Source organism: Burkholderia sp. Ac-20379 (assembly GCF_017104645.1).
Lineage (GTDB): Bacteria > Pseudomonadota > Gammaproteobacteria > Burkholderiales > Burkholderiaceae > Burkholderia.
Map to the genome: position 1 here is coordinate 1 of NZ_JAAGPF010000020.1, position 45,623 is coordinate 45,623.

Sequence of the window (45,623 nt, forward strand, 5' to 3'; positions counted from 1 at the left end):
CGACGCCCGAATGGACGCGCGACATCGTGCGCAACGTCGCGGCCCGCGTGGAGCCGCCGCAACGCCCGGCCGCCCCGGCGATGTCGCCGGCCGTCGCCAAGCTCGCCGAGCGCGTGGTGCGCGGCACCCACACGCCGGCCGCCTCGATCGCCGACGAAGTCAATGCGCGTATCGAGCGGATCGTCAACGAGACGGTGATGAACGAGCTGTCGGCGATGCGCGGCATGATGGAAGAGCAGTTCGCGGGCCTCGTGTGGGGCGATCGCCAGCGCCGCAGCCCGCTGCACGGCGCGCTGACCAAGCGCCTGTTCTCGGCCGGCTTCTCGGCGCAACTGGTGCGCACCGTGGTCGACAACCTGCCGGCCGACGTGTCGGCGGGCAGCTTCGAAGGCGCCTGCGAATGGGCCGAGACGGTGCTGGCCGGCAACCTGCCGGTGCTCGACAGCGAGGATGCGCTGATGGAGCGCGGCGGCGTGTTCGCGCTGATGGGCCCGACCGGCGTGGGCAAGACCACCACCACCGCCAAGCTCGCCGCGCGCTGCGTGATGCGCTTCGGCGCGAGCAAGGTCGCGCTGCTGACCACCGACAGCTACCGGATCGGCGGCCACGAGCAACTGCGCATCTTCGGCCGGATCCTCGGCGTGCCGGTGCATGCGGTGAAGGACGGCGGCGATCTGCAACTGGCGCTGTCGGAACTGCGCAACAAGCACATCGTGCTGATCGACACGATCGGCATGAGCCAGCGCGACCGCACCGTGTCCGACCAGATCGCGATGCTGCAAGGCGCCGATTCGCGCGTGCAGCGCCTGCTGCTGATGTCGGCGACCAGCCACGGCGACACGCTCAACGAAGTGGTGCAGGCCTACCGCGGCGCGGGTCAGACCGATCTGGCCGGCTGCATCCTGACCAAGCTCGACGAGGCCACCAACCTCGGCAGCGTGCTCGACACGGTGATCCGCTACCAACTGCCGGTGCACTACGTGTCGACCGGCCAGAAAGTGCCGGAGAACCTGTACGTCGCCACCCGCAAGTTCCTGCTCAAGAGCGCGTTCTGCGTGCCGCGCGACGGCTCGCCGTTCGTGCCGCACGACGACGAACTGCCCGGCATGCTGTCGGCTCTGGCCGGCCGCCCGGGCGCCGGACAACACGAGGTCTACTTTGGATAAGCGCATCACCGATCAGGCCGAAGGATTGCGGCGCCTGCTGGCCGGCCGCGCCACCCGGATCGTTGCGGTCACCGGCGGCCCGTCGGGCGTCGGCTGCACCTCGGCGGTCGTCAATCTGGCCGCCGCGCTGGCCGCGCTCGGCAAGGACGTGCTGGTGGTCGACGAGCGCTCGGACGTGGGCTCCGCCACCGCGACGCTGGCCGGCGCGTGGCTGCGCACCGGCACCACGGTGCGTCACGAAGCGGGTTTCTCGCTGTGCGTGGCGGCCGATCTGGCCCGCGACGGCTACGACGACGAGCGCCTCGCCGCCTATCTCGACGGCGCGGCGGACATCGTGCTGGTGGACGCCCAGCGCGACGCGAACGGCGCGCTGTCGGCGCTTGCGCGCGCCGCGCACGACGTGCTGATCGTCACGCGGGTGGCCGGCTCGGCGATCACCGAAGCCTATGCCTGCATGAAGCGCCTGCACTACGCGCACGCGCTCGCGCAGTTCCGCGTGCTGATCAACCACGTGCAGAGCGAAGCCGACGCGCGCGCCGCCTACGAAAACCTGGCCGGCGTGGCGGGGCGCTACCTGACGGTCGCGCTGGAGGAGGGCGGCTACGTCAGCGCCGATCCGCTCGTCACGCGCGCCCGCGAACTGGTGCACACGGTGGTGGACGCGTTCCCGTCGGCCGCGGCCGCGCGCGACTACCGGCAGATCGCGTCGGATCTGCTGTACTGGCCGATGCGCTCGGCGCCGGCCGTCGGCCGCGCGTTCGCCGGCGCGCAGGCCGTCGAACGGGGTGCGGCGCAAGCCGCCTGACCCAAGGGCTATCAGGAGAGAGCCGATGTACAACGCTCAAGGAAAACTGTCCACGTCGGCGATGGCCGAGGCCGGGATGGGGCAAGCCGAGGTGCTCGCGAAATACGCGCCGCTGGTGCGCCGCCTCGGCCTGCAACTGGTCGCGAAGATGCCGGCCAGCGTCGATCTCGACGACCTGATCCAGGCCGGCATGATCGGCCTGCTCGATGCGGCCAGCCGCTACAAGGAAGATCAGGGCGCGCAGTTCGAAACCTACGCGACGCAGCGCATCCGCGGCGCGATGCTCGACGAGCTGCGCAGCAACGACTGGCTGCCGCGCAGCCTGCGCAAGACCTCGCGCGAGGTGGAGCAGGCCGTGCACCGCGTCGAGCAGCAGCTCGGCCGGCCGGCCAACGAAACCGAGATCGCCACGCATCTGGAGATGCCGCTCGGCGAATATCAATCGATGCTGCAGGATCTGCATGGCAGCCAGCTGATCTATTACGAGGATTTCGATCGCTCCGCCGACGACGAGCCGTTCCTCGACCGCTACCGCGTGGATCATTCGGATCCGCTGTCGGCGCTGCTCGACGAGCATCTGCGCGCCGCGCTGGTCGAGGCGATCGACCGCCTGCCCGAGCGCGAGAAGCTGCTGATGTCGCTGTATTACGAGCGCGGCCTGAACCTGCGCGAAATCGGCGCGGTGCTGGAGGTCAGCGAATCGCGCGTGTGCCAGTTGCACAGCCAGGCCGTCGCGCGTCTGCGTGCGCGCCTGCGCGAGCAGGCCTGGGTCGGCGCCGAACACTGAGCGCCGCGCGGCGCCCGCAGGCGCGTGCCCGCCTGCCGCTCGCCGCCGCCGCCGAATCCCGCGCGATGCGTGTGGGAATTGTTCACGACTGTTTGCTACAATCCGTGCTCGTTTCCGAGGAGCGTTGCGACGGGCGTCCTGCCCGCCAGGCTCGGAAATCTTCACCGCGCGGCCCGCACCGCCCGGCGGATCCGTCCCCGACAATCCCCCGGCCAGCGAGCCGCTCCTTGAACGGCGCTCACGTCACCAATCTTTGATCCATCAAGAAAGGAGGGCGTGATGAACGCCGTTATCAACTCGCAAGCTTCCAACGATTACCTCGTCGCCGACATGTCGCTGGCCTCGTGGGGCCGCAAGGAACTGACCATCGCCGAGACGGAAATGCCCGGCCTGATGCAGATCCGCGACGAGAACAAGGCCTCGCAGCCGCTGAAGGGCGCGCGCATCGCCGGTTCGCTGCACATGACGATCCAGACGGGCGTGCTGATCGAGACGCTGAAGGCGCTCGGCGCCGATGTGCGCTGGGCCTCGTGCAACATCTTCTCGACGCAGGATCACGCGGCCGCGGCCATCGTCGAAGCCGGCGTGCCGGTGTTCGCGTTCAAGGGCGAATCGCTCGACGAATACTGGGAGTTCTCGCACCGCATCTTCGAATGGCCGAACGGCGAATTCGCCAACATGATCCTCGACGACGGCGGCGACGCCACGTTGCTGCTGATCCTGGGCGCGAAGGCCGAGAAGGATCGTTCGGTGATCGCCAAGCCGACCAACGAGGAAGAAGTCGCGCTGTACAAGTCGATCGCCGCGCACCTCGACGCCGATCCGACCTGGTACTCGACGCGCCTCGCGCACATCAAGGGCGTGACGGAAGAAACCACCACCGGCGTGCACCGCCTGTACCAGATGGAAAAGGACGGCCGCCTGCCGTTCCCGGCGTTCAACGTCAACGATTCGGTCACCAAGTCGAAGTTCGACAACCTGTACGGCTGCCGCGAATCGCTGGTCGACGGCATCAAGCGCGCGACCGACGTGATGATCGCGGGCAAGATCGCGGTCGTGGCCGGCTACGGCGACGTGGGCAAGGGTTGCGCGCAATCGCTGCGCGGCCTCGGCGCCACGGTGTGGGTCACGGAAATCGATCCGATCTGCGCGCTGCAGGCGGCGATGGAAGGCTACCGCGTCGTGACGATGGAATACGCCGCCGACAAGGCCGACATCTTCGTGACGGCCACCGGCAACTTCCACGTGATCGGTCACGATCACATGGCGGCGATGCGCCACAACGCGATCGTCTGCAACATCGGTCACTTCGATTCGGAAATCGACATCGCGTCGACCCGCAAGTACCAGTGGGAAAACATCAAGCCGCAGGTCGACCACATCATCTTCCCGGACGGCAAGCGCGTGATCCTGCTGGCCGAAGGCCGCCTGGTCAACCTCGGCTGCGCGACGGGCCACCCGTCGTTCGTGATGTCGAACTCGTTCGCCAACCAGACGCTCGCGCAGATCGAACTGTTCGTGCGCGGCGAGCAGTACGAGAACAAGGTGTACGTGCTGCCGAAGCATCTGGACGAGAAGGTCGCGCGTCTGCACCTCGAGCGCATCGGCGCGAACCTGACGGTGCTGTCGCCGGAGCAGGCGTCGTACATCGGCGTGTCGCAGGAAGGCCCGTTCAAGCCGAACCACTACCGTTATTGATCGCCAGCCCGGCCTGCGGGCCGGGTCAGGGTGCGGCGCGGCGCTCCTCGCGGGGCTGCGCGCCGCGCATCGCGCGGGCCGCTCGACGCGGCCCGGCCGGGCCGCACGAGCGGCCCGGTTCGTGTCTGTACTAGGAGCCTCTCATGTCCGTCATCCTGACCTGGATCATCAACGCCCTGGCGCTGCTGATCATCACGTACCTGGTGCCCTCGATCCACATCAAGAGCTTCGGGACGGCGCTGATCGTCGCGGTGGTGCTCGGCCTGATCAACACGATCCTGCGCCCGGTGCTGATCCTGTTGACGCTGCCCGTCACGATCCTCACGCTCGGCATCTTCATTCTGGTGGTCAACGCGCTCTGTTTCTGGTTCGCGTCGTCGCTGCTGAAGGGCTTCGAGGTGTCGGGGTTCTGGTCGGCGTTCTTCGGATCGATCCTGTACAGCATCGTGTCGTGGCTCCTGTCCGCCCTGATCTTCGGCCAGCGCAATCTGGGCTGAGCGGATTCACCGAATCATGAAACCGATCGAACTTTCCCTCGAATTCTTTCCGCCGAAAACGGCGGAAGGCGTCGACAAGCTGCGCGCCACGCGTGCGCAACTCCTGCCGCTCAAGCCGAAGTTCGTCTCCGTGACGTTCGGCGCCGGCGGCTCGACGCAGCAAGGCACGCTCGACACCGTGCTCGACATGCAGAAGGACGGCCTCGAGGCCGCTCCGCACCTGTCGTGCATCGGTTCGTCGAAGGACAGCCTGCGCGCGATCCTCGAGCAATACCGCTCGCACGGCATCCGCCACATCGTTGCGCTGCGCGGCGATCTGCCGTCCGGCATGGGCGAAGTGGGCGAGCTGCGCTATGCGTCCGAGCTCGTCAGCTTCATCCGCGCCGAACACGGCGACTGGTTCTGGCTCGAAGTGGCCGCGTACCCGGAATACCATCCGCAAGCGCGTTCGCCGAAGCTCGACCTGCAGCACTTCGCCGCCAAGGTGAAGGCCGGCGCGAACTCGGCCATCACGCAGTATTTCTTCAACGCGGACGCGTATTTCCGTTTCGTCGAGGATGCCGCGAAGCTCGGCGTGGACGTGCCGATCGTGCCGGGCATCATGCCGATCACGAACTACACGCAGCTGATGCGCTTCTCGGAGATGTGCGGCGCGGAAGTGCCGCGCTGGATCGCGCGCCGGCTCGAGAGCTACCACGACGATCGCGAGTCGATCCGCGCGTTCGGCGCCGACGTGATCACCGCGATGTGCGAGCGGCTGATCAAGGCCGGCGTGCCGGGGCTGCATTTCTACACGCTGAACCTGGCCACGCCGACGCGGGTGATCTGCGAGCGGCTCGGGTTTTGAGCGGCACGGTGCGGGTTGTTGCCGCCGGATGAAAAAACGGACCTTTCGGGGTCCGTTTTTTTGTGGGTGGGGCCCCGCCCCGCTGGTCGCGAATCACGAATAAAAAAGCCCGAGGCGCATGGCCTCGGGCTTCTCGTCATCTGGCCGACGCAACCGGCCTGAGCCTGGCCATTACAGGTTTTCAGCCAGGAACTGCAGCGTGCGGCCATGCGCCAAGGCCGCGGCGCGCTGGTTGTACGACGCGCGCACGTTGCAGTTGAAGCCGTGGTCGGCGTCCGGGTACAGATGGAACTCGGCGTGCGGGCGGCCCGCGAACGCGGCCTGCACCTGCGACACCTGCTCCGGCGAAATGCCGTGGTCGAGGCCGGCGTAGTGGAACTGGATCGGCTGCGTCACGTGGTTGGCCACGTCGAGGTGATTCTGGATGCCGCCGCCGTAATACGACACGGCCACGTCGAACGCGCCCGACGCCGCCGCCAGATACGCGAGCCGGCCGCCGAAGCAGTAGCCGATGCCGGCGATCTTGCCGTCGACTTCGGGGCGCGCGCGCAGCGCGGCCGCGGCGGCGGCGATATCGGCCGCGGCCTGATGAACGTCCGTCTTCTGCAGCAGCTCGATGCCCTTGTCGCGATCGGCGCCTTCGTAGCCGAGCTCGACGCGCGGCTGGGTGCGCCAGAACACGTCCGGCGCGAGCGCCACGTAGCCTGCCGCGGCATATTGATCGGCAACCGAACGGATATGGCTGTTGACGCCGAAGATCTCCTGAATGATCACGACGGCCGGGCCCTTGCCGCCCTTCGGCAGTGCGAGGTAGCCGCCGAACGTTTCGTTACCGGTGGGGATGTCGATCCATTGCGAGGTCATGCTGGTCTCCAGACAAGGGGCGCGCGAGGCGGCGCGCCCGCGATGAAAAAGGGCGGCGTCAGTGTGCCATCGTTCGCGCTTCGCTGCAGCGCGTCAGCGGACGGTAAACAAGTGTGTCCTGCGCGCGCATTCGGCGTGCCCGCGCGACATCGATGCGAAGCACGCGCGTGGTATGCGAAGCGGCGCGCCGGGTTGCGCGACATTGAATTGTTTTCGCCGGAAGTCATTGATCCTCAACATTATCCGCAGCGTGAAACAGGTGAATAAACCAACCCTTCATGGTCCCGGATGAATTAGCGGAAACCCTTACCCATCAAGGCTTTTCGCGCTGCCATACAGGCTGTCGCCGGCATACGACATCGGTAGTGTTCCCACTACTTCAAAAAGATCCCACAAATTAATTTGATCACCTACACTTGCGCGCAAGTACTGCGGTGCGGCCGTTAAAAGCGTCCAACTCGCGTGCTTGCAGCCACGTGCATGACAGATGCGGCCGGCGAAACTCCAATGGTGGATACACCGGGGATGGAGCGGGGAACCGGCGATGGCATTTTTTGGATCGAAACTGGAGACTTCCATGACTATCAAGATGCAAAAGCTGTTGCCGATCAGCGCGGCGGCGATGGTGTTTGCGGCGTTCGCGACGAACGCATCGGCTGACCAGGTCGTCAAGATCGGCCACGTCGCACCGTTGACGGGCGGCATCGCCCACCTCGGCAAGGACAACGAGAACGGCGCCCGCCTCGCGGTTGAAGAAATCAACGCGAAGGGCCTCACGATCGGCGGCCAGAAGATCACCCTCCAGCTCGATGCACAGGATGACGCGGCCGACCCGCGTACCGCCACGCAGGTTGCGCAGAAGCTCGTCGACGACAAGGTCGTCGCGGTCGTCGGCCACTTGAACTCGGGCACCACGATCCCCGCATCGAAGATCTACAGCGATGCAGGCATCGTTCAGATCTCGCCGTCGGCAACCAACCCGGCCTACACGCAGCAAGGCTTCAAGACGGCGTACCGCGTCGTCGCGACCGATGCGCAACAAGGTCCGGCACTGGCGAACTACGCACAGTCGAAGGGCTACAAGTCGGTGGCCGTGGTCGACGACTCGACCGCTTACGGTCAAGGTCTGGCGAACGAGTTCGAGAAGAAGGCCAAGGCCCTCGGCCTGAAGGTGCTCTCGCACGACGCCACCAACGACAAGGCTGTCGACTTCCGCGCAATTCTGACCAAGATCAAGGGTGAGAATCCGGACGCGATCATGTACGGCGGCATGGACGCCACCGGCGGCCCGTTCGCCAAGCAAGCCAAGCAGCTCGGCCTGCGCGCGAAGATCCTGGCCGGCGACGGCGTGTGTACGGAACAGCTGTCGGATCTGGCTGGCGATGCATCGGCGAACGTGGTCTGCTCGCAAGCCGGCGCGGCGCTCGAAAAGATGCCGGGCGGCGCGGAATTCCAAGCCAAGTACCAGAAGCGTTTCGGCCAGCCGATCCAGATCTACTCGCCGTTCACGTATGACGCCGTGTACATCATCGTCGACGCGATGAAGCGTGCGAACTCGGTGGACGCAGCGAAGATCCTCGCGCAAATGCCGACGACGGACTACAAGGGCGTGATCGGTGAAACCGTGTTCGACTCGAAGGGCGACCTGAAGCACGGCGTGATCTCGCTGTACGACTACAAGAGCGGCAAGAAGACGTTCCTCGACCAGGTCAAGATGTAAGCTGCGGTCACAGAGGGGGTAAAGGGCGCCCGTCGCAAGACGGGCGCCTTTTCTTTTTGGGGCGGGCGTGTCAGACGTTCAGCTTGCGCATCACCTTCGGCGCGGTCGCGGCGACGATCGCCGCGCAGAGCGCCACGATCCACAGGCCGACGGTGAGGCCGGCCGCCTGCGCGACGCCGCCGATCACCACCGGCCCGAACATCAGCCCGAAATAGGCGAGGCCCGCGACGTGCGCCAGGCCCTCGGCCGGCGAGATGCCGGCCACGCGCGCGGCGGCGGCGAACAGCAGCGGCATCATGTTGGCGAGGCCGAGGCCCATCATCATGAAGCCGATCAGGGCGGGCGCCGGTTGCGGCAGCAGCAGCGCGCCGACCATCCCCGCGCAGGCGAAGCTCGCGCTCGCGAACACCAGTTGCGGCGCGCCGAAGCGCGAACGCACCACGTCGCCCGCGAACCGGCCGACGGCCATGCCGCCCGAGAACGCCGCGTAGGCCGCGCTCGCGAACGCCGGCGTGGCGGCCACCACGTCGCGCATGTAGACGGTGGCCCAGTCGTACATCGCGCCCTCGGCGATCAGCGACACCAGCGCGATCGCGCCGAGCATCCAGAGCGCCGTCGAGCGCCAGCGGTTCGCCGATTTGCCGTGCGCCGCTTCGTCGTGCGGCACATGCGGCAGCACGGCCGGGCACGCGACGATCAGCACCACCGCGCACATGGCCGAGGCCAGCGCCAGATGCACGGCCGGCGTCATGCCGGCCGACAGCGCCGCGCCGCCGAGCGCGGCGCCCGCCATCCCGCCGATGCTGAACATGCCGTGCAGCATCGAGATGATCGGCCGGCCGAACGCGATTTCGACGGCGCTCGCCTCGGCGTTCATCGCAACGTCGAGCGTCGCCATCGAAAAGCCGAACAGCATCAGCACGAGCACCAGCAGCGGGTAGGTCGGCGCGAGCAGGATCAGCGCGCCGAACACGCACATGCCGAGCCCGCCGGCCAGGCAGGCGCTGCGCGTGCCGACGCGCGCGATCCATTTCGCGTTGGTCGTCATCGCGACGATCGAGCCGATCGCCACCGCGAGCAGCGCCAGCGACAGCATCGCCGGGCTCAGCGCGAAGCGGTCGCGCACGGTCGGCACGTGCACCCCCCACGACGCGTACATCATGCCGGCGACGAAAAACAGCGCCATGGTGGCCGCGCGCGCGCGGCGGCGGGCGGAATCGGTGAGATCGCGATGGGCGGCGGGCAGCGGCGGAAGCCGGGAGGAATGGTCGGACACGGTGAGCTCGGCAGCGCGCGGCGCGGCGCTGGACGGCCGGCTCGCACGGATCGGGTTGTTTTTGAATGGCGCGGATGCGCCCGGCGCGGGCGATGGGCGACAATGCGCGCAAGCGTCCGATTCTAGCGGAGCGTCGTGGCGGCTGCGCGACCCCGCGCGGCGCGCTTGCCCCAGGGAGCCGCATGAATATTTCCGCCGACTTGCCGATTCATCTGCTGCATCGCCGGCAGAGCGCCACACTCGCGACCCAGGCGCGCGAGCCGGCCGGCTTTCCGTATCCCACCGCCGTGCCGTATGCGACCGACGCGCGCCACCGCCCGGTGGTGCTGATCAGCGCGCTGGCCGAGCACACGCGCAACCTTGCCGAGGATCCGCGCGCGGGCCTGCTGGTGGCCGATGGTTCCGACGACGGCGCCGGCGCCGGCGTGCTCGAGGCCGAGCGCATGACGCTGGTGGGGCGCTGCGCGCGCGTCGATGCCGATCCGCATCTGGCTGCGCGCTATGTGCGTTACCACCCCGATGCGGCGCGTTATCTCGAACTCGGCGATTTTGCGTTTTGGGCGCTCGATTGCGAGCGGCTGCGTTTCATTGGCGGCTTTGGCCGGATGGGCTGGCTCGATGGCCGGCAACTCGACGCCTTGCCGCCGCTGTCGTTCGACGAGGAGCAGGCCGCCTGGGCGCTATATCCGAATAAATCCAGCGAATGCGAATTGGCCGGCGTGGATCGTTATGGCGCCGACTGGCGAATCGCGGGCCGTTTGCGGCGCACGCCGTTTGCCGAGGCGGCCGCCGATTTCGATCAACTCGGCGCTTCTTTGCATGCCGTGGCGAGCGGATTGGTGTTGTCCTGAAAGAGAATTGCGACATTTCCGAAAAATACGGACGTATCTTTTTGCTCGCCGCCGGGGCCGTCCAAGTAAGTATCCAGCAAGCTTTCGCACTTTTTCGGTGCACTCGATCGCATGCAGTTTTCATCGCAACCTCCCGCTCGATGACAACTTTTAAATCGAAAAGCCGTGCCCGTTGCGTGCTTTGAAAGTATGAATATATGAACCATTCCTGCCTAATCGATTGTGTCAATCATTTAAGCGGTAATTGAATTGTTGAACACGCTGCCGGCGCGTTGGCGATTAATCACAATCTTGCACACATATTTGCGCGAACGGTGATTCCCACGTTTGCTTTTTGTGCTAACCTCTGGCTCCATAATCCGAGGCATCAATACATGAAAATGGGTTAGCTGGCACAGACCGGCTCCGTTTAGTCAGAGAAAAGGAAATATATGTCTTCTTACAAGGACCTTCTCGCGCAGCGAGAAAAGCTGGAGAAGCAAATCGAGGAAGCCAAGGCGAGCGAATATGCCGAGGTCCTCAACGATGTGAAGCAGAAGATCTCCGATTACGGTTTCTCGCTTGCCGAGCTTGGCCTCAGCCGGGCCAAGGCAGTCAAGGCTGGCCGGGTTCGCGCCGGTGTTGCGGCAAAATACCGCGATCCCGAATCGGGTTCGACCTGGTCGGGCCGTGGCAAGCCGCCGCGTTGGATCGCCGGTAAGGATCGCGAGCAATTCGCAATCTGAATCTCGAGGCAGCACTTTAAGGCGGCTTAAGTCTGCCTTAAGAAAAGCAAGGGCCATTCACTCCGTCAAAGGAGTGCGTGGCCTTTTTGTTGACCTATTGAGAAAAATAGGGAAGCATCATGTCTAGTCAATTGGCGGCATGATCGCCGGGCTAATGGTACGTTGCGGCGCGACGCGCATTCGCGTCGATCCATAAGCGCCTGATTTGCCGGGTTTTTCCTAAGTGCGTCAACAGACGGACAGCGTCTGCTTGATGGAATCTAAGAATTACTGATTGCATTGGTAATCATGGCCATATTTACCGCTGATGCGCCCGATGACGAAAAGCATGCAGTGGCGCGCAAGAGCACCGGCGTCAGCATTGCGCTCAATGTGGTGCTGGCCGCATTGCAGATCGCAGTCGGGGTAATCGGGCATTCGCAGGCCTTGATTGCCGACGGCGTGCATTCCCTGTCCGACCTGATCTCGGATTTCATCGTGCTGTTCGCCAATCGGCATAGTGGCGCAAAGCCGGATGCCGATCACAATTACGGCCACAGCCGATACGAAACCGTCGCGTCGTTATTACTGGGCGGGATCCTGATTGCCGTGGGTATCGGCATGCTGTTGCGCGCCGGCGAGCGGCTCGTGAATCTCGATGCGATTCCGCCCGTGCATGCGGTGGCGCTTGCCGTGGCCGCATTGGTGGTGGTGTCGAAGGAGGCGCTGTTCCGCTACATGCTGCGCGAGGCGCGGCGCGTGCGTTCGGCGTTGCTGGTCGCGAATGCGTGGCATGCGCGCTCCGATGCGGCGTCGTCGCTGGTGGTGGCGATCGGCATCGTGGGCAGCCTGGCCGGCGTCAAGCTGCTCGACCCGATCGCGGCGGCCATCGTCGGCTTCATGGTGGCGCGCATGGGCTGGACGTTCGGCTGGGACGCGCTGCAGGATCTGTCGGATCGCGCGCTCGACGCCCAGGCCGCCGACGAGATTCGCGCGCTGCTGGCAGCCACGCCCGGCGTGCGCGGCGTGCACGAATTGCGCACGCGCAAGATGGGCGACGCGGCGCTGGTGGATGCGCACATCCTTGTCGATCCGATGATCTCGGTATCGGAAGGGCACTGGATCGCGGAGACGGCGCGCGCCCGCGTGCTCGACGATCCGCGCGTGCTCGATGCGCTGATTCACGTCGATCCGGAAAACGACGCGGTCTGGCGGCGGCCGGCGCTGGCGCTGCCGGCGCGCGGCGACGTGGCGGCACGCATCCATGCCGCGCTGAGCGAACTCGGCGTGCGCGCCGCATCGATGCAATTGCATTACCTCAGCACGGGTTTGGAGATCGATCTGACGCTCGCGGGCGACCCGGCGCCGATCGACGCGGCCGCGTTGCGCGAGCGGCTCGGCGCGCGGCGTCTGGGCATCGCGCGGGCGCTGCCCGGCGACGAGCGCGGCGCTTGAGCCGGCTATCGCGGCGCGCTTGCCGTTACAGCGGCAATTGCGTATCGAACTTGATTTCGCGCAGCACGACGCTCGTGCGCACCTGCGAAACGGCCGGGATCTTGAAGATCCGTTCGTGCAGGAAGACGTCGTAGGCCTTGATGTCGGGCGCGACGATCTTGAGGATGTAATCGGCTTCGCCGGTGGTGCTGTAGCACTCGGTCACTTCGGGGCAGGTGGCGATCTCGCGTTCGAACTGCTCGACGCCGCCCTCGTTGTGGCGCGTCAGGTGCACGTGCGCGAGCGCACACACATGCAGGCCGAGCTTTTCGCGATCGAGCAGCGCCGTGTAGCGCTGGATCACCCCCGATTGCTCCATGTCCTTGATGCGGCGCCAGCACGGCGTGCTCGACAGGCCCACTTGATCCGAGATTTCCTGCACCGAACGCCGCGCGTCGAGTTGCAGCAGGCGAAGGATTTTCTGCGAAAACGAATCGAGTATCACCTGCGTCTCCCGGAGGGCGGCTGGAACGCCTCATGGTAGTGGGGCAAGAAAACTCGTGCAATGGATGTCGCGGATGCGAGGGAGTTTTGCTTCGCGATGCGGCGGAGCGGGTGATTTCTGCCGCTCCGCCGCATCGGCCCGCGCTGGGCGCGCGGCCTATTTGCTAGTTACCGGCGCCGGGGCTTGCCGGGGCATCCGCGCCGGCGGCGGCCTGGTCGAACGCGGCTTGCCGCTTGCGCAGGTCGGCCAGCATGTTGCAGAACAGCGCGCCCTGTTCGATCGCGTCGTCGAGCGCCACGTGCGTGTGCGGATGATCGTCGAACCAGTGCTTCGGGAAGCGCGGCTTGATCGCCTTGCGATAGGGCAGGCCGGTCAGCGCGAACGCCAGCGTCTTGATGTCGAGCGCCGACCACGAGAACGGGCAGCGCCCCGCGAACCGCATCATGTACCAGAACATGTGCGTGAAATCGAAGCCGGCCGGCATCGCCACGAACACCGGCTTGCCGGGCAGCGCTTCGACCCATTCGACATAGGCGACCAGCGCCGCCTCGGGCGCCTGCAGATCCTTCCGGCAGGCGGCCCAGGCTTCGGGCTGGGTTTTCCACCAGGCTTCCTGCACCGGATGCGGGCTCGCGCCCGGCAGCGTTTCGAGATTCGCCGAGAACGTGGCGATCAACTGCTTGTCTTCGGTGAAGGCGGCCGAGGCGAAGCTCAGCATCGAGTGCGGGCCGGGGATCGGGCCGTCGGCCTCCACGTCGGTGCTCACATAGATTTCACCGCTCATCCGAACCTCCGGTCCGACACGAACGGATTGGTTTCGCGCTCCTGGCCGAACGTCGACACCGGGCCGTGGCCGGGCACGAACGTGACGTCGTCGCCGAGCGGCCAGAGCTTTTCGCGGATCGAGCGCACCAGATCCTCGTGATTGCCGCGCGGGAAATCGGTGCGGCCGATCGAGCCGGCGAACAGCACGTCGCCGACGATCGCGAGCCGGTGTTCGCGGCTGAAGAACACGACGTGACCGGGCGTGTGGCCCGGGCAGTGATAGACCTCGAGCGTTTCGTCGCCAACCGTCAGCGTGTCGCCGTCGACCAGCCAGCGGTTCGGCTCGAACACCTGCGCGTCGCCGCTGAAGCCGAAGCGTTGCCCTTGCGCGGGCAACTGCTCGATCCAGAAGCGCTCGTCTTCCTGCGGCCCTTCGATCGGCACGCCGTAATGCTCGGCGAGCGCCTTCGCACCGGCGCAGTGATCGATGTGGCCGTGCGTGACGAGCACTTTCTCGACCTGGGCGTTCTGCCGCTCGACCTCGCCGCGGATCACGTCGAGATCGCCGCCCGGATCGACGACGGCGGCGCGGCCCGTTTTTTCGCAGACGATCAGCGAGCAGTTCTGCTGGAACGGCGTGACCGGTATCAACGTGACTTTCATGGGGTTGGTGCGTAGGCGGGAAAGGCTCGATTGTACTGGCTCGTCCGCCCGCGCGTGCCCGGTGCCGGCCGTGCGGCCGAAGCCGAACGGCTGCGGCTCGCCGCCGCAGCGGCCGTGCCCGGGATTGCGTCATAGTGAGAATCAATCAAGGGGCCAGGCCGATTTTCGGGCGGCTCATTTCGTTTATGTATAATGCGACCCATTGTGCGCGGGTCATCCGCGTGTTCAAGCAGGCGTTCAGGCACCGCAAAACGGGCCGATACGCCGTCAAGCACTAGCCGCCGGTTCTCTCGGCGGCGCATCTCGGTACCGATCAATCGGTGCTCACGTCTTGTCCGGCCGGGCGTTACGCGCGCCCGCCGCGGCCATGCTGCCGCATGCCGGATGAGGCCTATGCCGCCGTTCCTGCCCGTTGGCCTCACGCGACGCGCGCGAACTGTCTGTCATGTTCGATGGCGGCATTTGGGGTCTGGCCAGGCTGCCGGGGATAGGCTGAGCCAGACGTGAAAGCTAATCAGGACGGTCGCGGCAAGTACGACAGCCGCACCAGTGCAAGCCGCTTGCTCGCAACGGGCAGGGGCGTGCGCGCATATCCGTCCGGGCCGCATTTTCAGCAGTTGCGCGGCCCGCACCCATAGGCGACACGTCGATGAAATTTCGATTGCCGAGGCAACTCGGTTCAGTAGCAATGGTGGTGGCGCTCACAGGTTGCGCCATGCCGCCGAACGCCGATCAGGCGTCCAACAACAGCAACCCGAAGGATGCGCTGCGCACGGCTTCCGCCGGTGCAGCCGACGACGACAGCAAGCAGGCGAATTTCGATTCGGCGCTGGCCACTCTGCCGGCCACCGACACCGACGACGCGAAGCGCGCATCGCTGGCCGATGCGAAGCCGATCGACGCCGCCGATGTGTCCGACTTCCGCCAGACGGGCCGCGCCTCGTGGTATGGCCGCGCCTTCCACGGCAAGCGCACCGCCAACGGTGAGCGCTTCGACATGAACGAGCTGACCGCCGCGCACCGCACGCTGCCGCTGTCGTCGTACGTGAAGGTCATCAACCAGTCGAACGGCAAATCGGTGATCGTGAAGATCAACGATCGCGGGCCGTTCGCGCGGGGCCGCGTGCTCGATCTGTCGTACGCGGCAGCCAAGGTGATCGGGGTGGTGAAGGCCGGCACGGCGCGCGTGAAGATCGTGGGCTTGTCGCCGGAACAGGCGCGTATCGCGCGCGACGAAACGGTGGCGTCGAACACCAACTCGCACTGAGCCTCGGGCCGGCCAGATCCGGCGCCGTGGTGTGCTTGTGGTTCGTTTCAGAGAATGTGCAGAGTCGGCGTGACATCGGTCACGCCGCGAGATGTGATGCGCCGCGCGTTCGCGCTGCGTCCGGTTTTTCTCAGTCTTCCTTCAGTTCCAGCGCCCGCGCGTAGAGCGTGTTGCGCGATGCGCCCGTCATCGCGGCCGCCAGCTTCGCCGCGCTTTTCACCGGCACTTCCGACAGCAGCAGCTTGAGCAGCGCATCGTGCGCGTGCGGATCGTCGTCGCCCGTCTGCGCGGGCGCGCCCTGCACGACGAGCGCGAATTCGCCGCGCTGGCGATTCGCGTCGGCGGCGAGCCATGCTGGCCCTTCGGCCAGGGTGCCGACGAACACGTCCTCATGTAACTTGGTCAGCTCGCGGCCGATCAGCAGCCGGCGCTCGCCGCCGAACGCCTGCGCCAGCGCTTCGACGGTTTCGACGATGCGGTGCGGCGCTTCGTAGAACACCAGCGCGTAGGGGTGCGCCTTCAGCGGTTCGAGCGCGGCGGCGCGCTGCTTCGGCTTGGGCGGCAGAAAGCCCGCGAACGTGAACGGGCCGGCCCAGTCGCCGGCGATGCTGACGGCCGCCGCCGCCGCATTGGCGCCGGGCAGCGGCACCACCGGCAGCGCGGCGGCGCGCACCGCGTCCACCAGCTTCGCGCCCGGATCGGAAATGCCGGGCGTGCCGGCGTCCGACACGTAGGCGATGCGTTCGCCCGCGCGCAGCAACTCCACCACGCGGCCGGCGGCCTCGCGCTCGTTGTGCTCGTGCACGGCCAGCAGCGGCTTCGAGATGCCGTAGCGGGCGAGCAACTGGCCCGTGTTGCGCGTGTCCTCGGCGGCGATGCGGTCCACCAGCCCGAGCACGTGCAGCGCGCGCACGGTGATGTCGGCGGTGTTGCCGATCGGCGTCGCGACCACGTAGAGCGTACCGGCCGGGTAGTGCTGCGATTGAGCGAGATCGAGGAGGGAAGTCATGGCGGAACGGATGCGCAAACGCGCGGCGGGCGGGACAAGCCACGCATTGTGCCACGCGCGCGCGGCGCTGCCGCGCCCGGAGATGGGCGGCGGGCCGGCGGCCGATCGAGTGGCTGGCGAGGCGGACGAAGGCGCGTCGGGCCGCCCCGGTTCGACGCGCGTCGGCGCGCGATTCGAATGGCAGGCGCGGCGCTTTCTCGAACGCCGGCAACTGGCCTTCGTCGCGGCGAACCTCGTGGTGCGCGGCGGCGAGCTTGATCTCGTGATGCGCGAGCGCGACGGCACGCTGGTGTTCGTCGAAGTGCGCGCGCGCCGTCACGGCAGGCACGGTGGCGCGCTCGCCAGCATCGGCCCGCACAAGCGGCGGCGGCTCGTTGCGGCGGCGCACGTGGTGTGGGCGCGCTTCGGCGGATGCTGCGCGTGCCGCTTCGACGTGGTGGCGTTCGAGGCCGGGCGGCTGGTCTGGCTGCGCGACGCGTTTCGCGCCGACGACGTATAGCCGGCCCGCGCTTCGCGTGTCTCGCGCCCGGTTCTTGTGTCGAGATGTAAAGGACGCGGCGGTGGCGGCCCTGGAGTACGGTAAACTCGCCGCACCCACGCTACCGCGCGGCTTGCCGCCGCGCTTCTTTCCGGGTTTCACGCTACACGCGATAGGACGATGTCAGTCGAACGTATTCAGCAACATATCCGCGACAACGCGGCGCTCGCGCTCGAGGTGCTCGACGCGCTGTCGCTGCCGATCGCAGCCGCCGTCGACGCGATGTTCATGGCGCTCGCGAACGGCAACAAGATTCTCGTCTGCGGCGACGGCCCCTCGGCCGCCGCGGCGGAACGGCTCGCCAACGCGCTGGTCGGCGGCTTCGAGCGCGAACGGCCCAGCCTGCCGGGCCTCGCGCTCGCCACCGATGCCAGCCGCGCCGGCCCGTTCACGAACGGCGACGCGGCCGACCAGATCTTCGCGCAGCAGGTGCGCGCGCTCGGCCAGACGGGCGACGTGCTGGTCGTCATCGATCCGGCCGGCGATTCGCCGCGCATCCTCGCCGCCGCCGCCGAAGCGGGCGAGCGCGAAATCACCGTGATCGCGCTGGCCGGGCGCGACGGCGCATTGGCCGCCGCGCTGTCCGACACGGATATTCATATCGGCGTGCCGTCCGACCGGGCGTTGCGCATCCAGGAAATCCATCTGCTGACCATCCACTGCCTGTGCGACGGCATCGACGCGATGCTGCTGGGCGAAGACTGATTCGAAGGAGAGCTTGTCGATGACTACCCGCCGCGTTGGACAGACGCTTGTGAGAACCACCCTGATGATCGCGGTGTCGGCCAGCCTGGCCGCTTCGCTGCAGGGGTGCGTGCTGGCCGTGGTTGGCGCCGCGGCCGGTGGCGGCGCGTTGATCGCGACCGACCGCCGCACGCTGGGCACGCAGACGGAAGATCGCGAAATCCAGATCAAGGCGGCCTCGCAGTTGCGCAGCGGCCTGCCCGACGACGCGCACGTCAACGTGACGGTGTTCAACCGCCGCGTGCTGCTGACCGGCGAAGTGTCGAACAACGCGTCGAAGCAGCGTGCCGAGGACATCGTCCGCGCCATCAACAACGTCAACGCGATCGTCAACGAGCTGGCGCTGCAGCCGGCCGCCACGCTGTCCGACCGCACCAACGATTCGTATCTCGAAGGCCGCGTGAAATCGGCGCTGGTCGGCGAGAAGGGCATTTCGGCGAACAACTTCAAGGTGGTGTGCGAGCGCGGCAACGTCTATCTGATGGGCCTCGTGACCGTCGACGAAGGCAACATCGGCGCCGATGTGGCGAGCCGCGTGCCGGGCGTGCTGCAGGTCGTGAAGGTATTCCAGTACATCAAGCCGGCCGATTCGTCGGGCCTGACCTCGTCGAGCGCGCCCGCCGGCGATCCTGGCGTGACGCAGCCCGCGCCGGCCGTCGATGTCGGCCCGACCGTGGGCGCGGTGCCCGATTCGAGCGTCAGCGCCACGCCGCTGCAGTCGCAGGCGCCCGCGCCGGTGACGAGCTCGCCGAACGTGCATCCGGGCAACGCGAAGGCGGTGAAGCAATGAGCGTTCGCTGCACCGTTCGCCGCGCGGCGGCATCGGCCGTCGCCACGCTCGCGCTCGGCGCGGGCCTGTTGGCCGCGCCCGCCGCGCAGGCCGCCGACGATGGTCTGCGCGTGGCTCGCGGTAATGCCTGCATGGGCTGCCACGCGGTCGACCGCAAGCTCGTCGGCCCGTCGTTCAAGGACATCGCCGCGAAGTACAAGGGCGATCCGGCTGCGTCCGCCAAGCTCGAGAAGAAAGTGCGCGACGGCGGCTCCGGCGTGTGGGGCGTGATCCCGATGCCCGCGCATCCCGGCATGAGCGACGCCGACATCAAGGCGGTCGTCAAATGGGTGCTGGCCGGCGCGCCGTCGAACTGATCGAAACGGTTCGCGGCGGGCTTGCCATCCCCGGATCGGCTTGTGTATGATCGATCGAATGTTGGGGGGGTAGCTCAGCTGGGAGAGCGTCGCGTTCGCAATGCGAAGGTCGGGAGTTCGATCCTCCTCCTCTCCACCAACGAATCACCAGGAAAGCCGGCCTTGCGTCGGCTTTCTGCTTTTCGGCCGCCGTTTCGCCGCCCCTCACCCCTTGATGAAATCCACGAACGCCCGCAACGGCGCCGGCAGCAACCTTCGGCTCGGGTAGTACAAAAACGGCCCCGAAAACCCCTGCCACCACGGCGCGAGCACCGGCATCAACGCGCCGCTGTCCAGATGCGGCCGCAGCCATTCCTCGAACAGATGAACGATGCCGACCTCGGCGCGCGCCGCATCCACTAGGATGTCGACCGCGCCGCCGGGCCGTACCCGCAACGGCCCCGATGGCTCCACGCGCACCACCTCGCCGTCGCGCTCGAAGATCCACGGCGTCAGCGCGCCGCTCGGAAAGCGGCTGCGCAGGCAGGCATGCGCAAGCAGGTCGCGCGGATGCTGCGGCGTGCCGCGCCGGGCCAGATAACCGGGCGCGGCGGCGGTCGCGAAACGCTGGGTGCGCGGGCCGATCGGCACGGCGATCATGTCGGCCTCGAGACGCTCCTCGTAGCGGATCCCGGCGTCGCAGCCCGACGCGAGCACGTCGACGAAACTCTCCTCCACCTCCAACTCCACCTCGATCTCCGGATACGCCGCGAAGAAGCGCGGCAGGATCGACGGCAGGATCAGCCGCGCGGCGATCGGCGGCACGTTCAGGCGCAAGGTGCCGGCCGGGCGCTCGCGGTAGCCGTTGACCACGTCGAGCGCGGCGTCGATCTCGGCGAACGCGGGCGCGACGCTTTCGAGCAGCCGCGCGCCGGCCTCGGTCAGCACGACGCTGCGCGTCGAGCGGTTGAACAGCCGCACGCCGAGCTTGTCCTCGAGCCGGCGGATCGACTGGCTCAGCAGCGACGGGCTCTTGCCGTTCACGCGTGCGGCGTCGCGAAACCCGCCGGCCCGCGCGACGTCCACGAACAGGCTCAGCTCGCCGGGATCGATCTTCATTGTGCATCCGTATAAACAACCCGTTCACATTGTGCTGGATTGTCGATCTATCAACAATCGACGAGCATGCGAGGCATTCTTGAACGGGAGATCGACATGACGGACACGACGCAAGCCAAGGTGGCGCTGGTAACCGGTGGCAGCCGCGGCATCGGGCGCGATATCGCGCTGTCGCTGGCGCGCAAGGGCGTGGATGTGGTGCTGACGTATCAAACACGCCGCGCCGACGCCGAAGCGGTGGTCGCGCAGATCGAAAGCATGGGCCGCAAGGCGGCGGCGCTGCCGCTGGACGTGGCGGCGGTCGGCGCGTTCGCGCCGTTCCTGGCCGAGTTGAAGGCCGTGTTGCGGTCGCGCTGGAACACGGAACGGCTCGATTTCCTCGTCAACAACGCGGGAATCGGCGCGGCGGTGCCGATCGCCGAGGTCACGGAGGAGGTGTTCGACACGTTCTCGAACGTGCACTTCAAGGGCGTGGTGTTCCTGACGCAGCAATGCCTGGCGATGATGAACGACGGCGGCGGCGTGGTGTTCATCACGGCGGCGGCCACGCGCTTCATCGTGCCGGCCTACGCGATCTACGCGGCCTGCAAGACGGCGGTCGAGACGTTCTCGCGCTATGTGGCGAAGGAGTACGGCGCGCGCGGCATCCGCGCCAACGTGATCGCGCCGGGCGGCGTGGAGACCGATTTCGCCGGCGCGCGGATCCGCAACTCGCCCGAACTGCAGGCGTTCGTGAAGGCGCAGACGGCGCTGGGCCGCGTCGCGCAGGCCGACGACATCGGCGGCACGGTGGCCTTCCTCTGCACCGACGACGCGCGCTGGATCAACGGCCAGCGCATCGAGGTGTCGGGCGGGATCAACCTCTGAGCAGCCGGCTCGGCCTCAAACCCACTGGTCGTTCGCGACGGTGCGCTCGCTGTGCGCGCCGTCGCCGGTGTTCACCACGCCGCGCGGCTCGACCAGCAGCAGTTTCACCTCGCCGAGCGCGTGCGGGCGATGCTCGACGCCCTTCGGCACGACCGCCATCTGGCCCGCGCGCAGCACGATCGTGCTGTCGCCGGCCGGGCCGCCGCGCATCTCGATCCGCAATTCGCCGTCGAGGACGATGAAGGTTTCGTCGGTGTCGTCGTGCGTGTGCCAGACGAATTCGCCGTCGAGCCGCGCGACCTTGAACTGGTAGTCGTTCATTTCGGCGACGACGCGCTGCTGCCAATAGCCTTCGACGCGCGCGAGCTTGCCGGCCAGATCGATGGTTTGGCACTGGCCGCGCAAGGCCGGGATGGATGAGGTCATGAGGTGCTCCGTCCGCAGGAAAGGTGAGGGAGCCGCGAGCATACGAAGCCGCTCGCGCGGCGTATTGAACGATCGTGGGTCTGACCTGCCTGCCGATGTACCGATGCCGCGCGCGTTCAGCCGCGCGGCCGGGCCGCCGTCATCTGCCGCCAGCGGCCCGGCGTGATGCCGAACGCCTGCGCGAACTGGCGCGTCATGTGGGCCTGATCGGCGAACCCGGCGTTGGCGGCCGCGCTCGACAGCGGCTCGCCGGCGATCAGCAGGCGGCGCGCCACGTCGAGCCGGCGCATCGTCAGGTAGCGATACGGGCTGGTGCCGTAGAACGTGCGGAAATCGTGCGACAGGCTCCAGCGGTCGCGCCCGGTGGCGGCTTCCACTTCCTCCAGCCTGAGCGCGCGCGTGCAGTTCTCGCGCAGATAGTCGCGGGCGCGCCGGGCGGCGGCGTAATCGGCCGTGCCGCGCGCATCGGGCAAGCTGGCCACGGCCGCCAGCGCGTGGGCCAGTTCGGCGATCGCGCCGGCCTGCTCGAGCGGATCGAGCGGCTGGCCGACCGATTGCAGCAGCGTGCCGGCGGCCGCCGCGAGCCGCGCGTCGGTCGTCACGCCGCCCTCGACGAACGGCAGCGCACGGCCGCCGAGCACCTCCTGGAACAGCGACGGCTCGACGTAGACGATGCGGTAGCGAAAGCCTTCGTCGGTGCCGGCCTGGCCGTCGTGCGCCTCGTCGGGATGCAGCACCAGCGTGTTGCCGGGCAGGCTGTCGCGGCGGCTGCGCCGGTACTGGAAGCGCTGGACGCCGGCGAGCGTGCGGCCGATCGCATAGGTATCGTGCCGGTGCATGCCGTAGGCCTTGCCCTGGAACCACGCCTCGACGCGCTCGATCCCGTGCGCGGGGGCCGCGCGCAGGATCCAGTCGGACGAGGGGGAAGGCGGTTTCGGGGGCACGATCGGAGTCGATGCGTAAGAGAAGGCGCGACGATTGTCGCACGCCGGCCGGCCATGCGCGGGCCGGCGGGGCGGACTTCGGCGCACGCGTGCCGAGCCCGCCCGGCCCCCGTTGCGTTCAGTCGCCGGCGGCGACCACCGCGCGATTGCGGCCGTCGCGCTTGGCCTGGTAGAGCGCGGCGTCGGCGGCCTCGATCAGCGCCGTGATGCCGCTCAGTTGCGAGGCGACGGTGCAGGCGCCGCCGATGCTGACGGTGACGATGCCGCCGTCGGCGCCGCCCGTGTGCGGCACCTTCAGCGCGGCCACTTCGAGGCGGATCTTCTCGGCCACGAGCCGTGCGCCGCCGGCCGGCGTGCCCGGCAGCACCACGCCGAATTCCTCGCCGCCGAAGCGCGCGGCCAGATCGCCGGGGCGGCTCATGCAGCGTTGCAGCGCCGCGCCGACCTGGCGCAGCACGTCGTCGCCGGCCACGTGGCCGTAGGTGTCGTTGTATTGCTTGAAGCGGTCGACGTCGATCATCAGCATCGACAGTTCGGTGCCGTCGCGCAGGCTCTTGCGCCATTCGCCGTCGAGGTAGGCGTCGAGATAGCGGCGGTTCGGCAGCGAAGTGAGGCCGTCCGATTGCGACAGCCGCTCCAGCTCGCGATTCGCGGCCAGCAGTTCTTCCTGCGACTGGCGCAGCGCGCGGTAGGCGGTGTTCAGCTGCAGCAGATTCACGTACGCGCGCGAGTGATAGCGGATCCGCGCGACCAGCTCGACGCGATCCGGCAGTTTGATCAGGTAGTCGTTCGCGCCGGCCTCGAAGGCGGCCTGCTTGATGCGCGGCTCTTCCTTGGCGGACAGCACGATGATCGGCACGTCGCGCAGCTCCGGCGTGCGCCGGTAGTGCTGCACCAGCGTCAGGCCGTCCACCTCGGGCATCACCAGGTCCTGCAGGATCAGGGTCGGACGCGTCTGGCGCGCCACGTCCAGCGCCTGCGTGGCGTGCTGGCAGTAGCGCAGCTCGATGCCGGTTTCGCCGGCCAGCGCCTGGCGCACCGCTTCGCGCACGATCGGCTGGTCGTCGACCAGCAGCACGATGGCGGTGCCCTCGGCCGCGGAGGCCGCCGGGATCGCGCGCCGCGCCGCTTCGAGCGCGGCGTCGGCGCCTGCGGCGGCGGATTCCGGTGGGGCAGGCCGATGAGGCGGCGCGCCGGCCGGTTCGAGTTCCATGCGAGTTCCTTCCGGTTGAACGAGATGGGCTGCGGGCAAGGCGGCCGGGGTTGCCTGCCGCGCGCCGCCCGCGTACGCCGCAGGCGGGGTCGCCCGGTTGACGGCCGATGTTCCGCGGCGCGATACGCGCGTCAGCCGTTGGGCGGCAGTGATGTGACACCGCTGCCGTTTCGATTGCGCGGGACGACGGCACGTTGTCCACAGACACGCGCCGCAATTGTTAACCAACCTTACCTATCTAAGCAAAGGTTTACGGCGGTTCGGCCGCGAATTGTAGGCCGCCGGCGCGAAGCGTGCACAGGGTGGCCGCGGGCGCACAGCGTTCGTCCACAGCCATCTGGGGAAAAGTGCTGTGCGCTCGGGCCTGTGCGCCGGCCGGCGCCCGATTCGTCAGACCGCGCAGCGCGCGAGGTGGAACCGCAGCGAGGTTTCGTCCGGGTCGCCGTCGCCGCTCGCGGGCGGATAGACGGCGATCGTGGTGCCGGCCGCCGCGTTCTGTTCGAGCGTGATGCGCCAGTCTTCGCTGGCCGAACGGGGCCCGATCAGCATCGTGGAGACGCGGCCCTGCCGTTCGACGCGCGCGCGCGACAGCCGGCTCGACAGGCAGCGCTCGATCTGCGGCGCCTGCAGGCCCGACGACACGTAGATCATCGCGCCCGGCGGCGCGCCGACCGCGGCGGCCTGGGATGGGGCGAGCGGACGCGGCTCGCTGCTGCTGCCGCAACCGGCCAGCGACAGCGCCGCGCCGGCGAGCAGCGCGTACGCCGCCAACTTGTTCGGGTCTTTCATCGATTCGATCGTTCTCTCAAGCAGGGAAGTCGGAGCATCGCCGGCGCGGTCGCGCGCGCGTGCCGGCCAGTGATGCCGGGGCAGGCTAACAAGCGAGACGCGACGCGGGTGTTAAAAATTGTTTTTCGCGGGCGTCTCGCGTAGGATGCGCGGCTTTGTTGGCTGGCCGTAAGCTCGTGCGAGCGGCCCGGAGCACCGGCGGGAGCCGGCGCGGCAAGGCAAGGCGGGCGGCGGCGGGGGACGCGGCGGCGCGTCTTGACGAATCGTTCACATCCTTTACGTCTATGCATTCCCTTATGCGCACTTATCTCATATTGCGCATGTGTTTCGGGGTGCCTATCGTTCGGTGTGGCAGAGCCGGATTCGGGGAAAATCATTCTGGACAACAGATTATATGAACCGGCGGTTCCTATGTCGCGATGGCTCCGGCGCGTGTTCAGCGCAGGCCACAACAAGATTTGCAACGGAGACAAATCATCATGAGCAGTGTGATTGAGCCGGCTGGCCGCACGGGTGCCCCGTCGTTCATGTCGAAGGAGGCGACCATCGCTCGCCCCGGGTTTTCGCGATGGATGGTGCCGCCCGCGGCGCTTGCAGTACACCTCTGTATCGGTCAGGCCTATGCCTTTTCCGTGTTCAACGGCCCGCTCACCAAGGTGATCGGCATCACGGCCTCGGCGCCGGGCGACTGGACGCTGACCACCCTCGGCTGGATCTTCTCGCTGGCGATCGTGTTCCTCGGCCTGTCGGCGGCGTTCGCCGGCAAGTGGCTCGAACGCGTCGGCCCGCGCCGCACCATGCTGACGGCGGCCTGCTGCTTCGGCGGCGGCTTCATCGTCTCGGCGATCGGCGTGTGGACCCACCAGATCTGGATGCTGTACCTCGGCTACGGCGTGATCGGCGGGATCGGCCTGGGCCTCGGCTACGTGTCGCCGGTGTCGACGCTGATCCGCTGGTTCCCGGACCGCCGCGGCATGGCGACCGGCATGGCGATCATGGGCTTCGGCGGCGGCGCGATGATCGCCGCGCCGCTGTCGGTGGCGCTGATGAACCACTTCAAGAGCGCGACGAGCATCGGCGTGGCCGAAACGTTCGTGGTCCTCGGCATCGCGTATTTCATCTCGATGACGATCGGCGCGTTCGCGATCCGCATTCCGCCGGCAGGCTGGAAGCCGGCCGGCTGGGAGCCGCCCGCGCAGTCGACCAACAAGATGATCACGACGCGCCACGTCCACATCGACCAGGCCCTCAAGACGCCGCAGTTCTACCTGATCTGGCTGGTGCTGTTCCTGAACGTGACGGCCGGCATCGGCATTCTCGGCCAGGCCTCGGTGATGATCCAGGAAAGCTTCAAGGACACGGTGACGGCCGCGGCTGCCGCCGGCTTCGTCGGCCTGCTGTCGCTGTTCAACATGGGCGGGCGGTTCGTGTGGGCGTCGGCGTCCGACTGGGTCGGCCGCAAGAACACCTACTTCATCTTCTTCGCGCTCGGCGCGGTGCTGTACTACTGCGTGCCGGCCTTCGCGGCGAGCGGCAACATCGCGCTGTTCGTGCTGGCGTACGGCGTGATCCTGTCGATGTATGGCGGCGGCTTCTCGACCGTGCCGGCCTATCTGGCCGACATGTTTGGCACGGCGTTCGTGGGCGGCATCCACGGCCGCCTGCTGACGGCCTGGGCCGCGGCCGGCGTGGCTGGCCCGGTGCTGGTGAACTACATCCGCGCGTATCAAGTGGGCCACGGCGTCGCCAAGGCCGATGCGTACACGATGACGGTGCACCTGATGGCGATCCTGCTGATCGTCGGCTTCTTCTGCAACCTGCTCGTGCGCCGCGTCGCCGATCATCACTACATGACCGACGCGCAGCTCGCGGCCGGCAAATAAGCGGAGGCTCACGATGACCGATCTCTCGACCCGCAACGACACCGCGCATCCCACCAACAAGGGGCTGCTGGTGGTGTTCTGGCTGTACGTGCTGGTGCCGCTCGTGTGGGGCGTCGTCAACACGCTGACGCAGGCGATGAAGCTGTTCCACTGACCTGCATGAAGGGCAACGACGGCCGCCGCATCAGGGTTTTCGACAGTCAACGCGGCGTGCCGCGCGCACGTTGAACAGACAGCGACGGCGCGGTTTCACACCGACGATCCGGGCCGTTCGTTTCCATTCATCCACGCAGGGGTAGAACCATGAAGAAGCTTCTCGTTTCGCTGGCCGCCGCAACGCTCGCCTTCGGTTCGGCATCGGTGTTCGCGCAGGACGCATCGGCCCCGGCGGCCGCACCGGCCAAGCACGACAAGAGCAAGCCGAAGCACACGCTGAAGAAGCACGGCAGCACGAAGGGCAAGGCGAAGGCCGCCGCCGCTTCGAGCGCCGGCACCAACGACAAGGGCGCGCAGCAGTAAGCGTCCGCGCCGCGCGCCGCGCGGCAGCCGTTTCCCAGCAGTCCCGGCCGTTCGCGCGGCCGGGACTGTTTCATTTCCGGGCCCGGCAAGGATCGCGCGGCTGTGCTCTACTTCGTCGCTCCAGCCACCAAGGAGCGAAGCATGGATATCGGATTTATCGGTCTCGGCGAGATGGGCGGCGCGATCGCGCTGAACCTGTTGAAGGCGGGGCATCGCGTGCGCGTCTGGAACCGCTCGCCGGAGAAGGTCGCGCCGCTGGCCGAGGCGGGCGCGGAACACGCCGGCTCGATCGCCGAGGCGTTCCAGGGCGACGCCGTGTTCTCGATGCTGGCCGACGACGCGGCCGTGCGCGGCGTGTTCGACGCGAGCCTGCTCGAACACGCGCCGCGCGGCCTGGTGCACGTCAACATGGCGACCATCTCGGTGGCGTTGGCCGAAACGCTCGCGCATGCGCACGCCGAGCGCGGCCTGCACTACGTGGCCGCGCCGGTGCTTGGGCGCCCGAACGTCGCCGCGCTCGGGCAACTGACGATCGTGGCCGCCGGCCCGGCCGAGGCGATCGACCGCGTGCAGCCGGCGTTCGACGTGATCGGCAAGAAGACCTGGCGGCTCGGTTCGCTGCCGCAGCACGCCAACGCCGTGAAGCTGGCCGCCAATTTCGCGCTGGCCTCGGCGATCGAGACGATGGGCGAGGCGGCGGCGCTGCTGACCGGGCACGGCGTGTCGGTCAGCGACTACATCGACGTGATCTCGAACAGCATCCTGCCGGGGCCTGTTTACCAGGGCTATGGCGCGATGATCGCCGAGCGCCGCTACGAGCCCGCGCTGTTCAAGGCGCGGCTCGGCCTGAAGGACGTGAAGCTCGTGATCGAGGCGGCCGACGCCGTGTCGGTGCCGATGCCGGTGGCCAGCGTGTTGCGCGACAACCTGCTCGACGTGGTGGCGCACGGCGACGGCGAGCGCGATTTCGCGGTGCTCGGCGAAGTCGCGGCGCGCCGCGCGGGCCGCTGAACGCCGCGCCGCGGGGCGGTTCGCCGGGCGCTCAAACCCCGGCATAATGTCCGCCGGTTTTCCTTCAGGCATTTCGGATCGAGGCAGCGATGAATTGGCATACGTGGGAGTTGTTTCTGGGAACGATGTTCGTGGTGTCGGCGATTCCCGGCCCGAACATGATGCTGGTGATGTCGCACGGCGCGCGCTACGGCATGCGCCGCACGGCGGCCACGATGGCCGGCGCGCTGCTCGCGCTGGTGCTGATGTTCCTCGTCTCGGCGGCCGGGCTCGGCGTGTTCCTGACGGCGTGGCCGCGCATGTTCGACGCGCTGCGCCTGATCGGCGCGGCCTATCTGATCTGGCTCGGCATCAAGGCCTGGCGCGCGCGCGTGGAAGACGCCGCGAACGATCCGGCGGCCGAAGCGCCGGCGCTGAAGATCGGCGCGCTGGCCACGCCGGGCGCGCTGTTCCGCAACGGCTTCCTGGTGTCGGGCAGCAACCCGAAGGCGCTGCTGTTCGCGGCGGCGCTCACGCCGCAGTTCATCGACCCGGCTGCGCCGAAGCTGCCGCAGTTCGCGGTGCTGGTGGCGACGCTGGCGGTATGCGAGGTGGGCTGGTACGTGGTGTATTGCGCGTTCGGCACGCGGATCGGCGCGTCGCTGCGCAGCGCGCGCGTGGTGCGGATCTTCAACCGGCTGACGGGCGGCGTGTTCGTCGGCTTCGGCGCGGCGATGGCGCTGGTGAGGCACTGACGCCGCCGGTGCGGCACGCGACAGTCTGCCGCACTGCGCTGGGAATCCGGTTGCGGCCGTGGCCCCGGCTCACCGTCGAAACACCACCCCGGCTCGCGTCGCGCGCCGGGGTTTTTTCTTGAATGCCTCACCAGGCGAGCATTCTGGGGCAGCGGGGCGTATCGCGGGCCGCGGCGAACCGCACCGTGCGCCCGCCGTCGCGCATGTCGCGACTCCGCAACAACCCGCAAGGGAAAGTCCTTATTTGCCGCAAGGAAATGTTGCGATGCGACATCCGCTCGGGTATAGTTGGAACTGTCTCCTCCATGTCTCCTCTGATATGGATTCAGCCCGCCTCTTAAGGCGGGCTTTTTTTCGTCCATACGATTCGCCATGGCGGCCCGCGGCCTCCAGCGCATTGCCCCTTGCGGGTTTCCCTTCCCGCCAGCCCGCGATCAGAACTTATACGACACGGCCAGGTAGCTGATGATCGGATCGGCCTTCAGGTCGCCTTTCGATTCCGCCAGCGTGGTGCCGTCCGCGGCCTTGATCGTGACCGTCGACGTCGTCTTCAGCGGGATATAGGTGACCGACGCGATGAGCCCCCAGTGCTCGTTGATCGCATAGGTCACGCCCGCGTTGAACACCGGCTGCCACGACGACGACGCCTTCGCCGACACCTGCGTCGTGCCCGGCTTGCCGGCGCCCGCCGCGAGAATCGAGCCGAGGTTGTCCTGCGTCTGCTTGATGAAGTTGTTGTTCAACTGCAGATCGCTGAACCAGTTGTACGACACGCCCACGCCGAGGAACGGCCTGATCTTCGCATTCGCGTTCGCGAAGTAGTACTGGAAGATCACGGCCGGGCTCCACTGCCGCACGCTCTTGACGATCGGGTTCACCGCGCCGAGCCCGATGTTCTGCGTGCCGAGCGCACCGGCCGGGCCGGGCGGCGTGATGGTGCCGTTGCCGCGCACCTTGAACACGGGCGGCACGCCGGCCACCGACGTCACCGCGATGTGATCGGTCAGGAAGTGGCTGATCGTCAGGCCGAGCGTGTCCGCGGTGCTGGTGCGCAGCCCGGTGCCCGGCGAATCGAACTGCGACGGCAGCCGCAGCGGCGTGTTGATCGGCGTCGGCGCGACGCTGGTGTTCAGCGACGTGCTGCTCTGGATCGGCTGGACGTGAAACCAGCCCAGCCCGATCACGTTGCTGCCGGCGCTCTGCGCGTGGGCCGCGCACGGCCCCAGCGCGGCGGCGCTCGCGGCCGCCGCGCAAAGGAAGGTCTTTTTCACGGCTGAGTCCCCCGGTTATTGGACGAATGCGCCGATCGTGAAATACGGCGACGTCGGATTGTTGTTGTCGAGGAAGCCGAACACGCCGCCCGTGAAGATCAGCTTGCCGGTGGCCGTGGTGCTGGTGGCGCCCGTGTGCACCGAGGTGACCGTGCCCGGCACGGTCTGGCCGTAGTTCAGATCCAGCGCGGTCGCGAGCGAGGCCTGCGAGGCGTTGAACGGGTCGAGCAGCGTGGCCTGGGCGTTGATCAGCGCGGTGGTGCGGTAGTTGAACTGGCTGTCCACGCCGATGTATTCGCCGTTCTGCGAGCCGAGCACGATGTTCGACTGCGGCGACATGATCGAGATGCCCGATTCGTCGTCGGCGGTCAGGCCCGGGATGCCGTTCGCATCGGGCACCGGGTTCGGGTTCGCCACGCCGGTGCGGATCATGATCGGCACGAGCTGGTTGCGCAGCTTGCCGACGATGATGTAGCCCTTCGCCTGCGGGCCGGTCGCGGCCAGCGTCGGCTTCACCTGCCCCTGGTAGTTGTTGGTCACGAACGCGCCCGAACCGTCCGGCGCGGCCGTCAGGTTGCCGCCCGGCTGGCGGCACGTGCCGGCGTACTGGCCGGTGGTGTCGCAGCGGGTCCAGGTGCCGTCGGCGTTGATCGTCACCTTCGCGTCGATGGTGGTCGGCGAGAAGTTCTGCGACGGCACCTGCCCGTAGCCGAGCTGGCTGTAGGTGCCGGCCAGGTTCGCGAGATTGGTTTCGAGCGTCGAGAAGCCGATGAACGGGTAGTACGGGAACGTCGTGTCCGGCACCGCGCCCACGCCGATCACGCCGGCGTACGAGATGCGCGCGCCCGGAATCGTGCCGCCCGCCACGCCGAAGCCCACGAACACGCGGGCCGGACGCGTCGGATCGAGCGTCGCGCCGTTCAGCTGGAACGCGCAGTTGTTGAGCTTCTGGGTGGGCAGGCCGGTTTCCTGGGTCAGCGTGCCGGTGGCGGTGGTGCCCGCGCGGGTCGGCGTGACGGTGCCGGTGGTCACCGGGATCGGCGATTCGACATAGGTGATCTGCCAGGTCTTCTTGGTCGTATCGAGTTGCAGCTTGACGAGTTCGCCGTCGCCGCCGCCGCCCGTGTAGACGGTGCTGTAGTCGAGCGTCGACGGGCACAGGCCCGGCTCGGTCGCGGCGAGCGCCGCGGGCGGCTGTTCGTCCCCGCCCCCGCAGGCAGACAGCAGCAAAGGCACGGCAAAGGCCGCGGCCAGTACGATATTCCGCTTCATGTTGCTCCTCCAGGATTGTCTTGTTTGATGGCGGCCGGCTCCCTGTCTGCCGCTTCTTTGCTTGCCCCTACCCGTGCGTGCCGCCCGCTGGCCGTTCGTCGGCTGCTGGCGTCACGCCCCCGTTGATCCTGTGTGTCGCAGCCGGCTCGCGGGCCGTGCATGCGTGGCGAACCGCCGCCATGAGATCGGCGGTCGGCATGCCGGCTCGGGCCGGCGTTATCGGTGCGTCGAGACGACGGGGCGCGGATGGCGCGCGAAGGTGCGTCGTCGGGAAGCGGAGGAAGCGATGCAGGGCGGCGCGGCCGGCTGGCCGGCGCCCAACGCGGAGCGGCGCAAGGGCCGTGCGGCAGCATGCGCCCTGGCGCGGCGCGAGGCAGGCTCGCGCACGTGACGCCGCGTCGCCCGCGATCGGGCGCCACGCGCCGGCCGGGGCCGACGATCGGTCGATCGTCGCGCCCATGGCGGCCGCCAGAGGGGCCGGCTCGATGGCCATGGCCGTCCCCTTCCACAAGGCGTATGACATGCCTGCGTCTCCGGTGTAATTGTGCGATGTAATTTCGCCGCGCCACCTTCAACTGTCAATTGATGGAATCGTCTAAAAAAGACGATTGAAACGGGACGCATGCCAAAATCGCCCGTCAAATCGGGCGTGTCGGGCGGAATTAAAACGTAAATGGTGTTTGAAAACTCCCTCCAGAACGCCTGAAACGGCGCATCGGCGGATCGCCGCGGTGCGTGCTCAGGCTTGCTGCACAAGGCTCGCGTGTGCGAACTCGGGAGTATCCCTATTCGGGATATTCATGATTGGGAAGCCGTGGAAAATCGGTCGGTTTTTCGGTATTTCGAAAGAATGTGAATTCTCGTGAATCGCAAAGCGGCCAGATTCGGGAACGCAAACTGCGATATCGGCCGCATGCGGGAAAATCGCGGACAAGAAAAAACCGGCCGCGCGGGCCGGTTTATCGATACGCGGCGGAAAACCGCCGCATTGCATCGGGATGCGTGTGGTTCAGCGGTTCAGGCCGGCATCTTCCGCGGCGCCGATGGCCAGGTTCATGCACTGGATCGCCGCGCCCGAGGCGCCCTTGCCGAGGTTGTCGAGGCGCGCGACCGTGACGAAGCGCTCCTCGTTGCCGAACACGAACAGATCGACGCGGTTCGTGTCGTTGTTCGCCTGCACGTCGAAGAAGCCTTCGTCGAGGTTTTCGGCCGCATCGTACGGCGCGACGCGCACGAACGCCTCGCCCGCGTAGTACTCGGCGAAGATCCGCTGCACGTCCTGCGGGCCCACGCGCTTGGCCAGTTGGCTCGGCGTGAAGTAGGTCGTGACGGCCAGGCCCTTGAGGAACGGGCCGACGATCGGCGTGAAGATCGGCGCGTTGGCCAGGCCGGTGTGCGCGGCCATTTCCGGCAGATGCTTGTGGCCGAGCGCCAGCGCGTAGGCGCGCGGGCTGGCCAGGCGGTCGTTACCGCCGGCTTCGTAGTCGGCGATCATCTTCTTGCCGCCGCCGCTGTAGCCGGTGATCGAGTAGCTGTGCGCCGCGAAATCGGCGGCCACCACGCCCGCCTCGACGAGCGGGCGCATCGCCAGCACGAACGCCGAGGCGTGGCAGCCCGGCACCGCGATGCGCTTCGCGCCGCGAATGCGCTCGCGCTGGGCGCGCGTCAGTTCGGGCAGGCCATAGGCCCAGTCGGCGCTGGTACGGAACGCCGTGCTGGCGTCGATCAGCACCGTGCGGTCGTTGTCGACCAGCGAGGCCGATTCGCGCGAGGCGACGTCGGGCAGGCACAGGAACGTGACGTCCGAGGCGTTGATCAGGCGGCGGCGTTCCTCGACGTCCTTGCGCTGCGCATCGTCGATGCGAAGGATGTCGATGTCGCTGCGGGCGGACAGATATTCGAAGATCTTCAGGCCGGTCGTGCCTTCCTGGCCGTCGACAAAAACTTTCGTGGTCATCTTGCTCTCACGGAATGGGGCGGCCGGCGCGAACGCCGGAAAGCCGCCATTTTAAGACTTCACGGACAGGGCCGTAACCGGTTGCGCCGAAAAAAGCGGCGGCGTCCATCGTGCCTGCGCCGCGTGACGGATTGTTGACGGCGCGCGCTGGCGATCCGGCCCTCGTTCGAGCCGCCGGGTTCAGCGCTCGTCGGTGACTGTGAGCCGCGCCCAGCCGAGCGTGGCGACGCCGATCTCGTGATCGAACAGTTGCGCGGGGCGGCCCTGCACGGTGCGCAGGCGATCGGTGTCGAGCGCGTAGACGGTGATCACGTAGCGGTGCGGCTTGCCGGGCGGCGGGCAGGGGCCGTCGTAGCCGTCGTTGCCGTAGTCGTTGCGGGCTTCGGCCGCGCCGAGCCGGCGCAGCACGCCGGACGCGCTGGCGTTGGCGGGCAGGCTGGTGACCGAGGCGGGGATGCCGATCACGGCCCAGTGCCACCAGCCGGGGCCCGGCGCGTCGGGATCGAACAGGGTGACGGCGTAGGCGCGCGTGCCGGGCGGCGGGTTCTGCCAGCTCAGTTCGGGGGAGCGGTTCTCGCCGCGGCAGGCGCCCTTGGCGTAGCGCTGCGCGGCGCCGACCCGGCCGCCGTCGCGCAGGTCGGCGCTCGACAGCGTGAACGGGGGTTGCGCACCCGGCCGCGCGCTGCAGGCCAGCGCGGCGACGGCCACCGCGAGCACGCGCAGCGCGTGCCGGACGCCGCGTGCGCGCTGCTGCCGCTCATGTCGCTGCTGCCGTTGTTCCGGGCGCCGATGCTGCCGAGCTTCAAGCATGCCGCGATCCTCCCCTCACGTCGGCCGGCGGCGTGCGCCGGCGCGTATTGGTGTTGCGACCCTGTGTCCGCAATGACGGAAAGTCTACCGCGCGGCCGCGGGTTGCGGCAGCCTGCACGGTCGCGCACGCATGAAAAAACGCCCGTCACGGGCTAGCGTGACGGGCGTTTTCGGGGGAGCGGGGCGCGCCGCGCGGGCGGCGCGCGTTCGCTCAGTCCTTCGGCGAGGTGGCGCCGCCGTGCGCGGCCGACCATTCGGCCGGCGCGTGCAGGAATTTCTCGACTTCGTCGAGCGTCTTCGTTTCGAAGTAGCCCGAGTTCTTCGCGACGCGCAGCACGTCCCACCAGGTGGCCAGCGCGTGCAGATCGACGTCGATGTCCTTCAGGACCGAGACGCTTTCCTTGAAGATGTTGTAGTGGAACAGCACGAAGCAGTGGTTCACTTCGGCGCCGGCCGTGCGCAGCGCGTTGATGAAGTTGATCTTGCTGCGGCTGTCGGTGGTCAGGTCTTCCACCAGCAGGACGCGCGAGCCTTCCTCGAGATGGCCTTCGATCTGTGCGTTGCGGCCGAAACCCTTCGGCTTTTTGCGCACGTACTGCATCGGCAGCATCATGCGGTCGGCGATCCAGGCGGCGAACGGAATGCCGGCGGTTTCACCGCCCGCGACCGCGTCGATCTGCTCGAAGCCGACGTCGCGCAGGATCGTCGCTTCCGCCATCTCCATCAGGCCACGGCGCACGCGCGGATACGAGATCAGCTTGCGGCAGTCGATGTAGACGGGGCTCGCCCAGCCGGACGTGAAGATGAACGGCTTTTCGGCGTTGAAGTGCACCGCCTGCACTTCGAGCAGGATTTTGGCGGTCGTGTCGGAGATCGTTTGACGATCGAAGCCTGTCATGGGCATTCCTTGGGTGATGAGCGGGAGGGCGGGCGCGGGGCGCCGTGGCGCGGCGACGGGTTTCGGCCGGGCCATGCCGGCGGAGCCGGCATGCGGCGAAATTTCGCTGCGCGCGTGGGCCGCTATTTTACCCGAATCGGCGGGCCGCCGGACGGCCGGAACGGGGGCCGAAGCGGGGGCTCCCGGCATGCCCGCCGATGCCACGCCGACACCCCGCCGCGCCTTGCTGCGGCCATGCGTCGCGTTATGAGGAGTATCCCGAGGGGCAGCCGCACACGCGCCGAGCCAGGTGTACACTTAGCGCCCACCAGAATTTGCCGGCACCTTGGTCTCCTTGCCCATCCCGCAGACAGCAGGTTCCACGGCGCGCCGATCCGGCGCGCGACCGCTGCCGCCCACGGCTATCTCCCCCGATCGATCCATTCCGGCGCGTGCCTGCTGCCGGGTGCCGGCGCACCGTTTCGCATCTCCCATCCTCAACCGTTCCGCCTTTCTCGCAAATCAGACGACCCATCATGGATGAACAACTGAAGCAGAGCGCGCTCGCGTATCACCAGAATCCGAAGCCCGGCAAGATCTCGGTCACGCCGACCAAGCCGCTGTCGAACCAGTACGATCTCTCGCTCGCGTATTCGCCGGGCGTCGCGGCGGCCTGCGAGGCGATCCACGCCGATCCGCTCGACGCGCAGAAATACACCTCGCGCGGCAACCTCGTCGGCGTGATCACCAACGGCACCGCCGTGCTGGGCCTCGGCAACATCGGCCCGCTGGCGTCGAAGCCCGTGATGGAAGGCAAGGGCTGCCTGTTCAAGAAGTTCGCCGGCATCGACGTGTTCGACATCGAACTGGCCGAAACCGATCCGGACAAGCTGGTCGAGGCGATCGCGATGCTCGAGCCGACGCTCGGCGGCATCAACCTCGAAGACATCAAGGCGCCGGAGTGCTTCTACATCGAGCAGAAGCTGCGCGAGCGCATGAAGATCCCCGTCTTCCACGACGACCAGCACGGCACCGCGATCATCGCCTCGGCCGCGATCCTGAACGGCCTGAAGGTGGTCGGCAAGGATCTCGGCACGGTCAAGCTGGTGTGCTCGGGTGCGGGCGCGGCGGCGATCGCCTGCCTGGACCTGCTCGTGCACCTGGGCCTGAACAAGGCCAACGTGCTCGTCACCGATTCGAAGGGCGTGATCTACGAAGGCCGCGGCCAGCTCGATCCGTCGAAGCAGCGCTACGCCGCTACCACCGAGGCCCGCACGCTGGCCGACGCCATCGACGGCGCCGACGTGTTCCTCGGCTGCTCGAGCGCGGGCGTGCTGAAGCCGGAAATGGTGCAGACCATGGGCACCCAGCCGCTGATCCTGGCGCTGGCCAACCCGGAGCCGGAAATCCGCCCGGAAGCGGCCAAGGCCGTGCGTCCCGACGCGATCGTCGCGACCGGCCGTTCGGATTACCCGAACCAGGTCAACAACGTGCTGTGCTTCCCGTTCATCTTCCGCGGCGCGCTGGACGTCGGCGCGACCACCATCACGGAAGAGATGAAGCTTGCCTGCGTGCGCGCGATCGCCGATCTGGCCCAGGAAACCGACCAGAGCGAGGAAGTGGCCAAGGCCTATGAAGGCCATTCGCTCGAATTCGGGCCGGAATACCTGATTCCGAAGCCGTTCGATCCGCGCCTGATCATCAAGATCGCGCCGGCCGTCGCGCAGGCCGCGATGGATTCGGGCGTCGCCACGCGCCCGATCGAGGACATGGACGCCTATCGCGAGCAACTGGGCGCCACCGTCTACCGCACCGGCATGGTGATGCGTCCGGTGTTCACGGCGGCCAAGGCCAAGCAGGCCCGCATCGTGTTCGCCGAGGGCGAGGACGAGCGCGTGCTGCGCGCCGCGCAGTTCGTGCTGCAGGAAAAGATCGCCAAGCCGATCATCATCGGTCGTCCGGCCGTGGTGGAAATGCGCCTGAAGAAGATCGGCTCGAAGCTGCGCGCCGGCACCGATTTCGAGATCGTCGATCCCGAAGACGACCCGCGCTACCAGCAATGCTGGCAGGCCTATCACGAGCTGTGCGCGCGCGAAGGCGTCACGCCGGAAGTCGCGAAGGCCGCGCTGCGCAAGGCGAACACGCTGATCGGCGCGATCCTGGTGCACCTCGGCGATGCCGACGGCATGATCTGCGGCATGATCGACACGTACCACAGCCATCTGAAGTACATCGATCAGGTGCTGGGCCGCGCGAAGGGCGCCGAGCATCTGGCCGCGATGAATCTGCTGATGCTGCCGGGCCGCAACCTGTTCGTCTGCGACACCTATGTCAACGAGCTGCCGAGCGCCGAGCAACTGGCCGACATGACGATCCAGGCCGCCGCCGAGATCGAGCGCTTCGGCATCACGCCGAAGGCCGCGCTGCTGTCGAACTCGAACTTCGGCAGCGCGCCGTCGTCGTCCTCGCGCCGCATGGCCGAGGCACGTCAACTGATCGCCGAGCGCGCGCCGCAACTGGAAGTGGACGGCGAAATGCACGGCGACGCCGCGCTGTCGGAAACGATCCGCAAGGCCGCGTTCCCCGGCACCACGCTGTCGGGCGAAGCGAACCTGTTGATCATGCCGAACGTGGAAGCCGCCAACATCGCCTACAACCTGCTGAAGATGATCGGCGGCGACGGCGTGACGGTCGGCCCGTTCCTGCTCGGCGCCGCCAAGCCGGTGCATATCCTGACGCCGGCCGCCACCGTGCGCCGCATCGTCAACATGACGGCCGTGGCAGCGGCCAACGTGAACGGCACCGCGCGGTAAGCGTTCGCCCGTGAGACGTCGCCGCTTCACGCGGCGGCCTCGCGATAAAAAACGCCACGGGCCGCAAGGCGCCGTGGCGTTTTTCTTATAGCCACCGCAAGGACGGCTTTCGCATCGTCGAGCGCCGCTCAGGCCACGTGCCGCGTCACCGCCTCCGGCCCGTTCCACTGCGCGACCAGCGCCAGCCACTTGCTGCGCACGGCGGCCAGGTTGTGCTCCTTCACGTGGCCGTAGCCGCGAATTCCGTCGGGCAGGTTCGCGAGGTCGAGTGCGAGCGGCAGCCGCTCGGCTGTCAGCTTCGCCAGCACCACGTCGATCAGCGTGACGTATTCGCCGATCAGCGCGCGCTCGGTGCGGCGCTCCTCGGTGCGGCCGAACGGATCGAACGCGGTGCCGCGCAGGCCTTTGCACTTCGCGAGCAGGCGGAATGCCGACAGCATCCACGGCCCGAACGTGCGCTTGACGAGATGGCCGTGCGCGTCGCGCTTGGCGAGGATCGGCGGCGCGAGGTGGTAGCGCAGCTTCAGTTCGCCGTCGAACTGCGCGGCCAGCCGGGCGAGGAACGCCGGATCCGATTGCAGCCGCGCGACCTCGTACTCGTCCTTGTACGCCATCAGCTTGTAGAGATTGCGCGCGACCGCTTCGGTCAGCGGCTCCTGGCCCGACGCGTTGCCGTCGAGCGCGCGTTCGGCCGCGCGCACGCGCTCGACCACCGCCGCATAGCGCGCCGCGTAGGCCGCGTTCTGATAGGCGCTCAGTTGCTCGACGCGCGTGGCGATCAGCGTATCGACCGCCTTCTTCGTATGCAGCGCGATCACCGTCGCGCCGCTCGGCGCCGGGCTGCCCGCGCGCTGGCCGGCCGCGGCCTGACGCACGCTGGCCAGATCGTGCGCGGCGCGGCGGCCCCACTCGAACGCGGCGAGGTTCTTCTCGACCTGCACGCCGTTCAGCTCGATCGCGCGCGTCAGCGAAGCGAGCGTGAGCGGCAGGCCGCCGCGTTGCCACGCGTAGCCGAGCACGAACGGGTTGGTGTAGATCGTGTCGCCGAGCAGCGCCGCCGCGAACTGGTCGGCGTCGACCAGATCCACGCCGTCGCCGGCCGCCGCGCGAATGTCCTGCTCCGCGCTCGCGCCCGGGAACGCCCATTTCGGGTTCTTGATGAAATCGGCGGTGGGCGTCTTCGCGCTGTTGACGACCACGCGCGTCGCGCCGTGACGCATGCGCGAGGTGCATTCGTCGCTGGCCGTGACGAGCGCGTCGCCGCCGATCACGAGATCGGCCTCGCCCATCGCGATCCGCGTCGCGTGGATGTCGCCGGGCGCGTGCGCGATCTGCACATGGCTCATCACGGCACCGCCTTTCTGCGCGAGGCCGGTGACGTCGAGCACCGTCACGCCCTTGTTCTCCAGGTGCGCGGCCATGCCGATCAGCGCACCGATCGTCACCACGCCGGTGCCGCCCACGCCGGTCACGAGCACGCCCCAGGCGCGCTCGATGCCGGGCAGCGCCGGTTCCGGCACCGGCGGCAGCGCGCCGGCGTCCACCGTCACGGCCTTCGGCTTCTTCAACTGCGCGCCCTCGACGGTCACGAAGCTCGGGCAGAAGCCCTTGGTGCACGAAAAATCCTTGTTGCAGGTGGACTGATTGATCTGCCGCTTGGTGCCGAATTCGGTGTCGAGCGGCTCGACCGACAGGCAATTCGACTGCACCGAGCAATCGCCGCAGCCTTCGCACACCGCTTCGTTGATCACCACGCGCTTGGCCGGATCGGGATACGCGCCGCGCTTGCGGCGGCGGCGCTTCTCGGTGGCGCAGGTCTGGTCGTAGATCAGGATCGAGGTGCCGGCGATCTCGCGCAGTTCGCGCTGCACGGCGTCGAGTTCGTCGCGGTGATGGATCGTCACGCCGGGCGCGAGCAGCGAGGCCTTGCCGTCGTACTTCTCGGGCTCGTCGGTCACGATGACGATCTTCGACGCGCCTTCCGCCGCGACCTGATGGGTGATCTGCGGCACGGTCAGCGTGCCGTCCACGGGCTGGCCGCCCGTCATCGCCACCGCGTCGTTGTAGAGGATCTTGTAGGTGATGTTCGCCTTCGACGAGATCGCCGCGCGCACCGCCAGCAGGCCCGAATGGAAGTAGGTGCCGTCGCCGAGGTTGGCGAACACGTGCTTTTCCTCGGTGAACGGCGCCTGGCCGACCCACGGCACGCCTTCGCCGCCCATCTGGCTGAAGGTGCTGGTGTTGCGGTCCATCCAGACCGTCATGTAGTGGCAGCCGATGCCGGCGATCGCGCGCGAACCGTCGGGCACCACCGTCGAGGTATTGTGCGGGCAGCCCGAGCAGAACCACGGCTTGCGCTCGGTGGTGACGTGCGGGCGGGCCAGCGCGGCTTCCTTGGCGTGGATCACGGCGATGCGGGCGGCAATGCGCGCACGCACGTCGGCGGGCAGTTCGAACTTGTCGAGCCGCGTGGCGATCGCCTTCGCGATGATGGCCGGCGACAGTTCGTAATGCGCGGGCAGCAGCCAGTTGCCCATCGGCACCGACCATTCGCCGCCTGCGCCGTCCTTCTCGTCGAACTTGCCGAAGATGCGCGGGCGCTGGCCGTCCGGCCAGTTGTACAGCTCTTCCTTGATCTGATATTCGAGGATCTGACGCTTTTCCTCGACCACCAGGATTTCGTCGAGGCCCTGCGCGAACTGCTGCACGCCCTGCGCTTCGAGCGGCCAGACGCAGCCGACCTTGTAGAGGCGGATGCCGATCCGCGCGCAGGTGGCGTCGTCGAGGCCGAGGTCGGTTAGCGCCTGGCGCACGTCCAGATACGCCTTGCCGGCCGTCATGATGCCGAAGCGCGCCTGCGGCGATTCGATCTCGATGCGGTCGAGCCGGTTGGCGCGCACGTAGGCAAGCGCGGCGTACCACTTGTAGTCGATCATCCGCGCTTCCTGCACGAGCGGCGGATCGGGCCAGCGGATGTTCAGGCCGCCGTCGGGCATCGCGAAATCCTCGGGCAGCACGATGCGCGCGCGGTGCGGATCGATGTCGACCGAGGCCGACGATTCGACCACATCGGTCACGCACTTGAGCGACACCCACAGCCCCGAGTAGCGGCTCATCGCCCAGCCGTGCAGGCCGAAATCGAGATATTCCTGGACGTTCGAGGGGAACAGCACCGGCAGCCCGCAGGCCTTCAGCAGGTGTTCCGATTGGTGCGCGAGGGTGGAGGATTTGGCCGCGTGATCGTCGCCGGCCAGCACCAGCACGCCGCCGTGCGGCGCGGAGCCGGCCGAATTGGCGTGCTTGAGCACGTCGCCCGAGCGGTCGACGCCGGGGCCCTTGCCGTACCACATGCCGAACACGCCGTCGTATTTCGCGCCGGGATACAGGTTCACCTGCTGCGAGCCCCAGACGGCGGTCGCGGCGAGATCTTCATTGAGACCGGGCTGAAAAACGATGCGATGCGCGGCGAGATGCTTCTGGGCTTTCCAGAGCGACTGATCGAGGCCGCCGAGCGGCGAGCCGCGATAGCCGGAAATGAAGCCGGCGGTGTTGAGGCCTGCGGCGCGGTCGCGTGCTTGCTGCAGCATCGGCAGCCGAACCAGCGCCTGGATGCCGCTCATATAGGCGCGGCCGCGTTCCAGCGTGTATTTGTCGTCGAGCGTGACCGAGGCCAGCGCGGCTTCGAGCGTGGCGCGTTGGCCCGCGTCGAGTGGGGCATTCATGTAAACGTCTCCTCCAGCTATTTGGGATCGCCAAAACTGTTGGCGGGTGGCGTCTTGTGAACGCCCCCGACGGGGCCAGTTTCGCCGGTTTCCACTGAAGGTAGCACTGGTGGAAACCCGCCGTTTGTTGCGTGTTCTGACATAAACAGGCCCGCAAACCGGCTGTCTGCGTGCGTTACATCATGTAAAAGCATGTAAAGACGCGGGGCACGATCAGAGTTTGCTGTTACTTTATTGCGCTGTCGGCAATGGCCGGGCACACACGATGGCCCTGGAATCGAGAGAGCCAGCCGACGATGAAAACGGAGGTTCAATGAATACGCGACATATCCAGAATTTTCTGATGGTGTCCGCCGCGTTCTTCGCCATGACGGGGCCGGTGCGCTCGCAGGGTGCGAGTGCGTTGGCTGCGGCAGGCACCCAGATGCTGCAGATCACGCCCGCGGGCGACGCGATCGCGCCGGCCGGCGTGAGCGCGACGACGCAGGTCACCGGCGCGCCGAAGGCCTGAGAGAGCGATGGCGCACCGGCGCGTGGCCTGAGCGGGTGCTCGGCAAGGCGCTCCGGGCAGCCATCCAGCCATGAAAAAGGGCGGAAATCACACGATTTCCGCCCTTTTTTCGTTATGCCGCTGCCTTTTCTCGCAGCATCACGCCTTGTCCTTCACCACCCCGCGGCGAATCTGATCGAGCTCGATCGATTCGAACAGCGCCTTGAAGTTGCCTTCGCCGAAGCCCTGATTGCCCTTGCGCTGGATGATCTCGAAGAAGATCGGGCCGATCTGGTTCTCGGTGAAGATCTGCAGCAGCAGGTCGTCGTGCGCGCCGTCGATCAGGATCTTGCGCCGGCGCAGTTCGTCGAGCGGCTCGCCGTGATCCGGCACGCGGCGGTTCACCAGCTCGTAATACGTGTCGATCGTGTCGAGCAGCGTGACGTTGCGGCCGCGCAGCCCGTCCACCGTGCCGTAGATGTCGCCCGTGCCGAGCGCGATGTGCTGGATCCCTTCGCCGCGATACGCGTCGAGGTATTCCTGAATCTGCCCCGGCGTGTCGGAGCCTTCCTCGTTGATCGGAATCCGGATCTTGCCGCACGGCGAGGTCATGGCCTTCGATTTGACGCCCGTTACCTTCCCTTCGATGTCGAAGTAGCGCACTTCGCGGAAGTTGAACAGGCGTTCGTAGAATTCCGCCCATTCCGCCATGCGGCCGCGATGCACGTTGTGCGTCAGGTGATCGATATAGGTGAGGCCGTGGCCGGGCGGGTTCGGCTCCGCGCCGGGGATCGGCTCGAAATCGACGTCGTAGATGCCGATATCGCCGATGCTGCCCGGCGTTGCGCCATTCTTGCCGCGCCAGCGGTCGACGAAATAGATCAGCGAATCGCCGATGCCCTTGATCGCCGGGATGTTCAGCTCCATCGGCCCCGTTTTGTTGTCGAAGCCCCAGGCGCCGAGTTCCAGCGCGCGGCGGTAGGCCTGCGCGGCGTCCTGCACGCGGAACGCGATCGCGCAGATCGACGGCCCGTGCAGCCGTGCGAAGCGCTGCGCGAACGAATCGGGCTCGGCGTTGACGATGAAGTTGATCTCGCCCTGGCGGTACAGCGTCACGTCCTTGTGGCGGTGGCGCGCGACCGCCGTGAAGCCCATCCGCTCGAACAGCTCGCCGAGCGCCTTGGGGTCGGGCGCGGTGTATTCGATGAATTCGAAGCCGTCGGTGCCGACGGGGTTGTCCCAGGTGGGGATCTGCATGGTGTCTCCTGATGGCGGATGTCGTCGATCGTGGGGGCGGCCAAGCGCCGCATGCCAATCAGTGTAGGCAGGCGCGGCGGGCAGTTGCTTGCGAAACAAATCGCGCGTGGCTACGATTGCGCAACTTTCCGGCAATCCGTATCGAAATGGAGGCATGAAATGGCGCGTGTCGAACTGGATGCCATCGATCGGCGCATCCTCGCGATCCTGCAGGAGAACGGCCGGCTATCGAATCAGGAGATCGCCGAGCGCGTGAACCTGTCGCCGAGCCCGTGCCTGCGGCGCATCCGCCGGCTGGAGGAGAGCGGCGTGATCACCGGCTACGTGGCGCTGCTCGATCCGAAGCGGCTCGGCCTCGATCTGCTGGCGTATGTCAGCGTGCGGCTCGAAAAGCGCGGTGGCGCGGCGTCGGCCGGCGACGGCGCCGCCACCCACGCGGATCGCTTCCGCGCGGCCGTGCAGGTGTGGCCGGAAGTGGTGGCCTGTCATGCGATGACGGGCGATCTCGACTATCTGCTGCGCGTGCAGGTGGAGGACATGGCGCATTTCTCGCGCTTCGTGCAGGCGCAGTTGCTGCACCATCCGTCGGTGATCGACGTGAAGACGAGTTTCGCACTGGAGAGCTTCAAGGAGACGACGGCGCTGCCGATTCGCTGAGCGCGCCGGCGGCGCGAGGCGCACCAACGAAACGGGCGGCTCCGCAAGGCGGGCCGCCCATTTTCATGGCGAGATGCGCGGAGAAGACGCCGCGTTCAGGCCGCGATGCCGGCCGGCAGCATCGATTCGAAGATCTGCGTGGCGCGGCGCGCCTGGCGCTTCATCGCGTAATCGAACACGGCGGCCTGCTCCTGCAGCATCTCGGCGATGATCGTCGAGTGATCGGCCGGCGGCAGCGACAGGTAGGCATCGGCTTCGCCGTAGGCGTACTCGATGCGCATGCCCGATTTTTTCGCGATGTGCATCATCGTCGCGTTGCGCGACAAACAGTGCATGTAGAGCGTGGATACGTGCGTGTTGCGGCTGCGGATCGAGGCGCGCTCGAACAGCTTGGTGCCGACGCCCTGGCCGCGCGCCGATTCGAGCACCGACACGCCGAATTCGGCGGTGCGCTTGCCGCCCTCGTCGGGCAGATAGGCCAGATGGCCGACGCCGACCAGTTCCAGCGCGTGATCGAACACGCCGAACACCGTGTCGCGGCCGAAATCGATGGTGCGCACGTAATTCTCGAGCACGTGATCGGGCACGATCTGGCCGAAGCGCAGCAGGCGATCGTCGTCGTCGAGCGACTTGAAGTGCGTGAGCATCTGCTCACGATCGGTAGAAGCCAGTTCCCGTACGAGAACCGGTGCCTGCCCGACCTTGCCGATCGGGGCAGCGGGGCGGAGAGGGCGCGTGTTCATCGTGGGTTCCTCAAAGACCGTACAGCCGGTTGTGCAATGCAGCAGCATTCTAACCGAACGGTACACAGCGATTAAGGGAAAACCCGTATCTTCTCCGAGGGCGACTTCTAAAAATCCTCAACAATCGCCCAAAGTGTTTGATTTTGAAGCGATAACGATATGACCCGATCAGCTATGCGCCAATCCGGCGCATGTGACCGGGGCGCAACACCGGCCGTTCAGCCTTCGCCGCCGAGCCCGCGCTCGATCAGATCGATCGCCTGCGCGGCGAAATCGCGGTAGCCGAGGCGGCCGCCCGGCTTCAGCCAGGTGAACGTCCAGTTGATCATGCCGAACACCATCATCGTCACCGGCGTCTGGTTTTCCTTCGACACGCGGCCCGGGTAAGCGCGCTCGATCTGCCGCGTGAACGCGGCGACGATGTCGCGCTGGCGATCGAGCACGATCTGGCGTTGCGTGATTTCGAGGTATTTGACGTCGTTGAGCAGCGCGACGTGGCGGCTGTGCGAGGTTTCGTACTCGGCCAGGAACGCGTGGATCAGCTCGGCGAACGCCTCGCGCTCGGTCAGCCCGCGGCGCTGGCTCGCGCCTTCCACCTCCGCGATGATCAGCATCAGCCGCTTCGTGTAGCGGTCGAGCAGATCGAACAGGATCGCTTCCTTGCTCTCGTAGTAGTGATACAGCCGGGCCTTCGAGGTGCCGCTCGCGGTGGCCAGATCGGTCATCGACGTGCTCGGATAGCTCGTTTGCGCGAATTTTTCGGCCGCGAGGTCGAGGATCTGCTCGCGTTGGGATTCGTGGTCGGGCGCTCGGGTGCGGGCCATGAGGTCGGTCGGGAAATCGGCGGCAGCGCCGCGGTGGATCGGAGGCCGCGCGGCGCGCGCACGGCCGGGCCGGCGCGGCGTTCGCGGGCAGCCCTCAGCGCGCCAGTGCGGCGGGTGCCGCGGCGGCCCGCGAAAACGAAGCCGTGCGGTCGACGTCCGG

At 67.3% G+C, this 45,623-nt stretch carries 44 protein-coding genes, 1 tRNA gene and 1 riboswitch; of the genes, 25 read left to right on the forward strand and 20 right to left on the reverse strand.

Annotation, left to right across the window (positions count from 1 at the left end; all coding sequences use genetic code 11):
• From flhF to metF, 6 genes are all read left to right on the forward strand, one after another.
• The coding region (gene flhF, locus G3N92_RS04615) for a flagellar biosynthesis protein FlhF (protein WP_206126276.1) at nucleotides 1-1,166 on the forward strand (1,166 nt) is incomplete at its 5' end.
• Nucleotides 1,159-1,971: a MinD/ParA family protein gene (locus G3N92_RS04620; RefSeq protein ID WP_206126277.1), complete on the forward strand. Its 813-nt coding sequence runs from the start codon at nucleotides 1,159-1,161 to the stop codon at nucleotides 1,969-1,971. The genes flhF and G3N92_RS04620, both read left to right, overlap by 8 nt.
• 61 nt (nucleotides 1,972-2,032) lie before the next feature.
• A complete protein-coding gene (locus G3N92_RS04625) occupies nucleotides 2,033-2,758 on the forward strand; it encodes an RNA polymerase sigma factor FliA (protein WP_206126317.1) in 726 nt (241 codons plus the stop codon).
• Between the two features lie 110 nt (nucleotides 2,759-2,868).
• Nucleotides 2,869-2,936: riboswitch (S-adenosyl-L-homocysteine riboswitch) on the forward strand.
• 101 nt (nucleotides 2,937-3,037) lie between these two features.
• Entirely contained in the window at nucleotides 3,038-4,456 is a 1,419-nt protein-coding gene (ahcY, locus tag G3N92_RS04630) for an adenosylhomocysteinase (RefSeq protein ID WP_206126278.1), read from the forward strand.
• A gap of 143 nt (nucleotides 4,457-4,599) precedes the next feature.
• Nucleotides 4,600-4,953 (forward strand): phage holin family protein, encoded by a 354-nt coding sequence (locus tag G3N92_RS04635; protein ID WP_206126279.1) that lies wholly within the window; start codon nucleotides 4,600-4,602, stop codon nucleotides 4,951-4,953.
• 16 nt (nucleotides 4,954-4,969) lie between these two features.
• Nucleotides 4,970-5,800, forward strand: a complete 831-nt coding sequence (metF, locus tag G3N92_RS04640; protein ID WP_206126280.1) for a methylenetetrahydrofolate reductase [NAD(P)H] — start codon at nucleotides 4,970-4,972, stop codon at nucleotides 5,798-5,800.
• 171 nt (nucleotides 5,801-5,971) lie between these two features.
• Here metF and G3N92_RS04645 read toward each other — a convergent pair whose 3' ends face one another.
• Entirely contained in the window at nucleotides 5,972-6,664 is a 693-nt protein-coding gene (locus G3N92_RS04645) for a dienelactone hydrolase family protein (RefSeq protein ID WP_206126281.1), read from the reverse strand.
• Between the two features lie 577 nt (nucleotides 6,665-7,241).
• Here G3N92_RS04645 and G3N92_RS04650 point away from each other — a divergent pair.
• The gene (locus G3N92_RS04650; protein ID WP_206126282.1) at nucleotides 7,242-8,384 is read left to right on the forward strand and encodes a branched-chain amino acid ABC transporter substrate-binding protein; all 1,143 of its coding nucleotides are present in this window, start codon (nucleotides 7,242-7,244) and stop codon (nucleotides 8,382-8,384) included.
• A gap of 70 nt (nucleotides 8,385-8,454) precedes the next feature.
• On the opposite strand, the gene G3N92_RS04655 is transcribed toward G3N92_RS04650, so the two are convergent.
• Nucleotides 8,455-9,660: an MFS transporter gene (locus G3N92_RS04655; protein ID WP_339385803.1), complete on the reverse strand. Its 1,206-nt coding sequence runs from the start codon at nucleotides 9,658-9,660 to the stop codon at nucleotides 8,455-8,457.
• Between the two features lie 182 nt (nucleotides 9,661-9,842).
• Between G3N92_RS04655 and G3N92_RS04660 the strand changes: the two genes are divergently transcribed.
• The 3 genes from G3N92_RS04660 (at nucleotide 9,843) to G3N92_RS04670 (ending at nucleotide 12,670) form a co-directional block, all read left to right on the forward strand.
• Nucleotides 9,843-10,511, forward strand: coding sequence for a pyridoxamine 5'-phosphate oxidase family protein (locus G3N92_RS04660; protein ID WP_206126283.1), 669 nt, complete (start codon nucleotides 9,843-9,845; stop codon nucleotides 10,509-10,511).
• 431 nt (nucleotides 10,512-10,942) lie between these two features.
• Nucleotides 10,943-11,236: an H-NS histone family protein gene (locus tag G3N92_RS04665; protein ID WP_206126284.1), complete on the forward strand. Its 294-nt coding sequence runs from the start codon at nucleotides 10,943-10,945 to the stop codon at nucleotides 11,234-11,236.
• Nucleotides 11,237-11,524: 288 nt separating this feature from the next.
• Nucleotides 11,525-12,670, forward strand: a complete 1,146-nt coding sequence (locus G3N92_RS04670) for a cation diffusion facilitator family transporter (protein ID WP_206126285.1) — start codon at nucleotides 11,525-11,527, stop codon at nucleotides 12,668-12,670.
• Nucleotides 12,671-12,695: 25 nt separating this feature from the next.
• Here the strand turns inward: G3N92_RS04670 and G3N92_RS04675 are convergent, their stop codons facing one another.
• The 3 genes from G3N92_RS04675 to G3N92_RS04685 form a co-directional block, all read right to left on the reverse strand.
• Nucleotides 12,696-13,154 (reverse strand): Lrp/AsnC family transcriptional regulator, encoded by a 459-nt coding sequence (locus G3N92_RS04675; RefSeq protein ID WP_025101386.1) that lies wholly within the window; start codon nucleotides 13,152-13,154, stop codon nucleotides 12,696-12,698.
• A gap of 163 nt (nucleotides 13,155-13,317) precedes the next feature.
• Nucleotides 13,318-13,938: an exonuclease gene (locus G3N92_RS04680; RefSeq protein ID WP_206126286.1), complete on the reverse strand. Its 621-nt coding sequence runs from the start codon at nucleotides 13,936-13,938 to the stop codon at nucleotides 13,318-13,320.
• Nucleotides 13,935-14,582: an MBL fold metallo-hydrolase gene (locus G3N92_RS04685; RefSeq protein ID WP_206126287.1), complete on the reverse strand. Its 648-nt coding sequence runs from the start codon at nucleotides 14,580-14,582 to the stop codon at nucleotides 13,935-13,937. The genes G3N92_RS04680 and G3N92_RS04685 overlap by 4 nt, the downstream gene beginning before the upstream one ends.
• Before the next feature lie 649 nt (nucleotides 14,583-15,231).
• On the opposite strand from G3N92_RS04685, the gene G3N92_RS04690 reads away from it, so the two are divergent.
• Nucleotides 15,232-15,849, forward strand: a complete 618-nt coding sequence (locus tag G3N92_RS04690) for a septal ring lytic transglycosylase RlpA family protein (protein ID WP_206126288.1) — start codon at nucleotides 15,232-15,234, stop codon at nucleotides 15,847-15,849.
• A gap of 130 nt (nucleotides 15,850-15,979) precedes the next feature.
• Here G3N92_RS04690 and rsmI read toward each other — a convergent pair whose 3' ends face one another.
• Entirely contained in the window at nucleotides 15,980-16,858 is an 879-nt protein-coding gene (gene rsmI, locus G3N92_RS04695; RefSeq protein ID WP_206126289.1) for a 16S rRNA (cytidine(1402)-2'-O)-methyltransferase, read from the reverse strand.
• On the opposite strand from rsmI, the gene G3N92_RS04700 reads away from it, so the two are divergent.
• From G3N92_RS04700 to G3N92_RS04720, 5 genes are all read left to right on the forward strand, one after another.
• Nucleotides 16,857-17,357 (forward strand): YraN family protein, encoded by a 501-nt coding sequence (locus G3N92_RS04700; RefSeq protein ID WP_206126290.1) that lies wholly within the window; start codon nucleotides 16,857-16,859, stop codon nucleotides 17,355-17,357. The two genes, rsmI and G3N92_RS04700, sit on opposite strands and share 2 nt — an antisense overlap.
• Nucleotides 17,358-17,516: 159 nt before the next feature.
• Nucleotides 17,517-18,101, forward strand: a complete 585-nt coding sequence (locus tag G3N92_RS04705) for an SIS domain-containing protein (protein WP_206126291.1) — start codon at nucleotides 17,517-17,519, stop codon at nucleotides 18,099-18,101.
• 19 nt (nucleotides 18,102-18,120) lie between these two features.
• Nucleotides 18,121-18,930 (forward strand): BON domain-containing protein, encoded by an 810-nt coding sequence (locus G3N92_RS04710; RefSeq protein WP_206126292.1) that lies wholly within the window; start codon nucleotides 18,121-18,123, stop codon nucleotides 18,928-18,930.
• Nucleotides 18,927-19,286, forward strand: a complete 360-nt coding sequence (locus G3N92_RS04715; RefSeq protein WP_206126293.1) for a c-type cytochrome — start codon at nucleotides 18,927-18,929, stop codon at nucleotides 19,284-19,286. The genes G3N92_RS04710 and G3N92_RS04715 overlap by 4 nt, the downstream gene beginning before the upstream one ends.
• A 63-nt stretch (nucleotides 19,287-19,349) precedes the next feature.
• A tRNA-Ala gene (locus tag G3N92_RS04720) sits at nucleotides 19,350-19,425 on the forward strand.
• A 65-nt stretch (nucleotides 19,426-19,490) separates the two neighbouring features.
• On the opposite strand, the gene G3N92_RS04725 is transcribed toward G3N92_RS04720, so the two are convergent.
• Complete coding sequence (locus tag G3N92_RS04725) at nucleotides 19,491-20,384, reverse strand: LysR family transcriptional regulator (RefSeq protein WP_206126294.1); 894 nt, start codon at nucleotides 20,382-20,384, stop codon at nucleotides 19,491-19,493.
• Nucleotides 20,385-20,480: 96 nt separating this feature from the next.
• Between G3N92_RS04725 and G3N92_RS04730 the strand changes: the two genes are divergently transcribed.
• Complete coding sequence (locus G3N92_RS04730; protein ID WP_206126295.1) at nucleotides 20,481-21,251, forward strand: SDR family oxidoreductase; 771 nt, start codon at nucleotides 20,481-20,483, stop codon at nucleotides 21,249-21,251.
• Between the two features lie 15 nt (nucleotides 21,252-21,266).
• Here the strand turns inward: G3N92_RS04730 and G3N92_RS04735 are convergent, their stop codons facing one another.
• The 4 genes from G3N92_RS04735 to G3N92_RS04750 all read right to left on the reverse strand — a co-directional run bounded on the left by G3N92_RS04735 (nucleotide 21,267) and on the right by G3N92_RS04750 (nucleotide 24,623).
• The gene (locus G3N92_RS04735; protein WP_206126296.1) at nucleotides 21,267-21,677 is read right to left on the reverse strand and encodes a cupin domain-containing protein; all 411 of its coding nucleotides are present in this window, start codon (nucleotides 21,675-21,677) and stop codon (nucleotides 21,267-21,269) included.
• A 116-nt stretch (nucleotides 21,678-21,793) separates the two neighbouring features.
• Nucleotides 21,794-22,621: an AraC family transcriptional regulator gene (locus G3N92_RS04740; RefSeq protein ID WP_206126297.1), complete on the reverse strand. Its 828-nt coding sequence runs from the start codon at nucleotides 22,619-22,621 to the stop codon at nucleotides 21,794-21,796.
• A 118-nt stretch (nucleotides 22,622-22,739) separates the two neighbouring features.
• Nucleotides 22,740-23,834 (reverse strand): diguanylate cyclase, encoded by a 1,095-nt coding sequence (locus G3N92_RS04745; protein WP_206126298.1) that lies wholly within the window; start codon nucleotides 23,832-23,834, stop codon nucleotides 22,740-22,742.
• A 390-nt stretch (nucleotides 23,835-24,224) separates the two neighbouring features.
• A complete protein-coding gene (locus G3N92_RS04750) occupies nucleotides 24,225-24,623 on the reverse strand; it encodes a hypothetical protein (RefSeq protein ID WP_206126299.1) in 399 nt (132 codons plus the stop codon).
• Nucleotides 24,624-25,102: 479 nt separating this feature from the next.
• On the opposite strand from G3N92_RS04750, the gene G3N92_RS04755 reads away from it, so the two are divergent.
• The 5 genes from G3N92_RS04755 to G3N92_RS04775 all read left to right on the forward strand — a co-directional run bounded on the left by G3N92_RS04755 (nucleotide 25,103) and on the right by G3N92_RS04775 (nucleotide 28,770).
• Nucleotides 25,103-26,506 (forward strand): OFA family MFS transporter, encoded by a 1,404-nt coding sequence (locus G3N92_RS04755; protein ID WP_206126300.1) that lies wholly within the window; start codon nucleotides 25,103-25,105, stop codon nucleotides 26,504-26,506.
• 13 nt (nucleotides 26,507-26,519) lie between these two features.
• Nucleotides 26,520-26,660, forward strand: coding sequence for an oxalate:formate antiporter (locus tag G3N92_RS04760; RefSeq protein ID WP_206126301.1), 141 nt, complete (start codon nucleotides 26,520-26,522; stop codon nucleotides 26,658-26,660).
• 149 nt (nucleotides 26,661-26,809) lie between these two features.
• Nucleotides 26,810-27,025: a hypothetical protein gene (locus tag G3N92_RS04765; RefSeq protein ID WP_206126302.1), complete on the forward strand. Its 216-nt coding sequence runs from the start codon at nucleotides 26,810-26,812 to the stop codon at nucleotides 27,023-27,025.
• A 141-nt stretch (nucleotides 27,026-27,166) separates the two neighbouring features.
• A complete protein-coding gene (locus tag G3N92_RS04770) occupies nucleotides 27,167-28,036 on the forward strand; it encodes an NAD(P)-dependent oxidoreductase (protein ID WP_206126303.1) in 870 nt (289 codons plus the stop codon).
• 89 nt (nucleotides 28,037-28,125) lie between these two features.
• The gene (locus G3N92_RS04775) at nucleotides 28,126-28,770 is read left to right on the forward strand and encodes a LysE family translocator (protein ID WP_206126304.1); all 645 of its coding nucleotides are present in this window, start codon (nucleotides 28,126-28,128) and stop codon (nucleotides 28,768-28,770) included.
• Nucleotides 28,771-29,204: 434 nt separating this feature from the next.
• Here G3N92_RS04775 and G3N92_RS04780 read toward each other — a convergent pair whose 3' ends face one another.
• From G3N92_RS04780 to G3N92_RS04800, 5 genes are all read right to left on the reverse strand, one after another.
• Complete coding sequence (locus G3N92_RS04780) at nucleotides 29,205-30,041, reverse strand: OmpW family protein (RefSeq protein ID WP_206126305.1); 837 nt, start codon at nucleotides 30,039-30,041, stop codon at nucleotides 29,205-29,207.
• A gap of 15 nt (nucleotides 30,042-30,056) precedes the next feature.
• Entirely contained in the window at nucleotides 30,057-31,313 is a 1,257-nt protein-coding gene (locus G3N92_RS04785) for a DUF2957 domain-containing protein (RefSeq protein WP_206126306.1), read from the reverse strand.
• A gap of 1,009 nt (nucleotides 31,314-32,322) precedes the next feature.
• Nucleotides 32,323-33,270, reverse strand: a complete 948-nt coding sequence (argC, locus tag G3N92_RS04790; protein WP_206126307.1) for an N-acetyl-gamma-glutamyl-phosphate reductase — start codon at nucleotides 33,268-33,270, stop codon at nucleotides 32,323-32,325.
• Nucleotides 33,271-33,450: 180 nt separating this feature from the next.
• Nucleotides 33,451-34,080: a YbhB/YbcL family Raf kinase inhibitor-like protein gene (locus G3N92_RS04795; protein WP_206126308.1), complete on the reverse strand. Its 630-nt coding sequence runs from the start codon at nucleotides 34,078-34,080 to the stop codon at nucleotides 33,451-33,453.
• 211 nt (nucleotides 34,081-34,291) lie between these two features.
• The gene (locus tag G3N92_RS04800; RefSeq protein ID WP_206126309.1) at nucleotides 34,292-34,978 is read right to left on the reverse strand and encodes an orotate phosphoribosyltransferase; all 687 of its coding nucleotides are present in this window, start codon (nucleotides 34,976-34,978) and stop codon (nucleotides 34,292-34,294) included.
• Between the two features lie 515 nt (nucleotides 34,979-35,493).
• Here G3N92_RS04800 and G3N92_RS04805 point away from each other — a divergent pair.
• A complete protein-coding gene (locus tag G3N92_RS04805) occupies nucleotides 35,494-37,770 on the forward strand; it encodes an NADP-dependent malic enzyme (RefSeq protein ID WP_206126310.1) in 2,277 nt (758 codons plus the stop codon).
• Nucleotides 37,771-37,898: 128 nt separating this feature from the next.
• Here the strand turns inward: G3N92_RS04805 and G3N92_RS04810 are convergent, their stop codons facing one another.
• Nucleotides 37,899-41,492 carry an indolepyruvate ferredoxin oxidoreductase family protein gene (locus tag G3N92_RS04810; protein ID WP_206126311.1) on the reverse strand — a complete coding sequence of 1,198 codons (3,594 nt, stop codon included), beginning with the start codon at nucleotides 41,490-41,492 and terminating at the stop codon, nucleotides 37,899-37,901.
• Nucleotides 41,493-41,805: 313 nt separating this feature from the next.
• On the opposite strand from G3N92_RS04810, the gene G3N92_RS04815 reads away from it, so the two are divergent.
• Complete coding sequence (locus G3N92_RS04815) at nucleotides 41,806-42,003, forward strand: hypothetical protein (RefSeq protein WP_206126312.1); 198 nt, start codon at nucleotides 41,806-41,808, stop codon at nucleotides 42,001-42,003.
• Nucleotides 42,004-42,141: 138 nt separating this feature from the next.
• Here the strand turns inward: G3N92_RS04815 and hppD are convergent, their stop codons facing one another.
• Nucleotides 42,142-43,239, reverse strand: coding sequence for a 4-hydroxyphenylpyruvate dioxygenase (gene hppD / locus G3N92_RS04820; RefSeq protein WP_206126313.1), 1,098 nt, complete (start codon nucleotides 43,237-43,239; stop codon nucleotides 42,142-42,144).
• 159 nt (nucleotides 43,240-43,398) lie between these two features.
• On the opposite strand from hppD, the gene G3N92_RS04825 reads away from it, so the two are divergent.
• Nucleotides 43,399-43,896 (forward strand): Lrp/AsnC family transcriptional regulator, encoded by a 498-nt coding sequence (locus tag G3N92_RS04825; protein WP_206126314.1) that lies wholly within the window; start codon nucleotides 43,399-43,401, stop codon nucleotides 43,894-43,896.
• Between the two features lie 95 nt (nucleotides 43,897-43,991).
• On the opposite strand, the gene G3N92_RS04830 is transcribed toward G3N92_RS04825, so the two are convergent.
• Nucleotides 43,992-44,639, reverse strand: a complete 648-nt coding sequence (locus G3N92_RS04830) for a GNAT family N-acetyltransferase (RefSeq protein WP_206126315.1) — start codon at nucleotides 44,637-44,639, stop codon at nucleotides 43,992-43,994.
• A gap of 218 nt (nucleotides 44,640-44,857) precedes the next feature.
• Nucleotides 44,858-45,463 carry a TetR/AcrR family transcriptional regulator gene (locus tag G3N92_RS04835; RefSeq protein ID WP_206126316.1) on the reverse strand — a complete coding sequence of 202 codons (606 nt, stop codon included), beginning with the start codon at nucleotides 45,461-45,463 and terminating at the stop codon, nucleotides 44,858-44,860.
• Between the last annotated feature and the right edge of the window lie 160 nt (nucleotides 45,464-45,623).

Excerpts from the sequence above, each read along its gene's own strand:
- G3N92_RS04785 (WP_206126306.1), bottom strand. The coding sequence starts at position 31,313 with ATGAAGCGGAATATCGTACTGGCCGCGGCCTTTGCCGTGCCTTTGCTG.
- G3N92_RS04725 (WP_206126294.1), bottom strand. The coding sequence starts at position 20,384 with ATGAAGATCGATCCCGGCGAGCTGAGCCTGTTCGTGGACGTCGCGCGG.
- G3N92_RS04835 (WP_206126316.1), bottom strand. The coding sequence starts at position 45,463 with ATGGCCCGCACCCGAGCGCCCGACCACGAATCCCAACGCGAGCAGATC.
- G3N92_RS04645 (WP_206126281.1), bottom strand. The coding sequence starts at position 6,664 with ATGACCTCGCAATGGATCGACATCCCCACCGGTAACGAAACGTTCGGC.
- rsmI (WP_206126289.1), bottom strand. The coding sequence starts at position 16,858 with ATGACTTCCCTCCTCGATCTCGCTCAATCGCAGCACTACCCGGCCGGT.
- G3N92_RS04735 (WP_206126296.1), bottom strand. The coding sequence starts at position 21,677 with ATGACCTCATCCATCCCGGCCTTGCGCGGCCAGTGCCAAACCATCGAT.
- G3N92_RS04665 (WP_206126284.1), top strand. The coding sequence starts at position 10,943 with ATGTCTTCTTACAAGGACCTTCTCGCGCAGCGAGAAAAGCTGGAGAAG.
- G3N92_RS04715 (WP_206126293.1), top strand. The coding sequence starts at position 18,927 with ATGAGCGTTCGCTGCACCGTTCGCCGCGCGGCGGCATCGGCCGTCGCC.
- G3N92_RS04810 (WP_206126311.1), bottom strand. The coding sequence starts at position 41,492 with ATGAATGCCCCACTCGACGCGGGCCAACGCGCCACGCTCGAAGCCGCG.
- G3N92_RS04750 (WP_206126299.1), bottom strand. The coding sequence starts at position 24,623 with ATGAAAGACCCGAACAAGTTGGCGGCGTACGCGCTGCTCGCCGGCGCG.
- G3N92_RS04815 (WP_206126312.1), top strand. The coding sequence starts at position 41,806 with ATGAATACGCGACATATCCAGAATTTTCTGATGGTGTCCGCCGCGTTC.
- G3N92_RS04765 (WP_206126302.1), top strand. The coding sequence starts at position 26,810 with ATGAAGAAGCTTCTCGTTTCGCTGGCCGCCGCAACGCTCGCCTTCGGT.
- G3N92_RS04830 (WP_206126315.1), bottom strand. The coding sequence starts at position 44,639 with ATGAACACGCGCCCTCTCCGCCCCGCTGCCCCGATCGGCAAGGTCGGG.
- G3N92_RS04685 (WP_206126287.1), bottom strand. The coding sequence starts at position 14,582 with ATGAAAGTCACGTTGATACCGGTCACGCCGTTCCAGCAGAACTGCTCG.
- G3N92_RS04680 (WP_206126286.1), bottom strand. The coding sequence starts at position 13,938 with ATGAGCGGTGAAATCTATGTGAGCACCGACGTGGAGGCCGACGGCCCG.
- G3N92_RS04625 (WP_206126317.1), top strand. The coding sequence starts at position 2,033 with ATGGCCGAGGCCGGGATGGGGCAAGCCGAGGTGCTCGCGAAATACGCG.
- G3N92_RS04670 (WP_206126285.1), top strand. The coding sequence starts at position 11,525 with ATGGCCATATTTACCGCTGATGCGCCCGATGACGAAAAGCATGCAGTG.
- G3N92_RS04650 (WP_206126282.1), top strand. The coding sequence starts at position 7,242 with ATGACTATCAAGATGCAAAAGCTGTTGCCGATCAGCGCGGCGGCGATG.
- G3N92_RS04635 (WP_206126279.1), top strand. The coding sequence starts at position 4,600 with ATGTCCGTCATCCTGACCTGGATCATCAACGCCCTGGCGCTGCTGATC.
- G3N92_RS04700 (WP_206126290.1), top strand. The coding sequence starts at position 16,857 with ATGGCGGAACGGATGCGCAAACGCGCGGCGGGCGGGACAAGCCACGCA.
- hppD (WP_206126313.1), bottom strand. The coding sequence starts at position 43,239 with ATGCAGATCCCCACCTGGGACAACCCCGTCGGCACCGACGGCTTCGAA.
- G3N92_RS04730 (WP_206126295.1), top strand. The coding sequence starts at position 20,481 with ATGACGGACACGACGCAAGCCAAGGTGGCGCTGGTAACCGGTGGCAGC.
- G3N92_RS04760 (WP_206126301.1), top strand. The coding sequence starts at position 26,520 with ATGACCGATCTCTCGACCCGCAACGACACCGCGCATCCCACCAACAAG.
- G3N92_RS04825 (WP_206126314.1), top strand. The coding sequence starts at position 43,399 with ATGGCGCGTGTCGAACTGGATGCCATCGATCGGCGCATCCTCGCGATC.
- G3N92_RS04770 (WP_206126303.1), top strand. The coding sequence starts at position 27,167 with ATGGATATCGGATTTATCGGTCTCGGCGAGATGGGCGGCGCGATCGCG.
- G3N92_RS04795 (WP_206126308.1), bottom strand. The coding sequence starts at position 34,080 with ATGCTTGAAGCTCGGCAGCATCGGCGCCCGGAACAACGGCAGCAGCGA.
- G3N92_RS04800 (WP_206126309.1), bottom strand. The coding sequence starts at position 34,978 with ATGACAGGCTTCGATCGTCAAACGATCTCCGACACGACCGCCAAAATC.
- G3N92_RS04705 (WP_206126291.1), top strand. The coding sequence starts at position 17,517 with ATGTCAGTCGAACGTATTCAGCAACATATCCGCGACAACGCGGCGCTC.
- G3N92_RS04660 (WP_206126283.1), top strand. The coding sequence starts at position 9,843 with ATGAATATTTCCGCCGACTTGCCGATTCATCTGCTGCATCGCCGGCAG.
- ahcY (WP_206126278.1), top strand. The coding sequence starts at position 3,038 with ATGAACGCCGTTATCAACTCGCAAGCTTCCAACGATTACCTCGTCGCC.
- G3N92_RS04690 (WP_206126288.1), top strand. The coding sequence starts at position 15,232 with ATGAAATTTCGATTGCCGAGGCAACTCGGTTCAGTAGCAATGGTGGTG.
- G3N92_RS04775 (WP_206126304.1), top strand. The coding sequence starts at position 28,126 with ATGAATTGGCATACGTGGGAGTTGTTTCTGGGAACGATGTTCGTGGTG.
- metF (WP_206126280.1), top strand. The coding sequence starts at position 4,970 with ATGAAACCGATCGAACTTTCCCTCGAATTCTTTCCGCCGAAAACGGCG.
- G3N92_RS04805 (WP_206126310.1), top strand. The coding sequence starts at position 35,494 with ATGGATGAACAACTGAAGCAGAGCGCGCTCGCGTATCACCAGAATCCG.
- G3N92_RS04755 (WP_206126300.1), top strand. The coding sequence starts at position 25,103 with ATGAGCAGTGTGATTGAGCCGGCTGGCCGCACGGGTGCCCCGTCGTTC.
- argC (WP_206126307.1), bottom strand. The coding sequence starts at position 33,270 with ATGACCACGAAAGTTTTTGTCGACGGCCAGGAAGGCACGACCGGCCTG.
- G3N92_RS04745 (WP_206126298.1), bottom strand. The coding sequence starts at position 23,834 with ATGGAACTCGAACCGGCCGGCGCGCCGCCTCATCGGCCTGCCCCACCG.
- G3N92_RS04710 (WP_206126292.1), top strand. The coding sequence starts at position 18,121 with ATGACTACCCGCCGCGTTGGACAGACGCTTGTGAGAACCACCCTGATG.